Source organism: Streptomyces sp. Root1310, from assembly GCF_001426425.1.
GTDB lineage: Bacteria > Actinomycetota > Actinomycetes > Streptomycetales > Streptomycetaceae > Streptomyces.
The window spans coordinates 113,790-170,492 of sequence record NZ_LMEQ01000030.1; the positions used below are offsets into that span (position 1 = coordinate 113,790).

At 73.2% G+C, this 56,703-nt stretch carries 46 protein-coding genes (1 of these 46 cut by a window edge); 23 read left to right on the plus strand and 23 right to left on the minus strand.

Going from position 1 to position 56,703, the window contains the following annotated elements:
• Positions 1–120: the end of a YihY/virulence factor BrkB family protein gene (locus tag ASD48_RS27800; RefSeq protein ID WP_057604481.1), read on the plus strand. Its footprint begins 921 nt before the window's first position; the window shows 120 of its 1,041 coding nt (coding positions 922–1,041); its start codon lies beyond the left edge, outside the window; its stop codon occupies positions 118–120.
• Between the two features lie 8 nt (positions 121–128).
• Here the strand turns inward: ASD48_RS27800 and ASD48_RS27805 are convergent, their stop codons facing one another.
• The 3 genes from ASD48_RS27805 to ASD48_RS27815 form a co-directional block, all read right to left on the minus strand.
• Positions 129–908: a polysaccharide deacetylase family protein gene (locus tag ASD48_RS27805; protein WP_057604482.1), complete on the minus strand. Its 780-nt coding sequence runs from the start codon at positions 906–908 to the stop codon at positions 129–131.
• Positions 909–1,096: 188 nt separating this feature from the next.
• On the minus strand, positions 1,097–3,019 hold the full coding sequence (locus ASD48_RS27810; protein WP_057604483.1) for a cellulase family glycosylhydrolase: 1,923 nt from the start codon (positions 3,017–3,019) through the stop codon (positions 1,097–1,099).
• 174 nt (positions 3,020–3,193) lie between these two features.
• On the minus strand, positions 3,194–3,772 hold the full coding sequence (locus tag ASD48_RS27815; protein ID WP_057604484.1) for a hypothetical protein: 579 nt from the start codon (positions 3,770–3,772) through the stop codon (positions 3,194–3,196).
• Between the two features lie 252 nt (positions 3,773–4,024).
• On the opposite strand from ASD48_RS27815, the gene ASD48_RS27820 reads away from it, so the two are divergent.
• Positions 4,025–4,948, plus strand: coding sequence for a TIGR03564 family F420-dependent LLM class oxidoreductase (locus ASD48_RS27820; protein ID WP_057605012.1), 924 nt, complete (start codon positions 4,025–4,027; stop codon positions 4,946–4,948).
• A gap of 18 nt (positions 4,949–4,966) precedes the next feature.
• Here the strand turns inward: ASD48_RS27820 and ASD48_RS27825 are convergent, their stop codons facing one another.
• Positions 4,967–6,325: a hypothetical protein gene (locus ASD48_RS27825; RefSeq protein ID WP_107104443.1), complete on the minus strand. Its 1,359-nt coding sequence runs from the start codon at positions 6,323–6,325 to the stop codon at positions 4,967–4,969.
• A gap of 164 nt (positions 6,326–6,489) precedes the next feature.
• Here ASD48_RS27825 and ASD48_RS27830 point away from each other — a divergent pair, with 164 nt between their 5' ends.
• Positions 6,490–7,752 carry a molybdopterin-dependent oxidoreductase gene (locus ASD48_RS27830; protein WP_057604486.1) on the plus strand — a complete coding sequence of 421 codons (1,263 nt, stop codon included), beginning with the start codon at positions 6,490–6,492 and terminating at the stop codon, positions 7,750–7,752.
• Positions 7,753–8,071: 319 nt separating this feature from the next.
• Here the strand turns inward: ASD48_RS27830 and ASD48_RS27835 are convergent, their stop codons facing one another.
• Genes ASD48_RS27835 through ASD48_RS27845 form a run of 3 tightly spaced genes read right to left on the minus strand, consistent with a single transcriptional unit; the run spans position 8,072 to position 10,184 of the window.
• Complete coding sequence (locus ASD48_RS27835) at positions 8,072–8,836, minus strand: methyltransferase domain-containing protein (RefSeq protein ID WP_057605013.1); 765 nt, start codon at positions 8,834–8,836, stop codon at positions 8,072–8,074.
• A 44-nt stretch (positions 8,837–8,880) separates the two neighbouring features.
• Entirely contained in the window at positions 8,881–9,498 is a 618-nt protein-coding gene (locus tag ASD48_RS27840) for a DUF2064 domain-containing protein (RefSeq protein WP_057604487.1), read from the minus strand.
• A complete protein-coding gene (locus tag ASD48_RS27845; protein ID WP_057605014.1) occupies positions 9,495–10,184 on the minus strand; it encodes a glycosyltransferase family 2 protein in 690 nt (229 codons plus the stop codon). The genes ASD48_RS27840 and ASD48_RS27845 overlap by 4 nt, the downstream gene beginning before the upstream one ends.
• Before the next feature lie 123 nt (positions 10,185–10,307).
• Between ASD48_RS27845 and ASD48_RS27850 the strand changes: the two genes are divergently transcribed.
• Both ASD48_RS27850 and ASD48_RS27855 read left to right on the plus strand, forming a co-directional pair.
• Positions 10,308–11,042: a response regulator transcription factor gene (locus ASD48_RS27850; protein ID WP_057604488.1), complete on the plus strand. Its 735-nt coding sequence runs from the start codon at positions 10,308–10,310 to the stop codon at positions 11,040–11,042.
• Positions 11,043–11,044: 2 nt separating this feature from the next.
• Positions 11,045–12,154 carry a HAMP domain-containing sensor histidine kinase gene (locus tag ASD48_RS27855; RefSeq protein ID WP_057605015.1) on the plus strand — a complete coding sequence of 370 codons (1,110 nt, stop codon included), beginning with the start codon at positions 11,045–11,047 and terminating at the stop codon, positions 12,152–12,154.
• Between the two features lie 100 nt (positions 12,155–12,254).
• Here ASD48_RS27855 and ASD48_RS27860 read toward each other — a convergent pair whose 3' ends face one another.
• Positions 12,255–13,256 carry an NAD-dependent epimerase/dehydratase family protein gene (locus ASD48_RS27860; RefSeq protein ID WP_057604489.1) on the minus strand — a complete coding sequence of 334 codons (1,002 nt, stop codon included), beginning with the start codon at positions 13,254–13,256 and terminating at the stop codon, positions 12,255–12,257.
• A gap of 145 nt (positions 13,257–13,401) precedes the next feature.
• On the opposite strand from ASD48_RS27860, the gene ASD48_RS27865 reads away from it, so the two are divergent.
• Positions 13,402–14,133, plus strand: coding sequence for a flavodoxin family protein (locus tag ASD48_RS27865; RefSeq protein WP_057604490.1), 732 nt, complete (start codon positions 13,402–13,404; stop codon positions 14,131–14,133).
• A gap of 168 nt (positions 14,134–14,301) precedes the next feature.
• Here ASD48_RS27865 and ASD48_RS27870 read toward each other — a convergent pair whose 3' ends face one another.
• The 3 genes from ASD48_RS27870 to ASD48_RS27880 all read right to left on the minus strand — a co-directional run bounded on the left by ASD48_RS27870 (position 14,302) and on the right by ASD48_RS27880 (position 17,440).
• Positions 14,302–14,799, minus strand: coding sequence for a peptidylprolyl isomerase (locus tag ASD48_RS27870; RefSeq protein ID WP_057604491.1), 498 nt, complete (start codon positions 14,797–14,799; stop codon positions 14,302–14,304).
• A 95-nt stretch (positions 14,800–14,894) separates the two neighbouring features.
• Complete coding sequence (locus tag ASD48_RS27875; RefSeq protein ID WP_057604492.1) at positions 14,895–16,373, minus strand: glutamate-cysteine ligase family protein; 1,479 nt, start codon at positions 16,371–16,373, stop codon at positions 14,895–14,897.
• A 125-nt stretch (positions 16,374–16,498) separates the two neighbouring features.
• On the minus strand, positions 16,499–17,440 hold the full coding sequence (locus tag ASD48_RS27880; RefSeq protein WP_057605016.1) for a hypothetical protein: 942 nt from the start codon (positions 17,438–17,440) through the stop codon (positions 16,499–16,501).
• A 167-nt stretch (positions 17,441–17,607) separates the two neighbouring features.
• Here ASD48_RS27880 and ASD48_RS27885 point away from each other — a divergent pair, with 167 nt between their 5' ends.
• Together ASD48_RS27885 and ASD48_RS27890 are read left to right on the plus strand one after the other, a co-directional pair.
• Positions 17,608–18,027, plus strand: coding sequence for a hypothetical protein (locus ASD48_RS27885; RefSeq protein WP_242432753.1), 420 nt, complete (start codon positions 17,608–17,610; stop codon positions 18,025–18,027).
• Positions 18,028–18,339: 312 nt separating this feature from the next.
• Entirely contained in the window at positions 18,340–19,965 is a 1,626-nt protein-coding gene (locus tag ASD48_RS27890; protein WP_057604493.1) for an MFS transporter, read from the plus strand.
• A 446-nt stretch (positions 19,966–20,411) separates the two neighbouring features.
• On the opposite strand, the gene ASD48_RS27895 is transcribed toward ASD48_RS27890, so the two are convergent.
• Together ASD48_RS27895 and ASD48_RS27900 are read right to left on the minus strand one after the other, a co-directional pair.
• Positions 20,412–21,611: an MFS transporter gene (locus ASD48_RS27895; protein WP_057604494.1), complete on the minus strand. Its 1,200-nt coding sequence runs from the start codon at positions 21,609–21,611 to the stop codon at positions 20,412–20,414.
• A gap of 349 nt (positions 21,612–21,960) precedes the next feature.
• Positions 21,961–22,410, minus strand: coding sequence for a hypothetical protein (locus ASD48_RS27900; protein ID WP_157880712.1), 450 nt, complete (start codon positions 22,408–22,410; stop codon positions 21,961–21,963).
• 317 nt (positions 22,411–22,727) lie between these two features.
• On the opposite strand from ASD48_RS27900, the gene ASD48_RS27905 reads away from it, so the two are divergent.
• A complete protein-coding gene (locus tag ASD48_RS27905) occupies positions 22,728–24,374 on the plus strand; it encodes a sigma-70 family RNA polymerase sigma factor (RefSeq protein WP_057604496.1) in 1,647 nt (548 codons plus the stop codon).
• Positions 24,375–24,566: 192 nt separating this feature from the next.
• On the opposite strand, the gene ASD48_RS27910 is transcribed toward ASD48_RS27905, so the two are convergent.
• Together ASD48_RS27910 and ASD48_RS27915 are read right to left on the minus strand one after the other, a co-directional pair.
• Positions 24,567–29,738 carry a hypothetical protein gene (locus ASD48_RS27910; protein WP_157880713.1) on the minus strand — a complete coding sequence of 1,724 codons (5,172 nt, stop codon included), beginning with the start codon at positions 29,736–29,738 and terminating at the stop codon, positions 24,567–24,569.
• Positions 29,739–29,988: 250 nt separating this feature from the next.
• Positions 29,989–31,170 (minus strand): S1 family peptidase, encoded by a 1,182-nt coding sequence (locus ASD48_RS27915; protein WP_057604497.1) that lies wholly within the window; start codon positions 31,168–31,170, stop codon positions 29,989–29,991.
• Positions 31,171–31,525: 355 nt separating this feature from the next.
• Between ASD48_RS27915 and ASD48_RS27920 the strand changes: the two genes are divergently transcribed.
• Together ASD48_RS27920 and ASD48_RS27925 are read left to right on the plus strand one after the other, a co-directional pair.
• Complete coding sequence (locus tag ASD48_RS27920; protein ID WP_057604498.1) at positions 31,526–33,283, plus strand: cation:proton antiporter; 1,758 nt, start codon at positions 31,526–31,528, stop codon at positions 33,281–33,283.
• Complete coding sequence (locus ASD48_RS27925; protein WP_057604499.1) at positions 33,280–34,596, plus strand: DUF2254 domain-containing protein; 1,317 nt, start codon at positions 33,280–33,282, stop codon at positions 34,594–34,596. The genes ASD48_RS27920 and ASD48_RS27925 overlap by 4 nt, the downstream gene beginning before the upstream one ends.
• Before the next feature lie 99 nt (positions 34,597–34,695).
• Here the strand turns inward: ASD48_RS27925 and ASD48_RS27930 are convergent, their stop codons facing one another.
• Positions 34,696–36,519 carry a glycoside hydrolase family 15 protein gene (locus ASD48_RS27930; RefSeq protein WP_057604500.1) on the minus strand — a complete coding sequence of 608 codons (1,824 nt, stop codon included), beginning with the start codon at positions 36,517–36,519 and terminating at the stop codon, positions 34,696–34,698.
• A 217-nt stretch (positions 36,520–36,736) separates the two neighbouring features.
• Here ASD48_RS27930 and ASD48_RS27935 point away from each other — a divergent pair, with 217 nt between their 5' ends.
• The 3 genes from ASD48_RS27935 to gap all read left to right on the plus strand — a co-directional run bounded on the left by ASD48_RS27935 (position 36,737) and on the right by gap (position 39,351).
• Positions 36,737–37,171: a hypothetical protein gene (locus ASD48_RS27935; protein ID WP_157880714.1), complete on the plus strand. Its 435-nt coding sequence runs from the start codon at positions 36,737–36,739 to the stop codon at positions 37,169–37,171.
• 79 nt (positions 37,172–37,250) lie between these two features.
• Positions 37,251–38,210, plus strand: coding sequence for a helix-turn-helix domain-containing protein (locus ASD48_RS27940; protein WP_057604502.1), 960 nt, complete (start codon positions 37,251–37,253; stop codon positions 38,208–38,210).
• A gap of 142 nt (positions 38,211–38,352) precedes the next feature.
• The gene (gap, locus tag ASD48_RS27945) at positions 38,353–39,351 is read left to right on the plus strand and encodes a type I glyceraldehyde-3-phosphate dehydrogenase (protein ID WP_057604503.1); all 999 of its coding nucleotides are present in this window, start codon (positions 38,353–38,355) and stop codon (positions 39,349–39,351) included.
• Positions 39,352–39,491: 140 nt separating this feature from the next.
• Here gap and ASD48_RS27950 read toward each other — a convergent pair whose 3' ends face one another.
• The gene (locus ASD48_RS27950; protein ID WP_057604504.1) at positions 39,492–40,373 is read right to left on the minus strand and encodes a helix-turn-helix transcriptional regulator; all 882 of its coding nucleotides are present in this window, start codon (positions 40,371–40,373) and stop codon (positions 39,492–39,494) included.
• Positions 40,374–40,480: 107 nt separating this feature from the next.
• On the opposite strand from ASD48_RS27950, the gene ASD48_RS27955 reads away from it, so the two are divergent.
• Positions 40,481–41,179, plus strand: a complete 699-nt coding sequence (locus ASD48_RS27955) for an SDR family NAD(P)-dependent oxidoreductase (RefSeq protein ID WP_057604505.1) — start codon at positions 40,481–40,483, stop codon at positions 41,177–41,179.
• Between the two features lie 139 nt (positions 41,180–41,318).
• On the plus strand, positions 41,319–42,113 hold the full coding sequence (locus ASD48_RS27960) for a class I SAM-dependent methyltransferase (protein WP_057605019.1): 795 nt from the start codon (positions 41,319–41,321) through the stop codon (positions 42,111–42,113).
• Between the two features lie 275 nt (positions 42,114–42,388).
• On the opposite strand, the gene ASD48_RS27965 is transcribed toward ASD48_RS27960, so the two are convergent.
• On the minus strand, positions 42,389–43,039 hold the full coding sequence (locus ASD48_RS27965; RefSeq protein WP_057604506.1) for a DUF305 domain-containing protein: 651 nt from the start codon (positions 43,037–43,039) through the stop codon (positions 42,389–42,391).
• A gap of 91 nt (positions 43,040–43,130) precedes the next feature.
• A complete protein-coding gene (locus ASD48_RS27970) occupies positions 43,131–43,562 on the minus strand; it encodes a DUF6153 family protein (RefSeq protein ID WP_079074006.1) in 432 nt (143 codons plus the stop codon).
• A gap of 223 nt (positions 43,563–43,785) precedes the next feature.
• Here ASD48_RS27970 and ASD48_RS27975 point away from each other — a divergent pair, with 223 nt between their 5' ends.
• The gene (locus ASD48_RS27975) at positions 43,786–45,108 is read left to right on the plus strand and encodes a cytochrome P450 (RefSeq protein ID WP_057604507.1); all 1,323 of its coding nucleotides are present in this window, start codon (positions 43,786–43,788) and stop codon (positions 45,106–45,108) included.
• Here ASD48_RS27975 and ASD48_RS27980 read toward each other — a convergent pair.
• A complete protein-coding gene (locus tag ASD48_RS27980) occupies positions 45,105–47,255 on the minus strand; it encodes an FUSC family protein (RefSeq protein WP_057604508.1) in 2,151 nt (716 codons plus the stop codon). The genes ASD48_RS27975 and ASD48_RS27980 overlap by 4 nt on opposite strands.
• A gap of 387 nt (positions 47,256–47,642) precedes the next feature.
• Between ASD48_RS27980 and ASD48_RS27985 the strand changes: the two genes are divergently transcribed.
• Positions 47,643–47,960, plus strand: coding sequence for a hypothetical protein (locus ASD48_RS27985; RefSeq protein ID WP_057604509.1), 318 nt, complete (start codon positions 47,643–47,645; stop codon positions 47,958–47,960).
• A 115-nt stretch (positions 47,961–48,075) separates the two neighbouring features.
• Here the strand turns inward: ASD48_RS27985 and ASD48_RS27990 are convergent, their stop codons facing one another.
• Both ASD48_RS27990 and ASD48_RS27995 read right to left on the minus strand, forming a co-directional pair.
• Positions 48,076–48,993, minus strand: a complete 918-nt coding sequence (locus ASD48_RS27990) for an SGNH/GDSL hydrolase family protein (protein ID WP_199875991.1) — start codon at positions 48,991–48,993, stop codon at positions 48,076–48,078.
• Positions 48,994–49,199: 206 nt separating this feature from the next.
• Positions 49,200–49,814, minus strand: coding sequence for a TetR/AcrR family transcriptional regulator (locus ASD48_RS27995; protein WP_057604510.1), 615 nt, complete (start codon positions 49,812–49,814; stop codon positions 49,200–49,202).
• A gap of 111 nt (positions 49,815–49,925) precedes the next feature.
• Here ASD48_RS27995 and ASD48_RS28000 point away from each other — a divergent pair, with 111 nt between their 5' ends.
• Complete coding sequence (locus tag ASD48_RS28000) at positions 49,926–50,660, plus strand: SDR family oxidoreductase (protein WP_057604511.1); 735 nt, start codon at positions 49,926–49,928, stop codon at positions 50,658–50,660.
• Positions 50,661–50,883: 223 nt separating this feature from the next.
• Entirely contained in the window at positions 50,884–51,519 is a 636-nt protein-coding gene (locus ASD48_RS28005; protein WP_057604512.1) for a ScbR family autoregulator-binding transcription factor, read from the plus strand.
• 220 nt (positions 51,520–51,739) lie between these two features.
• Here the strand turns inward: ASD48_RS28005 and ASD48_RS28010 are convergent, their stop codons facing one another.
• Positions 51,740–54,109, minus strand: coding sequence for a WD40 repeat domain-containing protein (locus ASD48_RS28010; RefSeq protein WP_079074007.1), 2,370 nt, complete (start codon positions 54,107–54,109; stop codon positions 51,740–51,742).
• Positions 54,110–54,280: 171 nt separating this feature from the next.
• On the opposite strand from ASD48_RS28010, the gene ASD48_RS28015 reads away from it, so the two are divergent.
• The 3 genes from ASD48_RS28015 (at position 54,281) to ASD48_RS28025 (ending at position 56,551) form a co-directional block, all read left to right on the plus strand.
• On the plus strand, positions 54,281–54,529 hold the full coding sequence (locus ASD48_RS28015; protein ID WP_057604514.1) for a hypothetical protein: 249 nt from the start codon (positions 54,281–54,283) through the stop codon (positions 54,527–54,529).
• 301 nt (positions 54,530–54,830) lie between these two features.
• Positions 54,831–55,919 (plus strand): S-(hydroxymethyl)mycothiol dehydrogenase, encoded by a 1,089-nt coding sequence (locus ASD48_RS28020; RefSeq protein ID WP_057604515.1) that lies wholly within the window; start codon positions 54,831–54,833, stop codon positions 55,917–55,919.
• Complete coding sequence (locus ASD48_RS28025; RefSeq protein ID WP_057604516.1) at positions 55,919–56,551, plus strand: MBL fold metallo-hydrolase; 633 nt, start codon at positions 55,919–55,921, stop codon at positions 56,549–56,551. The genes ASD48_RS28020 and ASD48_RS28025 overlap by 1 nt, the downstream gene beginning before the upstream one ends.
• Positions 56,552–56,703 lie beyond the last annotated feature (152 nt).

Consider the following 56,703-nt stretch of genomic DNA (forward strand, 5'->3'; position numbering starts at 1 on the left):
GACGCCGAGCTGGCCCGGCAGCGGGCCGTGGCCGGCGGGTTGCCCGAGGGTGAGGAACCGTACGTCCGGCCCCGGGACACCCGTGCCTGGAGCGAGGACGACAGGCACGGTGCGCAGTGACCGCGCGTTCAGCGCACCGGGAAGCCGAAGGAGTACCCCTGCTGCTTCAGCCACGGCAGGATCTCGCGCAGGGCCGCCACGGTCTGTGAGCGGTCCCCGCCCGCGTCGTGGAAGAGGATCGTCGGGCCGTTGGACACCTCGTTCTTGACGGTGGCGACGATGGCGGCGGGGCCCGGCCGTTCGAAGTCCTTGGTGTCGACGTTCCAGCCCAGCGGTCGCATCCCGCGCGAGGCGGCGAGATCACGGCTGTAGGGGGTGAAGGCACCGCCCGGCGCCCGGTAGTACACCGGGCGGACGCCCCCGGAGGCCTCGGTGATCATCCGCTCGGCGTCCAGGATCTGCTGCGACTGGTAGGAGTCGGGCTTGGTGTCCATGGTGGTGTCGTGCGAGACCGTGTGGTTGCACAGCCGGTGGCCGTCCGCCACCACGGCCTTGACCAGGTCCGGGTGGGCCTGGGCCTGCGTGCCCACCATGCAGAAGGTCGCCTTCACATCGTTGTCCCGCAGCACCTGGAGGACCTGCGGCGTCCAGTCGGGGTCGGGACCGTCGTCGATCGTGATGTTGACGCCGCGGGCACCGTGGTCCGAGGCATGGGCGATGTCCACCGACACCCGGGCGGGCACGGAACCCGCGGCGGAGGGGCTCGCCGAGGCGCCCGCTCCCGCCTGTCCTCCGCTGACCGGTCCGGCCTGCGCGGTCCACACCGAGGTGACGGCGGCCATCGCCGTCACACCGACCGCCGCCGCGATAACCCGGCCGTACCATCCCCGCCCGCCATGCCGCGCCATGTCTGCCCTGTTCGTGTCGTGTCGGTGGACCCCGTGCCCCGGTGATCCCGTGCAGCTGTCAGGACGGCGAAAGGGCCCGGCGGGATCCGCCTGTTACCGATCACGGACAATTTCGCAGGGGTTCCGGGACGCAAGGACGCCCGTGCCCCCAACGGGCGGCTGTGTGAAGCCCGTTGGGGGCACGCTGTTCACGGGCCCAGCGGGACGCACAGCAGGGCGGCGGGGCCCGGTGTGCTGCCGAACCGGGTGGTGAAGGCGATGCCCGCGGCGTACTCGTCGGCGGCGCACTGGCCCTTGTAGCGGCCTTGGGCGAAGTCGCCGCCGGTGTCGGCGGGGCGGTTGTCGGACCGGTCGAACCAGACGGTCCGTCCGGACCGGCCCAGCGCGGTGCGGGTGGACACGCACAGGGCGGCCGACACGCGTTCCCCCCGGCGGCTGTAGCCGATGAGGAACTGCCCGGCTGGGCACTGGAGTTTGGTGTAGCCGCCGGCCCAGTCGCCGCCGGCGGGCACGTGGCGTTCGTCGGTGACGACCGTCTGCGTGCCGCCCGGGGCCCGCAGGTCGCCGCCGGTGGTGTCGGTGCACAGACCCCGGCCGCCGGTGTGGCTGAGGCCGATCAGCCGAAGACCGTCCGGGCAGGCGGCCTTGGAGGCCCCGGGGTCCCAGTCCCCGCCGGCCCGCACCCGCAGGGAGCGCACCGCGTCGCCGTGGTCGGTGGAGAGCATGCGCCGCACCGGCACCGGCGGGACGGTCCCGGTGCGGGTCGCGGACGTCATGAGGTGGTCCCAGGCCGCGCCGCGCCAGTCGGCCTGGTCGAGGATGCCGTACCGTCGCCCGGCCGTGTCGTAGCGCAGGAGCGCCCAGTCGTCGTGGCCCTCCCAGCCGACCAGGGGCCAGTAGGCGAAGTCGGCGTCGTGGTCGGCGAAGTAGTCGGTGAGGTTGCCGAACCAGGTGCGGGCGGCGGCGCCGGTCTCCTGGGCGCCGATGCCGAACTCGCTGATCCACACGGGCGCGGTGTGGTGCTGTCCCGCCGTGGTGACGAAGAAGGCCTGGTCGGTGAGGACCTGGGACAGCTGGTCGCGGGTCAGGTCCTGGTAGCGCGGGTCGTGGGTCTCGCCGATCCCGGTGGCACCGCTGTGCCGGGGACCGGTGTAGCCGTAGAAGTGGGCGGAGTAGACCAGCTTGTGCGCGTCCAGGAGCGTGTGCGAGAGCGTGCGGACGGGCGCGAGGGTGGGGCGCTCGTGGGGCAGCCCGTCCACGGGCAGCCCGGTCCAGTTGATGCCTTCGACGACGACGAGGAGGTCGGGGTCGGCCTCGGTGAGGATGCGGTCCGCGGCGAGCTGGGCCGCCGCGTACCAGTCGTGGTCGTCGCCCAGGCCCCAGTTGGGGTCGTCCAGCACGTCACGGCGCACCTCGTTGTAGAGATCCGCGCCCACGACACGGGAGTCGGCGGAGTAGCGGCGGGCCATGAAGACCCAGTCGTCCGTCCACTGCCGGGTGGTCTGAGCGCTGTTCCAGCGTTCGTTGCCGTCCACGCCGCAGCACCAGCGGGTGGTGTTGGTGTGGTTGTTGAGGATGACAGCGAACCCGTCGCCGGTCAGGGCGGCCACGACGGCGTCGAAGATCTGCAGGGGTGTGCTGCCGCGTAGCCGCGGGTTGGCCGTGACCGCGGTGTCCGGCACCGGGGTCGTCGTGCGGATCATCTCGTTGGAGAAGGGCAGCCGGATGCTGTTGATGCCGAGCCGGTGGAAGTCGGCGAGCAGCTCGGACAGCGGGGCGCGGTCCAGGCCGAGGGGTATGCCGGAGGAGTTCTGGCCGGCGTGGTGGGCGGCGGGATCGGCGGCGCTGCCGCTTCCCGACCACGAGCCCTGGGCGCCGTCCCAGTTGGCGGACTTCAGGCGGAAGCGTCGTCCTTGAGCGTCGACGATGTAGCGGCCCCGGGTGGACAGGGGTGGCTGCCAGTCCTCCGCCGGGGGAGCGGCCTGGGTGGCGGGCGCGGTGGCGTCGCGGGCGGCGGCCGGGGTCGCGGCGGCCGCGGCCGGTGCCGGGGCCAGCAGCGTGAGAACCACGGCCGCTGATGTCAGGTACTTGACAAGTCTGGGAGTCTGCATCCGGTCCTCTGCGGGGCGCGGTGGGGGTGGCGAACGGCGACCGACAGCCTACGAAATCCCGGCCGGGATGTCCCGGGGGCTGTCGGGAACACGCGCTCGCTACGGGCGTACCCCGCGCCGCGCCCGGCGCCGGCCCCTGGAGGCGGGCGCCGGGGATCGTCCGGACGGCCGGTGTCACCAGGTGTGCGCGACATCCACCACGAGGTGGTCGGCGAGGCGCAGCACCCGGAACGGCAGGCGCGCACGTACGCCGAGCCCGAACTGCGTCACCCCTTCGAAGCTCCCGGCGTAGCGGGTGTCCCGGAAGGTGCTGTAGCCCGTGAGGTTCACGCCCGGCAGCGGCTGCGCCACCCGTCCCGGATAGGTGGGTGTGCCGGTCTCGGGGTTGTAGGAGGGCGCGTTGACCCGCACCTCCAGGATGGCACCGCCGCCGACGGCGATGGGGCGGCCCGAGCCGTCCTGGTAGAGCCGGTCGACATAGGCGACCGAGAAGCCGAGTTCGGCGGCGCCCGCGCCCGGCACGTCGACGACGAACCGGTCGTAACAGTCGTGGCGGCCCGTCCTGACGTTCGTCAGCGGTGTCGCCGTGCCGGCGGAGTACGTCTTGTCCAGGCTGCCCCAGCCGGTGGGGCAGGCCGTGGCGGCCCGGGTGGCCGTGGCCGTGGCGGGGGCGGCGGTGGCCGGGACCGCCGCCACACCCAGGGTGGCGGCCAGCAGAGCGGCGGTGGCCCAGAGTGTTCTGTTTCGCACCATGATCTCCCCCTAGGGACGTGTGTGGTGATGTGTCGGTTAAAAACAGAGACAACCTGATTGCCCCATAGGTTGCACTGTTTTCCGTCTCGATGTGGCGTCGGTGTGCCCGGCCGCCCCGGGCTGGTCGCGAGCGGGCCCGCGGACTCCGGCGGGCCGCACGCGGGACACACGCCGGGGCCCGTTCACACGACTGACAAGGAGCCGTCACACAGGACCGGAATGCCCGGCCGGCCGCCCCTGGTTCTCGCTGACATGACCTTGGGAGTAGCACTCGACGCGAGCGACGCCGACAACCAGATCGACGCCACCGTGCGGCTCGCACAGGAGGCCCGGGCCGCCGGGCTGCGGTCGGCCTGGTTCGGGCAGACCTTCGGCGCGGACTCGCCCCAGCTCGCGGCGATCGTCGGGCGCGAGGTGCCCGGCCTGCACGTGGGGACGTCCGCGATTCCCGTCTTCGGCCGCCACCCGCTGCTGGTGTCCAGCCAGGCCCAGACCGCCCAGGCGGCCACGCACGGCCGCTACCATCTCGGACTGGCGCTCGGCACCAGGCTCCTGACCGAGACGGGCTTCGGCATCCCCTTCGAACGGCCCATCGCCCGCCTGCGTGAATTCCTCACCGCCCTGCGGCAGTTGACCGAGACCGGCACCGCCGACTTCCACGGAGAACTGCTCACCGCCACCACCCCGCTCCCGGCGCGGGTGCCGGGCGCCGAGGCCGGCGTGCCGCTGCTCGTCGCCGCCATGGGTCCCCAGGCGCTCCGGGCCAGCGGCGAGCTGGCGGACGGGATCCTGCCCTACCTGGCGGGACCGCGCGCCCTGGAGGAGCACATCGTCCCGGCGGTCACCGCCGCGGCCCGGGCCGCGGGGCGCCCCGCGCCCCGGATCGTCGCCCTGGTGTACGGAGTGGTCACCGACGACGCCGACGCCGTACGGGAGAAGGCCGCCGAACAGCTGGCGTTCTACGAACAGTTCCCGTCCTACGCGCGGGTCGTCGAACTCTCCGGCGGCCGGCGGGCCGCCGACGTGGCGGTGATCGGCGACGAGCGGGCGGTCGCCGCCGAGGTGCGCCGCTACCGCGAGGCCGGGGCGACGGAGGTGGTCTTCTCGGGCACGGGCATCGCCGGGGCCGCCGCACGCCGCCGCACCTGGGCACTCCTCGGAGAACTCGCCGGGTGAGCGCCGTCGCGCCCCCGCTCACCAGCCGGTCAGCAACAGGTGGTTGAGCAGCAGGGCCAGGACGGCCTGGGCGGCCAGCCAGGCACGGGGGTGGGTGAGGAACGCGCAGGACGGGAGGAGCCACAGGGCGAAGGGGAGCCAGATGCGTTCCGTCTCCGCCTTGCTCATGCCGGACAGGTCGGCGACGAGCAGGGCGAGCAGGGCGGCGGCCACGAGAAGGGCGAGGCGGCCGGCCGCGCCGGAGCGGTGCGGGCCGTCACAGCGCGGGAGGCCGCGGTGGTGCCGGAGCGTCGCGCCGGTCCGCCGCAGGCCGGCCGCCGTCGCCAGGCCCGTGATCAGAACCGTGCACGCGAGGTTGGCCCACACCCAGTAGCCGTAGGGGCGGATCCCGCCCGCGCCCTGCCGGTAGCGCGTGACCAGCAGCCGGTAGGCCTCCCACCAGTCGAATCCGGCGAGGGTGAACGCCGTCGGCACGACGGCCGCCCCGGCGAGCACCAGGACGAGCAGTTCCGGACGCTCCCGGACGCGCCCCCGGCCGAGCAGCAGCACCGCCGCGCCGATCAGCGCGAAGAGCGTGAGGCCGTAGGAGAGATAGCAGGTCAGGCCGAGGAGCAGGCCTGAGCCCAGCGCCCCGCTCCTGACCCGCCGTCCCGTGACCGCCAGGGCCAGCAGTGCCACGGACCACGCCGCGACCGCCGCGAAGTACGCGTCCGCCGACGTCCCCATCCACACCGCGGCCGGAGCCAGCGCCAGGAAGGGCGCCGCCCGCCGCGCGAGCCCCTCGTCGGCCAGCGCCCGCACCGCCACCAGGACGGCCACGCAGGCCGTCGCGCCGACGGCGACGCACCAGAGCCCGGCCCAGCCCCCGCCTCGCAGCCCGATCCGGTCGAGCAGCACGAAGGTCAGCGTGGCCGCCGGGGGATGACCCGCCACATGTGCGGGCCAGTTGTCCGGGGACTCCAGGAGGATGTGGTGGGTGAAGTCGCGCAGTGCCGCCGGGACGTCGTGGAAACGGCCGACGACCTGGAGGTACTCGTGGCGGGAGGTGAGCCGCCCGGCGACGCCCCGCTGCCAGCCGTCGATCAGGGCGAGGGAAAGGATCCAGGCCGTGGCCGTGCCCCAGGCCGTCACGAGCAGGGCCCGCCAGGGCAGGCGGGCGGCCAGGGCGGGGCCGTACCCCACGGTCGCGACCGCCACCACGACGGCCACCGGGCTGCCCGGTCCCCCATGAGGGCCCCAACTTCCCAGCAGGGGAGGCCAGTCGACGCGCAAGGTGTGACGGGTGTGCTGGATGTGGTGGCCGATCAGCACGGCCGCCGTCACGAGCAGGACGGCGGCGCCCACCGCGTGCAGGTCGCGGCGGAGGTCGCGGGCGATGCCTCCGGAGCGTCGGACGCGCGGCTCGGCGGAGCGGAGAGTGCTGTTCACACCGGCACGCTAGGCCGGGCGGCGGGCCGCGGGCCGCCGCCCGGGCCGGACGTCAGCGTTTCGTCATGGGTCGCGCACCCGTTTCCGGGGGTGCCGCGGCCTACGGTCGGATCATGCGAGACGACTCACGGCTCCCCACCTCCCCCGGCTTCTGGCGCAGCCCACTGCGAGGCCCCTGGTTCACCTCGGTGCTCGGCCTGGTGCTGCTCGTAGGCATCACGGTGCTGTTCGTGACGGGCCTGGTCTCGTACGCCGCCTACAACCCGGACCTCTCCCCGGTGAACGACAAGACCCCGGACAAGGGGATCCTCGGCTTCTACCTCTTCTCCTGGCCGACCGACCCGCACTGGCTGTACCGGGTCGACCAGGGCGTCCACGTCACGCTCGGCGTCACCCTGATCCCCGTCCTGCTGGCCAAGCTGTGGTCGGTCGTGCCGAAGCTGTTCACCCTGCCGCCGGCCCGCTCGCTCGCCCACGCGCTCGAACGGATCTCCCTGCTGCTGCTGGTCGGCGGAGCGCTGTTCGAGTTCACGACGGGCGTGCTCAACGTCCAGCTCGACTACGTCTTCCCCGGCTCCTTCTACCCGCTGCACTTCTACGGCGCATGGGTCTTCTTCGCCGCGTTCGTCGCCCACGCCGTGCTGAAGGTCCCGGCGGCCGTACGCAATCTGCGCCGCCTGCGGGCGGACGAGCCGCTCTCGCCGGGGGAGCCCGCGCCCGAGCAGGAGCTCGTCTCCCCGCGCCCGGACCCCGCGACCGTCTCCCGGCGCGGAGCGCTGTGGTTCGTCGGAGGCGGCTCGCTGCTGCTGTTCGCCACGACGGCGGGCCAGAGCTTCGACGGACCTCTGCGGCGCACCGCCCTGCTCGCTCCGCACGGTGGAGCCGACCCGGGGAGCGGCCCGAACGGCTTCCAGATCAACAAGACGGCCGCGTACGCCGGGATCACCGCGCCCGAGACGGACGAGGACGCCTGGCGCCTCGTCGTCACGGGGCGCACCCGCACCCTCCGCCTCAGCCGCGCCGAACTCCGTGAACTCCCGCTGTACAGTGCGGCGTTGCCCATCGCCTGCGTCGAGGGCTGGTCGACCTCGGACCAGTGGTGGCGGGGCGTACGGCTACGGGACCTGGCCGCGCTCGTCGGCTACGACGACCCGCCGGACGTGTTCGTCGAGTCCCTCCAGCGGCACGGCGCCTTCCGCCACGCCGCTCTGCGCGCCAACCAGGTCGCCGACCCGCGCTCCCTGCTCGCCCTGTACGTCAACGGCGAGTCCCTGACCCCCGACCACGGCTACCCGGCGCGCGTCATCGTGCCCGCCGCGCCCGGCGTGCTCAACACCAAATGGGTGGCCCGGATGACCTTCGGAGAGACGCGATGACGCCCGTGCGACGACGGCCGGTGATCGGCAGCCCGTTCCAGATCCTTCTGCTCGCCTGCTCGTTCGCGCTCGCCGCCTACGCGGGCGTGCGTCTCCTCGCCGACGACTGGTTCGGCGTGGCGCTGTGGTGGGTGGGGGCGGCGCTGCTGCACGACCTCGTGCTGCTGCCCCTGTACGCAGGGGCCGACCGGGCTGTCGCACACGGGCTCGGCGCGACCGGTCAGTGGCACCGGACGATGTACGTCCGGGTACCGGCCGCGCTCTGCGGGCTGCTGCTGCTCGTGTGGTTCCCGCTGATCAGCGGGAGGGTGGAAGCCCGCTACCGGTCGGCCACCGGCCGCTCGGCGGACGCGTTCCTCGCCCACTGGCTGCTGATCACCGCGGCACTCTTCGGCGGTTCGGCGCTGCTCCTCGCGCTGCGGCTGCGCAGGGCGAGGAAGCAGCGGCCGCCGGCCGTCCACTGACCGGCCGTCCGCCAGCCCCCGCGGTCCGCGTACCGCAGCAGGGCCGGCGTGCCGACCCGGGCCCAGGGGAACGCCCGGCCGGTGCCGCCCGCCTCGGGCAGGCCGACGACCTCGACCTCCGCCCGCTCGTCCACGTCCACCGGCGCGGTCTCGGCGATCAACAGGCCACCCGGGACGAGCAGGGCGGCCGCCCGGCGCAGCAGCGCGAGCGGGTCGCCGCCGATGCCGACATTGCCGTCGATGAGCAGCACGGTCGCCCAGCGCCCCTCGCCCGGCAGCGGGTCGAAGACCGACCGCCGCAGCGCCTGGCCGCCCAGCCGAAGGGTGTGGGCCACGGCGGCCTCGCTGACGTCGATGCCCAGCACGGGCCTTCCCCGGGCGGCGAGTTCGGCCACCAGCCGGCCGGGCCCGCAGCCCACGTCCAGCACGGCTCCCTCGCACCGGTCCAGGATCGCCAGATCGGCCGGGTCGGCGCGGGCGCACCACCGTTCCACCTCCAGCGGCAGCAGCCAGCCGTCGGCACGGCGCAGGAACAGCGGGCCCTGCCCGGTGCGCAGGGCGGCGCTGTACGGATCGGCGGCGGCCCAGTCGGTGGCGACCTCCGCGACGGACTCCGGCACACCGGCGTCGGCGGGGCCGGTCCCCGTGAGGTCGTACGCGGTGCTCACCGGCTCACCACCGCCGTGCACCCGGCGAGACAGGCGGCGAAGCGGCTGTGCGGGGCCAGCGCGGCGACGGCCGTCGCGTCCGCGGCCGTGTCCACGTCCCGCAGACACGGCAGGTCGCGCACCCGCAGCCCCGCGCCGACGAGCCGCGCCCGCTGCACGGCCCCCGTCGAAGGCGTCGACATGGGCACGCCGCGCAGCAGAGCGGGATCGGGCTCGGCGAGCCCCAGCGCCCAGAAGCCGCCGTCCCGCGCGGGCCCGAAGTACGCGTCGCAGCCGTCGAAGTCGGCGGTCAGCAGCTCCGGCGTCACCTGCGGAGTGTCCATCCCGATGAGAAGAGCCGGGCCGTCGCACCGGGCGAAGGCGTTCGCGAGCCGTTCGTCGAGACCGCCCGCGCACTGCGGTACGACGTCGAAGCCGGACGGCAGCCAGGGCCCGGGGGCGCCGTCCAGCACCAGGACGCGGCGGGAGGCGGGCGTGGCCGCCACCACCCGCAGGGTGTCGGACAGCGCCGCCTCCGCCAGCGCGGCGGCCTCCCGTGGCGTGAACGCGGGAGTGAGCCGGGTCTTCACCCGGCCGGGCAGCGGTTCCTTGGCGATGACGAGCAGCGTGGTCACCGGGCGACTCCTTCGCGCGCCGGAACGCCGTTGAGGACGCGGCTCATGTCCCGGACCGCCTGCCAGGTGCCACGCCAGGTGCCCGTCACCTTCGAAGCGCCCGTACGGGGCAGGTAGGGGACGTCGTGCTCGGTGATCCGCCAGCCCGCGTCGGCCGCGCGCACGACCATCTCCAGCGGGTAGCCGCTGCGCCGGTCGGTGAGCCCGAGGGCGAGCAGCGGCTCACGGCGGGCGGCCCGCAGCGGGCCGAGGTCGTGCAGGCGCAGCCCGGTACGGCGGCGCAGCAGCCTGGCGAGCGCGAGGTTCCCGGCCCGGGCGTGCGCGGGCCACGCCCCCCGGCCCAGCGGTCGTCGGCGGCCGAGCACCAGATCGGCCGTGCCGGCGCGGACCTCGTGGACGAACGGCGCGAGCAGAGCCGGGTCCAGGGAGGCGTCGCAGTCGCAGAAGCAGACGACGTCGGCGGTGGCCGCGGTCAGTCCGGCATGGCAGGCGGCACCGAAGCCCCGGCGGGGCTCGTGGACGACTCTCGCGCCGAGCGCGCGGGCGATCTCCGGCGAGCCGTCGGTCGATCCGTTGTCGACGACGAGGGCCCGCCAGCCGCTCGGCACGCGGGCGAGCACCCAGGGGAGCGCCTCGGCCTCGTTGAGACAGGGGAGCACGACATCTACTTCTACGTCCGTGGTCACGGTCCTCACCCTACGAACGCAAAGAGGGCAAACCGGGCTTCGGCTCCTTACGAAACGCGGACGTCCGGGCGCCGGGGCGCCCGAGACGCGGCACGCACCGGGCCGCGGTGCGAGGCTGGGCGCATGCAGCAGTACGAGTCCCCGCCCCCTCCACCGGCACCGGCACCGGCCCGGGTCCTGGTCGTGGACGACGACCCCACGGTCTCGGAGGTCGTCGCCGGATACCTGGACCGGGCCGGCTATGTCGTCGACCGGGCCGACGACGGCCCGACCGCGCTGACCCGGGCCGCCGCGCACTGGCCCGACCTGGTGGTGCTGGACCTGATGCTGCCCGGCATGGACGGTCTGGAGGTGTGCCGCCGGATGCGCGGGCACGGGCCCGTGCCGGTCATCATGCTGACCGCGCGCGGCGACGAGGACGACCGCATCATGGGCCTGGAGGTCGGCGCCGACGACTACGTCACCAAGCCCTTCAGTCCCCGCGAACTCGTACTGCGGGTGGAGTCGGTGCTGCGCCGCAGCCGGCCCGCCACCGGTACCCGGGTGCTGGGCGCGGCCGGCCTGTCCCTCGATCCCGGTGCCCGCCGCGCCACCAAGGACGGCACCGAACTCGCTCTCACCCTGCGCGAGTTCGACCTGCTCGCGTTCTTCCTGCGGCATCCCGGGCGGGCGTTCGGCCGGGAGGACCTGATGCACGAGGTGTGGGGCTGGGAGTTCGGTGACCTGTCCACCGTGACCGTCCATGTGCGCCGGCTGCGCGGCAAGGTCGAGGACGACCCGGCGCGGCCGCGGCTGATCCGGACGGTGTGGGGCGTGGGCTACCGCTTCGAACCCGGACCCGACCGAGAGGGGGAGTGACCGTGCGCGACACCCTGCTCATCGCCGTGTTCGCCTTTCTCGGCGCCCTGCTCGCCGGGCTGCTCGGCGCGGGGGCGCTGTGGCTGCTGCGCCGCCGTTCGCTCACCGCCTCGCTCACCGTGGTGGCCGCCGTCGCCGTGACCGCGATGCTGGCGGGCACGCTGGCCGTGGCGCAGGCGATGTTCCTGTCCGGGCACGACCTGAGCGTCGTGACGACGGTCGTGGCCATGGCCGCGGTGGTCTCGCTGGCCACCGCCCTGCTGCTCGGCCGCTGGGTGGTCGCCCGCAGCCGTGAACTCACCCGCGCCGCCCGTTCGTTCGGCGACGGCGGCGCCTTCACCGCCCCCCCAGGGCCGGCCACCGCCGAACTGGACGCGCTGAGCCGCGAGCTGGCGGTGACCAGCGGGAAGCTCGCCGAGTCCCGGGACCGCGAACGAGCGCTGGAGGCGTCCAGACGCGAACTCGTCGCCTGGATCTCGCACGACCTGCGCACTCCGCTGGCCGGACTGCGGGCGATGTCGGAGGCGCTGGAGGACGGTGTCGCGGCCGACCCCGACCGCTATCTGCGCCAGATCCGTACCGAGGTGGAGCGGCTCAACGCCATGGTGGGCGACCTGTTCGAGCTCTCCCGCATACACGCCGGCGCGCTCGCGCTGTCCACCTCCCGCATGTCCGTGTACGACCTGGTCGGCGACGCCCTCGCCGGTGCCGACCCACTGGCCCGCGAACACGGCGTGCGGCTCGTCGGCGGCCGGGTCGAGCCTCTTCCGGTCGAGGTGGACGGCAAGGAGATGAGCCGGGTGCTGGGCAACCTGCTCGTCAACGCCATCCGGCGCACGCCCGCCGACGGCACGGTCGCCGTCGCCGCCGAACGCTCGCCCGCAGGCGTCGTCGTCTCCGTCACCGACGGCTGCGGCGGCATTCCCGAGGAGGACCTGCCGCGCGTCTTCGACACCGGGTGGCGCGGCACCCACGCCAGGACCCCGCCGGCCGGCGCGGGGCTCGGCCTCGCCATCGTGCGGGGGATCGTGGAGGCCCACCAGGGACGGGCCACGGTACGCAACATCCCGGGCGGCTGCCGCTTCGAGGTAACCCTGCCGACAGCCCCCTGAGCCCCCGCCCGGGCCGTGCGGCTGCGCCTGCCCGGGCCCGGCCCGCCCTCCCCGTGCCGGCGCTCCCCGTACCCCGCTCACCGCGTTCGTCCCGGTCGGTTCAGGCCTCGCGCAGTCCGGCTCGTGCGAACTCCCGCATTCCCTCCTGGAACCCGACCCGGGGCTTCCAGCCCAGCTCGGCCCGCAGCCGGGCGGAGTCCGCCGTGATGTGGCGGACGTCGCCCAGCCGGTATTCGCCGGTGACGACCGGCTGGGGCCCGCCGTACGCGGCGGCCAGGCTCCGGGCCATCTCGCCCACCGTGTGCGGCTCCCCGCTGCCGGCGTTGTACGCCGTCAGCGCGCCCTTCGGCGTGTCGGCGTCCAGCGCGGCCAGGTTGGCGGCGGCCACGTCCCGTACGTGCACGAAGTCCCGCCGCTGCCGCCCGTCCTCGAAGACACGCGGGGCCTCGCCCCGGGCCAGCGCGGAGCGGAAGAAGGAGGCGACCCCGGCGTACGGGGTGTCCCGGGGCATCCGGGGCCCGTACACGTTGTGGTAGCGCAGCGCCACCGCCGTCCCGCCCGTCGACCTGGCCCAGGCGGCGGCCAGATGCTCCTGGGCGAGCTTGGTCGTGGCGTACACGTTGCGCGGGTCGGCGGGGGCGTCCTCGGCGACGAGCCCGGGGTCGAGGGCCCTGCCGCACGCGGGGCACGGCGGCTCGAACCGTCCCGCGTCCAGATCGGCGACGGCCCGTGGCCGCGGTCGCACCACCCCGTGCTCCCGGCACTCGTAGCGCCCCTCCCCGTAGACGACCATCGACCCGGCGAGCACGAGCCGCCCGACACCGGCCGCGGCCATGGCGGCGAGCAGGACGGCCGTCCCCAGGTCGTTGCGCGAGACGTACTCCGCCGCGTCGGCGACCCCGTCGCCGAGCCCGACCATCGCGGCCTGGTGACAGACGGCGTCGACGCCGTCGAGGGCACGGGCGACGGCGACCGGGTCGCGCACGTCGGCGCCGGGGTCCTGCCGGACGTCGTACACGAGCGCCTCGTGCCCGCGCGCACGCAGGGCGTCGACGACATGGGACCCGATGAATCCGGCACCGCCGGTGACCAGTACACGCATACCGCCACGCTAGGGCCGCGGCCGGTCCGGACCCCGTGAACCGCCCGGCGCGTCATCACTCCGTAAGACGCAGCACGCGCGTCGGACCGGGACGGAACGGAGCGTTCGCGAGACGCTTCCCAGGCCTTCAGCAAGGGAGACCCTCATGGCAGCCTCGCCCCCCTCCGGCGACACCTACCGCTTCGCCGACCTCAGCGCCCTGTTCGTCAACTGCACCCTGAAACCGTCCCCGCAGCTCAGCCACACCCAGGGCCTGGTCGACAAGAGCCGGGCCGTCATGGACGCGCACGGGGTGAGTACCGACGAGTTCCGGGCCGTCGACCACGACATCGCCCCCGGCGTCTACCCCGACATGACCGCGCACGGCTTCGCCACCGACGCCTGGCCGGACCTGTACGAGCGGGTGATGGCGGCCGACATCCTGGTGCTGGCCGGACCGATCTGGCTCGGCGACAACAGCTCCGTGACGAAGAAGGTCGTCGAGCGCCTCTACAGCTGCTCCGGCCTGCTCAACCCGCAGGGTCAGTACGCCTTCTACGGCCGGGTCGGGGGCTGTCTGATCACCGGCAACGAGGACGGCGTGAAGCACTGCGCGATGAACCTGCTCTACAGCCTCCAGCACCTCGGCTACACGATCCCGCCGCAGGCGGACGCCGGCTGGATCGGTCCGGCGGGCCCCGGGCCCTCGTACCTGGATCCCGGCTCGGGCGGTCCGGAGAACGACTTCACCAACCGCAACACGACCTTCATGACGTGGAACCTGATGCACCTCGCGGCCCTGCTCAAGCGCAACGGCGGCGTCCCGGCACACGGCAACCAGCGCTCGGAGTGGGACGCGGGCTGCCGCTTCGACGCGCCCAACCCCGACTACCGCTGACGACCGACACCGAGGTGGCCCCGGTCCGGCCACGCCCAGCGCGCCCGTGCATCCGCGCCCGTGGATCCGTGCCCGGGGGTCCGTGCCCGCGGATCCGTGCCCGGTACGACCGCGCTCGCGCCGCCGGCCGGGGGCGGACCCCCGGCCGGCGCGCGCTCGATGTCCCGCTCAGAGCTGGCCGGACTCCGCGATGGTGATCTTCGCGGAGGTCGAACCGCTGCGCGAGCCGTAGGACTCGATCTTCTTGACGAGGGCCATGCTGGCCTCGTCGGCGACCTCGCCGAACACCACGTGCTTGCCGTCGAGCCAGTCGGTGACGATCGTGGTGATGAAGAACTGCGAGCCGTTGCTGTTGGGGCCGGCGTTGGCCATGGAGAGCAGGCCGGGCCGGTCGTGCTTCAGCGTGAAGTTCTCGTCGGCGAACTTCTCGCCGTAGATGCTCTTGCCGCCCGTGCCGTTGCCGCGGGTGAAGTCGCCACCCTGGAGCATGAAGTCCGGGATGACCCGGTGGAAGGAAGAGCCGGCGAAACCGAAGCCCTTCTCGCCGGTGGCCAGCGCGCGGAAGTTCTCGGCCGTCTTGGGGACGACGTCTTCGAACAGGTTGAAGTTGATCCGCCCGGCGGGCTCGTCGTTGATGGTGATGTCGAAGTAGATCTTGAACGTCATGGTTCTATCCTGCACGGTCGAGCGGGCCCTGCCGAATCGAGGGGTCGTGTCGGCCCTCACAGTCGCCGATCGGGGCGGTCGGCGAGGGCCGCCGATCAGTCGACCGGCCAGGTGTGGGCAGGGGCGTTGAGGTGCATGTAGTCGATGTAGAGCTGTGTCATCCGCCGCAGCGCCTCGTGGCGGCCGGCCTGGGCGGAGGCGGTGATCCGATGGAACATCTCCTTCTGCCAGACGGCGCCGTTACGGCCGGTGACGCACCGCTGTTCGATGATTCCGAGCAGTGGCTCCCGCCAGGCCGCGTCCATCCCCGAGAGTTCCAGCCCCCGGTGTGCCAGCGGCAGCAGACGCCGCAGGACGAGCTCGGCCACCGGGGCCTCACCCATGCCGGGCCAGTACAGCCGGGCGTCGATGCCGTCCCGCGCCGCCGTGTGCAGATTGTCCTCGGCGGCCCGGAAGGACATCCGCGACCACACCGGCCGCTCGTCCTCCACCAGGGCCCGGGTGAGGCCGTAGTAGAAGGCGCCGTTGGCGAGGGTGTCGGCTACGGTCGGACCGGCCGGCAGACAGCGGTTCTCCACCCGCACGTGCGGCTGGTCGTGGGCGACGGCGTAGACCGGACGGTTCCAGCGGTAGATGGTGCCGTTGTGCAGGGTCAGCTCGCCCAGTTCCGGCACGTCCCCTCCGGTCAGCGTCTCGCGCGGATCCTGCTCGTCGCACAGGGGGAGCAGCGCGGGGAAGTAGCGCAGGTTCTCCTCGAAGAGGTCGAAGACGCTGGTGATCCACCGTTCCCCGAACCACACCCGGGGCCGTACGCCCTGCACCTTGATCTCCTGCGGACGGGTGTCGGTGGCCTGCTCGAACAGCGGGATACGGGTCTCGTGCCACAACTCCTTCCCGAACAGGAACGGTGAGTTGGCCGCCAGCGCCACCTGGACTCCGGCGATCGCCTGCGCCGCGTTCCAGTAGGCGGCGAACTCGTCGGGGGAGACCTGGAGATGGAACTGCGTACTGGTGCACGCGGCCTCCGGGGTGATCGTGTCCGCGTAGGCGCGCAGCCGGTCGACACCGTCCAGCTCGATGTGCAGATCCTCGCCGCGCGCGGCGAACACCTGGTCGTTGAGCAGCCGGTAGCGGGCGTTCTCCGACAGCGCCGACTCACCGACGTCGTCCTGCCGCAGCGTCGGGAGGATACCGATCATGATCAGGTGCGTGCCGACCGTCCGGGCACGCTGCTCGGCGTGGTTGAGCGCGGCACGGATCTCCGCCTCCCAGGCGTCGGGACCGCCCTGCGTCAGGCGGCGCGGCGGCACGTTGATCTCGAGGTTGAAGCGGCCGAGCTCGGTGGACCAGGCGGGATCCGCGATCGCGTCGAGCACGTCGCTGTTGCGCATCGTCGGCTCGGCCTCGTCGTCGACCAGGTTCAGCTCGATCTCGAGACCGACCCGGGGCCGCTCGGACTCGAACCGCGACTCGCGCAGCATCTGCGCGAACACATCGAGGCACTCCTGCATCTTGATCCGGTACCGGCGGCGGTCCTCGCGGGTGAAGACCAGCGCCGGGACGTCACGTCCCATCGGCCCTCCCGGCTTGCCCTGTGTCGCACGCCCTTGCCTCCAGCCTCGCACCACCGGACGCCCCTCACCAGGCGGGAAGCGCGGCCCGCGGCGCACCCCGCCCGGAGCCCGGGCACCAGGAGGGCCTAGGTGATCGGTTCGGCCAGCCGGGCCACCTCCTGCGCGGCGTCCCGGGCCGCGCGCTCGGCCCGGTCCACGGCCCGAGCGGCGGTCCGCAGCCGTTCCTCGGCCTCCTGCCGCTCCTGCTCGGCCCGCCGGAGCTCCTGGCGCGCCCGGCGCAGCCGCTCCTCCGCCGCGGACTCGTGCGCACGGGCGCGGTCGTGCCGCTCGCGGGCCTGCCGGAGCGACGCGTCGGCATCGGCCCGTCCGGCGCTCATCTCCCGCAGCCGGCGCTCGGCGGCTTCCGCCGACCGCCGGGCCCGGCCGAGCTGCCCCTGCCGCAGGCGGCGCCGCTCGGCGAGTTCGTCCTCCGCCCGGGACCGCGTGTCCGGCGCCGCGGGCGCCGCTCCGGCCGCCGGCTTGCGCGCGAGGCCGGCGGCCGCCGCGTCCTGGGACGGGAAGCCGGCCGGTGGGGTGAGGGCGCTCTCCAGACGCCCGGCGGCCCACCGCTCCGCCGCCTCCTCGTCGGTGAGCACCGCGCGCAGGGTGGATTCGACGTCCTGCCGAGCCGCGCCCGACAGTCCGTGCCCGGCCTGCTGAGCCAGCTCGGCGGCCTGCCGCGACAACGCGGAGACGATGCTCCGGCGCTGCTCCGACAGCTCCCTGATCCCGTCGGCGTCCAGGGACCGGTACGCCTCGCGCAGCGCCCGCCCCAGCTCCAGGAACCGCTCGCTCTCCCGCGGCTGCGAGCGCAGCAGCAGGTTCGCCGCCCAGGCCGCGAGCGTGGGGCGCCGGGCGGCATGGATCCGACGGGCCTCGTCCCCGTGCCCGTCGCGCCTGGCCTCGGCGGCCAGCTGCTCCCGTCGGGCGACGAAGTCGGACGGCGGGGTGGCGTAGAGCTCGTCGAGCAGCCGCTCCACGTCCTGCCCCGCAGCGGGTCGAGCGGGTCGTGCACCCTTTCGCGCCATGATCAGCAGCGTCCACCCGGCCGGGCCCCCGCGCATCCCGACTGCGGGGGAGCCGGTGCGGGGCCGGGTTCCGGCCAACCTGAGCGCCGCTGAGTACGCGTACTCAGGTCCGGGGACGATCACCCCGGCAGAGTGTGGGGTCCATGACACATCACGGAGGAGCGAGCATGAGCCGAGCGAGAAAATCCCTGGTCATGACGGTGTTGGCCGCCTGTGCCCTGACGGGTGCCGGTACGGTGCCCGCCGCCGCGGCCGGGGATCCGCTGCTGCCGCACCCCGGTCCGGACGGACTGGTGTGGGTGGAGGAGTGGACGGGGGACGGCGGCGTCGCGTCGGGAGGTGCCTGGGAGGGCCTGCCGACCGTCCTCACGGTGGCCTGCGAGGGCGGTGGCAGCGTACGGGTGACGATGCGGTCGCAGGAGGAGGCCGAGGTCGCCGCGTTCTCGGTCGACTGCCCGGTCGGGAGCGCCGGGGTCGGCTCGGCGACCATGGCCGCGGGCGTGGTGCGGCCGGGCTCCTTCACCGTGGGAGTGGACGCCTCGGCCGACGCCGTCCGGTGGTCGCTGACGGTGACTCAACCGGAGTAGCGGACCCCCGGGCCCCCGGCTTCCCGGGCCCCCGAGAGCGGCGGTGCGGCGGGAGCGGGGGCAGCCGCCGGACCGGCCGGAGCGCCCGCGCGGCCGGCCGCATCGCCCCGGTCCTCGCTCGCGGTTCCCACCGGCTCCCCCTGCCTCCCCGCTCCTCCCCGCCCTGCTCATGGCCGCCGTCGCGGCCGCCCCGCACTGCTCGTGTGTCCATGGCGGGCGCGCCTGACCCTCTGTGACGACGCCCCTTCCCGGCGGAGATGCGCACCGGATGCGTCGTCAGCGGAGCGGGTTCAGACTGAGGGCGTGACTGGCATGTACACCAAACAGCAGGCGGGGAGTGCGCAGGAGGGCCCGCGCGGGCCTTCGCCGTCGCTGGCCCTCGCGGCCATGATGTTCGCGGTGTCGATGACGTTCATCGACCAGACCATCGTGTCGATCGCCACGCCGGACATCGTCCGCGAACTCGGCCTGTCCGCCTCCGGTATGCAGTGGGTCGTCAACGCCTATCTGCTGGCGCTGGCCGCGTTCTTCGCCCTCGGCGGACGGCTGGCGGACCTGCTCGGTCCGCGGCGCGTCGTGGTGGCGGGCACCCTGGTGTTCGTGGTCTCGTCGGTCCTGTGCGGCTGCGTACCCAGCGGCGACTTCGCACTGACGTGGCTCATCGTCTTCCGGGCGACCCAGGGGCTCGGCGCGGCCCTGCTCTTCCCCGCCGCGCTGGCGGTGGTCGTGGCGGTCTTCCCGGTGGAGCGGCGCGGCCGCGCCCTCGCCCTGTTCTTCGGTGTCACCGGCGCCCTGACCGCCATCGGGCCGCTCCTCGGCGGCTGGCTCACCGGCTGGACCTGGCGGGCGATCTTCTGGGTCAACGTGCCCGTGGCCGTCGTCGCGTTGATCCTGACCGCGCTCGCCCATGTCTCCGACCGCCGCCGTGACGAGCCCCTGGACGTGCGGGGCGCCGTGCTGATCGCGATCGGCATGGGCGGGAGCGTGCTCGGCTTCCAGCAGGCGTCCGCGTGGGGCTGGGACAGCGTGCTCACCTGGGTCTGCATCGTGGGCGGTCTGGCCGTGCTGTGGCTGTTCTGCCGCTACGAACGGCGCACGGCCCACCCGTTGGTCCAGCTCGCGGTCTTCCGGGACCGCGCCTTCGTGGTCGACGGACTCGTGCTGTTCTTCTCCATGCTCGCGTTCGTCCCGCTGTTCTTCTTCGCCTCCGTCTACGCGCAGGTGTCCCTGAGCGCCTCGCCCAACCAGGCAGCCCTGTATCTGCTGTACGTCTTCGCGGGCTTCGCGCTCGCCTCGCAGTGGGGCGGGCGGATCCTGGACAAGCGCGGCGCGCGGCCGACCCTGAAGATCGGCTGTGTGGTCGGAGCGGTGGGCTTCGCGCTCTGGGCCGGGAAGCTGACCGATCTGTCGATGCACGACCAGTGGCCCTACGCGGCCCTCGCGGGGGCCGGCATCGGCTTCGTCCTGGCGCCCGCCTCCACCGACGCAGTGAACCGGGCGATCGACGCCTCCTACGGCGAGGTCACCGGCATCACCCAGACGATCCGCAACTACGCGGCGAGCGTCGGCCTGGCACTCTACGGATCCCTGCTGACCCACCGGATGACCGAGAACGTCGACGACACCCTGCGGTCGGCCGGAATGCCGTCCGGGACCGCGCAGAGCACGGCTAAGAGCGTCGCCGAGTCGATCACCGGCACCGGCGACGACCAGAAGCTCAGCTCCGGCGGCTCGGCGGTCGCGCGGACGGTACAGGAGTCGATGCCGGAGATCCGGATGGACTTCGCCGAGGCCAACCAGTGGGTGTTCTACGGGATGGCGATCGCCCTGGGTATCGGATACCTCTGCGCGATCCGCCACCCCGGCGGCACGAGCGGCACGGAGCGGACCGACGTGCCGTCGGACGACCGTTCGCCCGCTCCCGACCGGGCGTCCTGACGACGGGGGATGGGGGATGGGGGACGGGGGATGGGTGATGGGTGATCTGGGACGGACGAGGGGCGACGGGCGTCGGACGAGGGGCGTGGGACGAGGGCCGGTGGCAACAGGCCGGTGGCCGACAGCGGGTGGCCGACAGCGGGTAGCCGGGAAAGCCGGAAGGCTTGCCCGGCTACCGGGTCTCAGCGGCTGCGAACGGCGCTGGTGGTGAAGAATCCCGTGGCCGCGGCGCTGAGCAGGGCGCAGACGGCGAGGAGGGCGGTACGTCGCATCGAGGGGCCTTTCCGGTGATGACGGATGGGTTCTGCACAACGCCGGTCGGCCCCCGGTCGCTTCGCCCCGGGACCGAGCCCACCCGTACGGATGCGGCCAAGCGTGTGTGCGTGCCGCCCCGGCCCGCGACGCCGGTGCCGTGGCCCGGCGCGTGACACGCCGCGTCCGGGGACTCAGGCGTCGACGTCCTCCGTCCGTACCGGCCGCCGCAGCAGATAGGCGCCCGCCGTCGAGACGAGGACGGCCATGCACCCGATGAACACGAGCCCGGCCCCCTCCAGGCCGAGGGGATCCACCAGCACGCCGACGCCGATCACCGGCACCGAGATGCCCGCGTAGGCCACCACGAAGAGGGTCGAGATCACCGCCGCGCGCCGGTCCCCGGGAGACGCCCCGGCCACCGCGGACAGTGCCCCGCGAAACGCCAGCCCCTGACCGGTGCCTCCGACGATCGCGCTCAGTACCAACAAGGCCGGCACCTCCCACCGCAACGCGCCCGCGAGCAGCGCCAGCCCGGCGAGCAGTGCTGCACAGCCCAGCGGCAGCGACCGCCCGACCCCGACCCGGCCGACGAGCAGCTGCCCGGCGGTCGAGGCGAAGAAGGCCAGCGCGACGATGAGGCCGCTCAGCGCGTGGTTGCTCACGTCGAGGGACTCGGCGAGGAACGCCGGGCTCACCGAGGTGAACACGCCGAACAGCGCGAACCCCGCGAACGAGGCGATGGCCGCCGGCCCGAACACCGCCCGCACCTCAGGGGGCAGGCCGGGCCGCTGCGGCCGTACGGTGCCCAGCGCTCGCCGGTGCCGCACGGTCTCCGGGAGCCACGCCACGACGCCGACCGAACAGGCCACCAGGGCGAGATGCACGACGAACGGCAGATACAGCGGCCATTCGGCGTACTGCGCGAGCAGCCCGGCGAGCAGGGGACCGCAGCCCAGCCCGCCCATGTTGGCGGCCGTCGCGACGAACGTGGCCCGGGAGGCGCCGCCGGGCGGTGCCAGGTCCATCACGTACGCCGTGGCGGCCCCGGTGAACAGCCCGGCGGAGAGCCCCGACAGCAGCCGTCCCGCGTACAGCCAGCCCAGGCCGGTGGCGGCCAGGAAACACACGGCGCTCGCCCCGGCGCAGCCCAGGCCCGCCACCAGCACCGGTCGTCTGCCCACGGTGTCCGAGGCGTTGCCCGCCAGCAGCAGCACACCGATGACCCCGAAGGCGTACACCGCGTACACGACGGTGACCGTCAGCTCGGAGAACCCGAACTTCTCCTGATAGAGGGGGTAGAGGGGGGTCGGCAGCGTGGTGCCGGCCATGCACACGGCGAAGACGGCTCCGCCGAGCAGACAGGGGAGCCATCCTCGGTGATCACGGTCCATGGCGGCGACAGTAACCGCGCGGGGACCCCGCAGAGGCCCGACGTGCCCGCCGTCGCGCGCGTCGCCGCGCGGCTTGCCCGCCGGAGCCGTCCGGAGCCGTCCGGGGGCGCCGGTCGGCCCGGGAGCCGACGATGGTCGGGCGACCGTCGACTCAGGCGTCCGGCGGGCGATTCCGGGTTGTTCCGGGCGGCTTCGGTTGTTCCGGCGGCGGTGTCCCCGTACGGGAGAAGGATCCGGCGCGCCGCGAGTGAGTGCCGGGCCGCACCGGAGCACGGGTCCGTCATCACCTCCCCGACGGCAGGGTCCACGCGGTCGGCGGCGGGATCAACGCCGGTCGCCGTGCGGTGACTTACCGCGACAGGCCGGGCTTCGAGGCTTCGGCCGGTTCGGCCGGTTCGGCGGGTGAGAGCGGCGCCCGGTCGAACCACTCCCTGGTCGCCGCACCGCCGGCGAGGGCCACCAGCAGCGAACCCAGGACGGCACCCGCGCTCCAGGCCACGTGGTGGGCCAGAGTCGCGACCGAGCCGCTCACGGCGATCACCCAGCCGACGCCGACCGCGCCCCTGCGCACGGCCCCACCGCCGTCGGCGAACCTCGCCGACACGACCAGCGACGTCACGGCGAGCGCCGCGCACGCGGTCGCCGCGAGCAGCAGCAGCCCGACGATCATGCCGCCCAGCGCGCCGGACTCGAAGACGGCCGCGGCCGCGGCCAGTCGTACCGAGCCGGCGATGCCCGACAGGCCCAGCACGACGAGCAGTATGCGGGCACATCTGGCCGTAACAGGCATTCGAGTCATAGGGATTCCTTGTGGCGTGCGGACGTCGGTCGCCGGGTGCGTGGGACACGGCGGGCCGGCCGGGTCACCGTAATCGCCCTGGCCATCAGGGCGACACCCCTTGGACGCCAGGTGACGACGACCCGTCGCGCATCCCTGGAACGGCGACACGACGGCCGACGTCCCGCGCGCGATGTGACGGGTCCCATTGCACTCACGGCCCCCAACCGGTGAATCTCTCCTCGCACGAATTTCCGAGGAACTGTTATCCGTTGCTTCCGCAGAGATCACCCATAGGACGGACAGCATCGTTCGGCGTCTAGGACAGGGAAGTCTCCATGAGTACACGGCACACGGTGGAGGCGGTGGCTCTCGTCACCGCCGCCCGATCGGGCGATCAGGCGGCCCAGGACGCGCTCGTCGGCGCGTACCTGCCGCTCGTCTACAACATCGTGGGCCGGGCGTTGAACGGTTCGGTGGACGTCGACGACGTCGTGCAGGACACCATGTTGCGCGCCCTGGACTCGCTGGGCTCGCTGCGGGATCCCGCGAGCTTCCGCTCCTGGCTGGTGGCCATCGCGATGAACCAGGTCCGGGCGCACTGGAACCGGCAGCAGCCCGTCCAGGGCGCCATGGAGGAGGCCGACGACGTCGCCGATCCGGGGGCCGACTTCGTCGACCTGACCATCGTGCAACTCCAGCTGTCCGGCCAGCGGCAGGAGACCGCGCGGGCGACGCGCTGGCTGGAGCCCGACGACCGGGGACTGCTGTCCCTGTGGTGGCTGGAGTGCGCCGGTGAACTGACCCGGGCCGAGATCGCCGCGGCCATGGACCTGACGCCGGAGCACACGGCGGTCCGCGTACAGCGGATGAAGGCGCAGCTGGAGGCGGCCCGGGTCGTCGTGCGGGCGCTGGACTCGCGGCCGCAGTGCCCGGAACTGCGCGGCGCGCTCGCGGGCTGGGACGGCCGGCCCTCGGCGTTGTGGCGCAAGCGCGTCGCCCGGCACGCGCGCGGCTGCGCACGCTGTTCGGGCCTGTGGAGCGGGCTGATGCCCGCCGAGGGTCTGCTGGCCGGGCTGGCGCTCGTCGCGGCGTCCTCCGCGCTGCTGGCGCGGACGAACCCCGCCACCGACACCCTCGCCGTGGTCGGCTCCGCGTCCCCGCTCGCCGGTGGCGAGGCACCGGGCGGATCCCTCCCGCCGGTGAACCGCCGTGCCACGAAGGACCGGACCACCTCCCGTACGGACGCCCGCCGCAGGCGGCGTACCCGCCGGCGGGCGGTCGGCGGCGCGGTCGTCGCCGCCTGCGTGGCGGGCGGCGGCCTGTACCACTTCGGCACCCAGCCGGACGGCGGGGCGGGGGAGAGCACCGCCGTACGGCCCGTTGACGACGTACTGGCCTCGGACGGCCCGACGCCGGACGGCGCCCGCAGCGGTTCGCCGTCGGCGTCCCCGTCCGCGTCGGCGTCCGCGTCGAAGTCGCCGAGTGCGAGCGCCTCGCCGTCTCCGCGCCCGAGCAGGACCGTGGTCGCGGCGGCCCCGGCGAAATCGTCCCAACCGAAGCGGACCGCTTCCGCGACGCCGACCGTGCGGGCGGGTTCGTCCGATCTCGCGACCCAGGTGATCGCCCTGGTCAACAAGGAGCGGACGACGGCGGGCTGCGGCCCCCTCACGGACGACAGCCTGCTGCGCGCCGCCGCACAGGGCCACTCCGACGACATGGCCGCCCGTGACTTCTTCGACCACACCAACCCCGACGGAGCCGACCCCGGTCGGCGCATCACGGCCGCCGGATACCGCTGGTCCACCTACGGCGAGAACATAGCCAAGGGGCAGCAGACGGCCTCGTCGGTGATGACGTCCTGGATGAACAGCGAGGGCCACCGGGCCAACATCCTGAACTGCTCCTTCAAGAACATCGGCATCGGAATCCACGACGGTGCCGGCGGCCCGTGGTGGACACAGAACTTCGGCGCCAAGCTCTGACCCGCGCACGGGCTGCCGGGTGCCCGCTCCCCTCGGCGCCCGATGTCCGACGCCAGACGCCCGCCGCCGAGCGGCCGATCGGGGACGCGGATGCCGATGCCCCCGGCGGCCCTCGCGGCGGGCGGCAGGACCGTCGTCCACCTCTGCGACGTCCGCCCGCCCCGCCACGTCGGCTCCGCCGCGACGGTCGCCTCAGGCCAGGTGGCCTCCCGGATCCCGCAGCCGCCCGGCGTTCGCCGCGTCGGCCAGCATGCGCCGCACCGCGGGCGCGGGCATCCGGACGACCACCGGCTCCGGCAGCGTGACCTCCTGTACGGCCGTCCCGCGGCGACCCGAACGCACCCGGTCGCTCACCTCCGCCACCGCCCGCACGTCCAAAGTGAACTGCACCAGCACCGACTCGGCCTTGGGCTTGTGCAGCGGTATCGAACCGGCGGCGTCGGCGGCGGTCGCGGTGGCGCTGCCGGAGCCGTCCACGGTGCCGAGGAGCTGGTTCATCCGGAACTCGTCCGCGTTCAGCACCCCCGCGCCCAGCAGGCCGCGCGCCGACCGGCCGTGCTCGTTCGCCTGCTGGCCGTCCGTACCCGCCGGGCGCGGCGCGTCCAGCCCGCTCTGCGCGACCGTCTCGAAAGTCATCTTGTCGCCCACGCCCAGCACCCGGCCGCCGCGCAGCCGGGCGTGCAGCGAGGCGCGCAGGTCCTGGCCCGACGCGCCGGTCGCGTGCACCGGCGGAAGGTCGACGCCCGCGGCGGTCAGCAGCGGCAGCGCCGCGATCAGCCACTCCGTGGAGACGGCCTCGCGCAGCAGGTGGTACGCGGCCTCGCCGCCGGTCCGGAACCGTGCCCCGCCCCCGGCCCGCCGGACCGCGTCGTCGACCGCCTGGCGCACCCTGGGCGTTCCCCGGAACCCGTTGACCTGCGCCTCCATCGGCAGCCGTACCCCGGAGTCCCGCCAGGGACCGAGCCGGTCGGCGCCCGCGTCCGCCGCGTCCACCGCGTGCACACCGGCCTGCCGGGGCGGTACCGGGGCCAGTTGAGACAGCGCACGCAGATCCGCGGCGAGCACCCGGTGGGTCAGGCTCAGGCCCTTCAACGGCGCGAGGGCCACCCGGCGGTCGCCGGAGAACACCTCCAGAGTGGCCTCGATCGGCACGTTCATCCGGGCCGACGGGGCGGACGCCGCCTCCGCGACGGTCTTCACGCCCAGCTGGGCACGCCCGACACCCACCGAGCGGCGCGAGTCGCTCGTGCCGAGACCGAGTCCCGCGGCGGCGCCGACACTCTTCAACTGGCCCGCGCCCCCGTCGGGCTTCCCCGAACCGGCCAGGACCGCCTCGACGCCCCGGCTGTCGCTCTCGTCGTGCGCTCCGGCCCGCTGGGCGGCGGCGGAGGTGATGTACTCCATGTCCCGGCCGTCGGACGCGGTCTCCACATAGCTGCCGGGCCCGGTCCTGCGGATGCGGAACAGCGCCCGGTAGGGCCGTCTGCGCCCGTCGAGCAGCTCGACGCCCACCCCGCCGTCCATCGCGCTCGACAACAGGCCCGCCGAGCCGTCCCGGTCGAGCACCCGCAGCAGCCGCTGCACGTTGTCGTTGCGGTCCGTCAGCCGGGTGCGCGGCAGCAGTTCGTCCGCGAGGGAGGCGCCGAGGCGGCCCCGGATCCCCTCCAGCAGCGGCACGAAGTCCGGCAGGTCCTCGATCATGCCGAAGCCGAGCGGGAGCGACTCGGCCAGGGCGGGAACCGGTGCCGGGGGCACGAGCGGCGCGCTCTTCGCGGTACCGCCCGAGGCCGACGTGGCCGCTTCCGAGGTCTCCGCCTCCTGGCCGGCCCGTGCCGTCCCGACGGGCCGCGCGGGCTTCCCGGACCTCCCGGACTGGCCGGTCCTCCCGGACTGAGCCGACGTCGCGGCCGACGTCGTGCCCGCACCGGAGGCGGCTTCCTCACGCCCCTGTTCGCCCGGCACCTTCAGCCCCGCCGCCCGCAGCTGACGCTCGGTCAGCCACACCGCGACCGCACCCGGCACCGTACGGCCACCGCGCGCCACGTACGGACCCCCGCCCGTCACCGCGACCTCGGCGACCATGCGCACCACCAGATCGCACTGCACCAGATAGAGCGGGCTCTTGCGGGAGGTGTGCGCGTTGCGTTCGACGGTGCCGACCAGCGTGGACGCCGTCGTGTCGCCGCTGCCCAGGCTGCGGCCGGCCGACACCCCCTCGGCGAGTCGCCACTCGGCGCCGTTCTCCGCGCCCGTCAGGCCGCCCTGCACCGAGACGTTGTGACTGGTGCCCTCCTGCCCGGTGACCTGATGCCCGCCCAGCACGAAGGTCTCGGTGCCCGCCCCCGTGCCCTGGTGGACGACCCGCCCGCCGGTCAGCGCGAACCGGGTGCCGACCGCGCCGGTCAGTCCGGCCAGCCGCCGCGCGTGCCGCAGGTTCTGCACCACCCAGCCCGCCGATACGGCCTGGCGCAGCGCCGCCGTCACCGCCTGCGGGCTGAACCGGTCCTCGATGGCGAGCCGTGGCGCGAGCCCCTCCGTCTCCAGCGCCCGGTCCTCCCGCGCCTCCTTGTTGCGGGCGGCGGCCCGCGCCAGCAGCTCGAAGGCCAGGTCCCGCACCGGCTGCCCGTCGCCCACGGTCTCCACCAGCGTCCAGTCCCGCACCCCCCGCCTGCCGCCCAGCTGGCGTGACGCCAGACCGGCCAGGTCACCGATGCCCGCCGCCGCGAACTCCGTCCGCGTGTCACGGTGGCCCGCCCCGCGGGCGGCGGTCGTCTCGTCCAGCCGCCGCTTGGCATCGCCGTCCAGGGTGAACGCGGTCGGGGTGAGCAGCCGCACGTCCTGCGCGTCGAGGGGCAGTGTCCCGACCCGCTCGGCGGCGGGCGCGTCCCGGCCCGGCGCGCCGGGGGTGAGCGTGCGGGCCGCCTTGCGCTGCCGGGACGTCATGGTGACGTCGACGTTCAGGCTCAACGCCCCGCCGAACACGCTCGCGTCCTCCGAACCGTTGGTGAGGACGTCGGTGCGCAGGGTCGGCCCGGCCAGACCGCGCCGGGTCGTCGTACGGCCCTTCTCGGCCCGTGCCGACAGGGTCAGGGCGCCGGGGATCAGCCGGAACTGGCCAAGTGCCATCCCGCCGACCGTGCGTGAACTCGCCCGCCCGCTCTGGAGGTTGCTCGTGACGCCCGCGTGGCTGCGGACGAGCCAGTCCTTGGTCTCCCCGAGGTGACCGGTCTCCCGCAGCGAACCGGTGACCTTCAGCTGCACGTCGTGCGCGTGGAAGCGGGACTTGCGGCGCAACCGCACCCGGACGCCCGTGGACAGCAACTGGTCCTTGTTGACGCGCAGGTTGGTCTCCGACAGCACGGTCACCAGCTCGCGGTAGTTGCGCCGCTGGACCTCGGCCTCCTCAGGGCTGGGATCACGCGGCTGCTCCTCCTCGCCGAAGGCGGGAAGATACCCGGCGAGCCGCGCATCGGTGGCGAACAGCCGCGTCACCGCCCGCATCATCGGCGCGGTGTCCAGCCGGCTGATCGCCACGCTGGATCCCATCGCGCCGAACGGCAGGTGTCGCACGTCCCGCTCGGCGGCGCCGTCCTCGCCCGCCCGCTCGCCGTTCTCCGCCCCGTCCCGCTCGGTCGCGGTGGCCCTCCCCTTGCCCTTGGCGTCCTGCCCGGCAGCACGTTCCGGACGCTTGACGAACTCGCCCGCCGTCACCCCCTCGGGCAGCGGCAGCCCCAGCTCCCGGGCCTCGTCGGCCCGCAGCGAGACCCACACCCGCATCGTGTGGTGCGCGGTACGGCCCCCGCCCCGCGCCCTGGTCAGGGGCGAGGTCGGACCGGTGCCCTCGACGGTGAACAGCACGGTGCCGAGATAGAGCACCTTCTCGCCGCGGACCTCCGCGCCCTGCCGGCTGGACACGGTCTGCTCGGCCACGCTGAACCGCGCCTTGCGCGCCCCGGCCACGGGCATGACGGTGCCGCGGACGGCGGCCGCGTTACCGAGGACACCGAACCCCGCCGCCGGACCGGCGCCGAAGGCACCGCCCCGGCCCTTGCCCGCGGTGTCCGTCACCGCGTGCTGCGACTGCTGATGGGTACGCAGCTGCGTCTTGCCGGTGCTCCACCCGGGGGCCAGTTCGGTGATCGCGGCCCGCATCCGATAGGTGCCGGTGGTGCTGCCGTCCCTGCTGGTCAGATCCTCGCCGACGACCCCGTCACGCAGCAGCCGGGGCAGGTCCTCCAGCACGGTCGCGGTGGCGGTGGCCTCGTACAGCCGGGCCCGGCCGGGAGCGCCGGGCCAGGTCAGGGACGGATGCAGCGCGGAGGCGACGGCGTCGAACAGCCCCCCGCCGCCCTGGTGCGGCGCGGCCCGGTCCGAGACGGCCACCGGGGCCAGCGAATCGGCCAGCGACACGGCGCGGGCGGTCTCGGGCGCCACCGGACGAGGTCGGGGCACCGGCCCGGCGGCCGTCGGGACCAGATGTTCCACCGGCACCCGCATGGTCAGGGCGCCGGATCCGGTGGCGTTCCGGGCCGACCGTTCGCCGTCCTTCATGATCCGCACGTGGTAGCGGACCCGGCGCGGTACCTCGACCGACCCCTTGTCGCTGCGCAGTACCCGTGGCTCCGCCGTGTTCCGCTGGGTGCGGGAGTCCCGGGACGACTGGAAGGGCTGGGCGTTGACGGTGGCCGCCCCGCCGACCCAGACGCCGGGTGCCACCGGGGCGAGCCCGAACCCGGTGAACGCCACGCCCTTGGACGCGGACCCGCTCGTACTCTGCGCCACGGTGGCGGCCGTGTTGTGCTGCACGTCGACCTTGGTGGCCGCGCCCTCGCTGTCCGGACCCGCGGCGGAGAAGACGCCGGGACGGTCGTCGTCGGCGGGCGAGACGCTCACCGTGACGTCGTAACGGTCCGCACCCCGCACCCCGGTGACGGCGAAGGCCCGGCCGCGCCCGAAGAAGGATTCGGGCCGCCCGGCGAGTTCCGCGGCGATCTCGGCGACCACCCCGTCGCGCCGCCCGACGGCATCGGCCAGCGTGGTGGTGACGAACTCGTGTCCGATGAGCCCGTACGCCGTGGACAGCCCCGCCGCCTCCATGTCCCGCAGATACGAGGGGAGTTCGAGGGCGTCGTGCTCGACCTCCTCGATGGCGGGCGGCACCTGCGGGGGCCTGCGTCGGGCGGTGGACGGGCCGGCCGCGTTCAGCGCGGCGACGGTGGCGGCGTTGCCCGCGGTCTGCTGGAGCCCCAGAAGCGGGTTGGGGCCACTGCTCCGCCCGGCCACGCGGGGCGTCAGGGTCGCCCGCGGGGACCGTTCGAGGGCACTGCCATGACGGTTGTCGCCCGCCTGTCGCTGTTGTCGCACGCGCGTCAGCGTATGAACGCTCAGGCGGTGGGGCAGGCCACACGTCAAGTGTTCAACTGCCGTACGCCAGAAGGTCGTCGGTCCCGGCCCGGGACGGGAGCGACCGCCCCCGGCCTAGGCGTCCTCGCGCTGTCCGCGCGACTCGGGAGGGGCACCGCACGCCGGACGCACACCGGGTGCACACCGGGCGCGCAGCGGGTGCACACCAGGCGTACGCCGGAAGCGCGGGCCCCCGAGCCGTCCTCCGCGGTCAGTAGGTGTGGAGGGTGAGCCCGTAGCGGTTGAGGATCTCGTTCACGGGCTGGAACCACGTCTCGCCGCCGCCGGAGCAGTTGCCCCAGCCGCCGGAGGTGACGCCCTGTGCCTGGTCGCCGCTGATGAACGAGCCGCCGGAGTCGCCGCCTTCGGCGCAGACACTGGTCTTCGTCATCTGGTGCACCGCGCCCTGGCTGTAGTTGACGGTCTCGTTCTTCGCCAGCACCGCGCCGCAGTGCCAGTGCGTGGTCGACCCGGACCGGCAGACGGAGGCGCCCACCGGCGCCTCGGCAGAGCCGCGCACCAGCTGGTCGGAGACCGTGCCCCAGCCGAGCACGACCGGCACGGTCCACCAGCCGCTGCCCACGTTGACCCAGGCGTAGTCGTTGTCGGGGAACGAGGAGCCCTGGAAGTTGCCGATGTACGAGCCGTCCCAGCCCCGGACACCCGCACCGGCCTGGCCGCAGTGACCGGCGGTGACGAACCCGCCGTGCACCGAGAAGCCGATCGAGCAGCGGACGTTGCCCGTGTAGTAGGGGTCGCCGCCGACGGTGCCCGCCGCGAAGGTGCGCGGGGCCGCGGCGACCGTCTCGACGGTGACGGGGCCGGCCGTACGGGCCTGTGCCAGGAACCGCCGGACATCGTTGTCGGAGGTCTTGCCGCGGACGACCGTGACCACCACGGTGTTCGCCGCCGGGTCGACGTGCCAACCGCCCACCGCGGAGGGGGCGGAGAGCCGGTCGATGCGCGACTTCGCCGCGTCCAGCATCCGCGCGCTGTGCTCGACGACCCGGACGCCGGCTCCCTGGGCGCGGATCGCCGCGCGCGTCGCCTGCGAACTCGCCGAGGTGACGGCCACCGTGAGGCGGCCCTCGGCGGCGTCGAACCAGGATCCGGCGTACGCCGCCCCCGCCGTGCGGCGCGCCCTCGGTTCGAGCGCGGTGGCGTCGCGCTCGGCCTCGAGCCTTGCGACCGCCTGCTCCCGCGTGAGCCCGAACTCCCGCCGCATGCCGTCGAGCAGTGCGGCGGAGGCGGGGGCGGCGTCGGCGGCCGACGGGGAGGAGGAGGCCGTGGCACCGCCCCCGCTCGCCGCCGCGGGCAGCGTGCCCGCGCCACCGAGCCCGGCCAGCGTGAGGAGCGCGGCCAGGCAGACGTGCTTGAACCTTGTGCGTCTCATGGGAGTTGCCCTTCGTCGTTCCAGGAAGTGGGGTGGAACAGCGGATGGGTGAGAGCGCTCTCAGATGTGGCGCGGCAGAGCCTAGCCGCGTCCGGTTGTCAGGTCTAGGCCAATGCCGCGCCCTTTTCCGCCCAGGGCTCCGGCCGCCCAGGGCTCCGGCCGAGGACACGGTCGGCTCGGGACCTCCGTGATGCCCCGGCGAGATGGCGGCGGGCTTCGTCGGCGTCGTCAGCGGGGCCGTTGGGGTGGTGGGAACCGTGTCCCGCTCGGACAGGCGGGTGCGGGGCGTGCGGACGCGGTTGAATCCCACCGGCCTGAGAGAACAGGAGTCCGGAAGTCAAGGAGGGCGACCGCTATGACCGGCGAGGACATCCTCCTGGGTATCGCCCTGACCGTCGCCCTCGCCACGGGCTCGCAGATCCTGGCGAACAAGCTGCGGGTCCCCGCGCTGATCGTTCTTCTGCCGGTCGGCTTCGCGGCGGGGGCCCTGACCGACATCATTCACCCCGGTCGGCTCGTCGGCCCGGACTTCCCCGCGCTGGTCTCGCTGTCCGTCGCCGTGATCCTCTACGACGCCGGCCTCGGACTGAACCTGCGCAGCCTCACCGGCCGTACCCGCGGCATCGTCGTGCGGCTGCTGATCATCGGCATTCTGGTCACCTTCTTCGCCGTCGCGGGCATCGGACCGGCCCTGTTCGACATCCCGCTGCGGGTGGCGGCGATGATCGGCGTGATCCTCGTGGTGTCCGGCCCCACGGTCGTCGGCCCGCTGCTCGAATACGTCAGGCCGAAGGACAGGTTGCGGCGCATCCTCATCTGGGAGGGAACGCTGACCGACCCGATCGGCGGCATTCTCGGAGCCATCGTGTTCCACGCGGTCGCGACCAGCCATCAGATCGACATCGGCCGCGGCTACCAGATCGGGCAGTTCCTCCTCAGCATGGCCGTGGGCCTCGTGGGCGGTGCGGTGGCCACCGTCGTCCTGTGGCTGGCCCTGCACAAACTGAGGCTCGGTGAGACGCTCGGCACCCTCGCCCAGCTGGCGACGGTGATCCTCGTCTCCGCGCTCTGCGACATCGTCCGCGACGACACCGGCCTCATCGCCGCCATCGTGACCGGACTCGCCATCACCAACCTGCCCGGGATGGACATGCCGGCCCGCAGGCCGTTCCTCGAGACACTCGTCCAGATGATCATCGGTCTGCTCTTCATCTCCATCTCCTCCTCCGTCACCCCCGCGTCCGTGGTGCCCGTGCTGGTCCCCTCCCTGATCCTGATCGCCGTCCTGGTCCTCGTGATCCGGCCGCTCGTCGCGTGGGCGGCGTGCCGGGGTTCGGATCTCACCGCGGGCGAATGGGGCTTCATCGGGTGGATGGCACCGCGCGGCATCGTCGCCGCCTCGACGGCGTCCGCCTTCGCCGCCACCCTGGTGGAGAAGGGACTGCCCGGCGCGTCCAAGATCCTGCCGATCACCTTCCTCGTGATCGTGGGGACGGTCCTGCTCTACGCTCTGACCGCCGCGCCCGTGGCCCGGAAGCTGGAGGTCGTCCGGTCGGCGCGGACGCGCCCCCTCCTGGTCGGCGGGGCCCCGTGGGTGATCGGCCTGGGACAGGCCCTGAAGACCGCGGGACTCGACGTGCTCATGTGGGCCGGACTCGACGAGGAACGCGAGCGGATCACCTCGGCCGGGATCGAACTCGCCCATGGCGAGATGCTGGCGACCGCGACGAACCCCCGGGCCCGTCTGGAGGGTGTGACGGCGGTGTTCCTGCTCACCGACGACGACGACTTCAACGCCCTCGCCTCGGTGGTCGTCAAGGACAACGTGCAGGGGCCCGTCTACCGGGTGGGGCCGCCGCAGGACAGCCACGGGGTGGTCGCCCCCTACACCGGCGGTGACATCCTCTTCGGCCGCGCGCTCGTCCGGCAGCGCCTCGCGGCCCGCTACGAACGCGGTGCCCGCTTCCACGTGCAGCCGGGGTCCACGCCGATCCCCCCGGACCACGACATCCTGTTCGTCGTCCGTGCCGACGGCCGGCTGGCCCCGGTCACCGGGACCCAGACGGTCACACCACTGCCGGGCGACACCGCCGTTCTGATGGGGTCCGCATGACCTCCTGGGCCGCCCGCTTCAGGCTGCGGCAGTACGTCAAGGCCAGCCTCTGGATCGTCCCGCTGTTCGGGCTCGTGCTCGGCGTCGCCCTCGCCGAGGCGGCAGCCGCCGTGGACGGGGCGTCCTGGCTGCCCACGAGCTGGGACTACTCCGCGTCGACCGCGACCAGTGTCCTCAGTTCCGTGGTCGGATCGATGATCGCGCTGCTCGGGTTCGTGGTCACCATCGGTGTCCTCGTCATCCAGCAGGCCACCGGCACCCTCTCGCCGCGCTACATGCGGCTCTGGTATCGCGACCGGTTGCAGAAGGCCGTACTGGGCACGTTCACCGGCACTTTCGCGTTCGCCTACACGCTGCTGCGGAGCATCGAGACCGACTCCGTGCCCAACCTCGGCGTGACCATGGCCGGTGTCGCCGTCTCCGCCAGCCTCCTGCTCCTGCTGATCTACCTCAACCGCTTCACCCACAACCTGCGGCCGGTGGCGATCGCGGACATCGTGGGACGCTCGGGCGAACAGGTCATCCATCGGGTGGCGGCACACCTGCGGAGCACCGCGGCGCCCGGCGGGACGCCACCGACGACCGGCTCGGTGACCCGCATCCGGTCCGAACGCGGCGGCGTCGTCCAGGCGTTGAACGCACCCGGCCTGGTCTCGCTCGCGGCCCGGCACGACTGCGTGTTCGTGCTGGCGGCGGCCGTCGGCGACTTCGTGCCGCCCGGCGGCACGGTCGTCGAGGTCCACGGCGCCGCGTCCCCGCCCGGCCCGGACCGGGTGACGGACCTTGTCGCCCTCGGGGCGGAGCGGACGATCGAGCAGGACCCGGCCTTCGCCCTGCGCATCCTGGTCGACATCGCCATCCGGGCCCTCTCACCCGCCGTCAACGACCCCACCACCGCCGTCCAGGTGCTGAACCACATCGAGGCGTTCCTGCACACCGTCGGCCGGGCCGGCCCCCGCGGTCACTACGAACTCGCCGACGACCGCGGCCGGCTGCGCCTCGTGCTCTCCGGCCGGCCCTGGGACGACTACCTGGAGCTCGCCGTCACCGAGATCCGCGACTACGGCGCGACCTCCGTCCAGATCTGCCGACGGCTCCGGGCCCTGCTCGACGGTCTCCTCGCGAGCCTGCCGGACGCGTGCGGGCCCGCGGTGCACGCCCAGCTCCACCTCCTCGACGACGCCGTCGAGCGGGAGTTCGCAGACGCCCCCCGCCGTTCCGAGGCACGGACGGCCGACTCCCAGGGCATCGGGGGACGGCGGACCCGGGACGCCGCCCCGGGTGCTTCACCGCCCGGCGAGCCCGGCCCGTAGGACCTCTCCCCGGCCGGGTTTCGCCCCTGGCGGCGGGCGGGCACGGTCGTCGCGGCCCGTGGGGTCCGCAGTCCGCCGCGCGAACTCGCCGGCTCCGCCTCAGTCGAACCTCCGCTGCCGGTCGATGGCCTCGTCCAGGGTCGATGCCGCCATGATGAGGGACAGATGGGTGAACGCCTGCGGGAAGTTGCCGAGTTGCTCGCCGCTCGGGCCGATCTCCTCGGCGAACAGGCCGACATGGTTGGCGTAGGTGTGCATCTTCTCGAAGGTGTAGCGGGCCGGCCGGATGCGCCCGGCCCGGGCCAGGGCGTCGACGTAGAGGTAGGTGCAGAGGCTGAAGGTGCCCTCCGAGCCGCGCAGACCGTCCGGGGACGCGGCCGGGTCGTACCGGTACACGAGACTGTCCGAGACCAGCTTGCGTTCCATCGCGTCCAGGGTCGACAGCCAGCCGGGGCTCTTCGCGGAGAGGAAACCCACACGCGGGATCAGCAGGAGGGAGGCGTCGAGCACGTCCCCGCCGTAGTGCTGCACCAGGGCCTGCTCCGCCTTGCTCCAGCCCTTGTCCATCACCTGTTCGAGGATGCTGTCACGGGCGTTGCGCCAGCGCGGGATGTCGGCGGGGCGGCTCAGCTCGGTCGCCATGCGCATGCCCCGGTCGAAGGCGACCCAGCACATCACCCGGCTGAACGTGAAGTCGTTGCGGCCTCCGCGCGTCTCCCAGACGCCCTCGTCCGGACGGTCCCAGTTCTCGGACAGCCAGTCCAGTGTCCGGGCGAGCCCCTTCCAGCCGTGGTAGCCCAGTTCCACACCGACGTCCATGCCCTCGGCCATCGCGTAGAGCGACTCACCGTAGATGTCGAGCTGAAGCTGGTCGGCGGCCGCGTTGCCGGCCCGGACCGGCCTCGATCCCCGGTAGCCCTCCCAGTGGTCGAGGATCTCCTCCGTCAGGTGCGGGTCGCCGTCGACCCGGTACATGATCTGGAGGCGTTCGCCGGGCAGTTCCGCCCGGTCGTGCATCCGGTCGCCCAGCCACTTGGTGAACGCCGACGCCTCCTCGGTGAAGCCGAGGTCGAGCAGGGCCCGCACCGAGAGCGAACCGTCCCGCACCCACGAGTACCGGTAGTCCCAGTTGCGCTCACCGCCGACCTGTTCCGGCAGACCCATGGTGGCGGCGGCGACCGGGGCACCGGTCGGGTGGTAGGTGAGGAGTTTGATCGTGATGGCGGAGCGGTTCACCATCTCGCCCCAGCGCCCCCGGTAATGGGAGGTGTAGAGCCACTTCTGCCAGAAGTCCACCTCGCGCCACAGCCCCGAGGTCACGCCCTCCACGGAGAGCGGCGGTGGCGCTTCACCGTCGGCCGCGCAGGTGGTGAACACGGCGACAGCCGACTCGCCGCTCGCCAGGGTGACCGCACCCCGCACGTCCTGGCCGTCCCGCGTGAGCGGAAAGCTGGCCTGGAGGTGACCGGCGATTCCGGGACCCCGGAACACCGCCTCCTGGGGCCGCAGATCGAGCTCGTGGTCCGCCCGGCCGTAGTCGAAGCGCGGCCTGCACTCGAGGAGGAACCGCAGCGTGCCGCGCACCACGCGGATCACCCGCGTCAGGCCGTGACGGTCGGTGGGGACACGCCTGGTGATCACCGGCATCCAGTCGATGACCTCGCCGACGCCCTCCGGCGACATGAACCTGGTGACCAGCACGCCGGTGTCCGGGTAGTAGAGCTGCTTGCACGTCACGTCGGCGTGCTCCGGCGCCAGCCGGAAGTACCCGCCGCGGTCGTGGTCCAGCAGGGCGGCGAAGACACTCGGCGAATCGAACCTCGGCGAGCAGAACCAGTCCACCACGCCCTGGGAGGACACCAGAGCGGCTGTCTGCAGGTCGCCGACCAGACCGTGGTTGGCGATGGGGGGATAGCGGTCCATGAGCGTCCAATCCCAAGGGTGCCGACGCGGTCCACTATCCGACAGGCCGTGTACCGGCGCCTCCCGGAGCGGAGTACGGCCCTGACGGCCGGGTCTGACGGCCGGGTCCGACGGCCCGCGGCGCCGCGGGCCTACGGCCGCGCGCGCCGACGGCCGCGCCACCCCAACGGGTCAGCACCGATGGCGACCGGACGCGGTGCCGCGTCTCATGAGTCCCATGCAGCGACAAGCCTCACTCCCGGACGACGCCATACCTCCGATGGAGCGCTCGCACTGGGTGGCCTTCGCCGGGATCCTGTTGTTGGTCAGCGCTCTGTTCAACCTGCTCAACGGATTCGTGGCGATCTTCAATCACGGCTACTACTCGACCGTCTACTCCCAGGGCAACCGCCTGCTCATCCTCAACTACACGGCCTGGGGCTGGATCTGGGTCGTCATCGGCCTCGTGATGGCCCTGGCGGGCATCGGCGTGCTCGTGGGCTCCAGGGCGGCACGGCTGACGGGCATCTGTCTGGCCGCGTTCTGCCTGGTCGGGCAGATGATCTTCCTGCCGGTCTACCCGTTCTGGTCGCTGGCCACCATGGTCCTGTCCGCGCTGGTCATCTACGGGCTGATCGCCGAGCCGCGGCACGTTTCCGGGGCCCGCGTATAGCGCGGAGGACCGCAGGACGGCGCCGCGTCGAGGATCCGCCCGCCGCTACCGCGGGCCGTACCCCCGTACGCTGTTCCGCGTGTCGTCCTCCTCCCGCCTGCAACGTGTCGCCGTCCTTGTGCTCGAGGGGGCCAAGCCGCTCGACGTCGGCATTCCCGCACAGGTGTTCACCACCCGCGCGAGCATGCCGTACGAGGTGCGGGTGTGCGGCGCGGCGCCCGGGCTGGTGACCGGCGGGGACGGGCTGTCGTATCACGTGGCCCACGGTCTGGACGCGCTCGAATGGGCCGATGTCGTCTTTCTTCCCGGCTACCGCCTGCCGGACGTCGACGACCCGCCCCGGGCGGTTCTGCGCGCGCTGCTCGCCGCCCACGCCCGGGGCGCCCGGCTGGCGGCCATCTCGACGGGGGCCTTCGCGCTCGCCGCCACCGGGCTGCTCGACGGCAGACGCGCCACGACCCACTGGCACTACACCCGGGCGCTGGCGGCGAAGCATCCGCTCGTCCAGGTCGACGAGAACGTCCTGTTCGTCGACGAGGGCAGCGTGCTGACGTCGGCCGGTGCCGCCTCCGGGATCGACCTGTGCCTGCACATCCTGCGCCGCGACCTCGGGGTGGCCGCCTCGAACCACGCGGCCCGGCGCCTGGTCGCCGCGCCGTACCGCAGCGGGGGTCAGGCACAGTACGTGCCCCGCAGCGTGCCGGAGCCGCTGGGCGAGCGGTTCGCCGCCACCCGCGAGTGGGCGCTGCACCGGCTGGACGAGCCCCTCACCCTGGAGACCATGGCCCGGCACGCCGCCGTCTCGGAACGCACCTTCTCGCGGCGCTTCGTCGAGGACACCGGTTACACGCCCATGCAGTGGGTCATGCGCGCCCGTATCGACAGGGCCCGTGAGCTGCTCGAACGCTCCGAGCGTGGCGTCGAGCAGATCGCCGGCGACGTCGGACTCGGTACGGGGGCGAACCTGCGGACGCATTTCCAGCAGATCCTCGGCACCACCCCGAGCGAATACCGGCGCACCTTCACGAAGGGCGAGTAGCGGGCCCGCCGGACGGGGCGAGGCACGGCCGGAAAGGCCGGGGAGGCCGGGTGGCGAGATCCTTTCGAACCATGGCGCTCACGCCCAGGTCACCGACGGGCGCCACGCGCGAGGCTGGTGGCGAACCGAAGGGACACCACTCATGACTCGCATCGCCGTCAACGGATTCGGCCGCATCGGACGCAACGTGCTGCGCGCGCTCCTCCAGCGCGACAGCGACCTCGAGATCGTCGCCGTCAACGACCTCACGGAACCCGCCGCGCTCGCGCGACTGCTCGCCTTCGACTCGTCGGCCGGCCGGCTCGGTCGCCCGGTCGCCGTCGACGGCGACGTCCTGGTCGTGGACGGCCGTCGCATCAAGGTGCTCGCCGAGCGCGAACCGGCGCGACTGCCCTGGGCCGAGCTCGACGTCGACATCGTGCTGGAGGCGACCGGCCGGTTCACCGCGGCCAAGGACGCCCGCGCCCACCTCGACGCGGGCGCGAAGAAGGTCCTGGTCAGCGCACCCTCGGACGGCGCGGACGTGACGCTCGCGTACGGCGTCAACACCGACGCCTACGACCCGGAGCTGCACACGATCGTCTCGAACGCCTCGTGCACGACCAACGCGCTCGCCCCGCTGGCCGCCGTGCTCGACGACCTCGCCGGCATCGAGCACGGCTTCATGACGACGGTGCACGCCTACACGCAGGAGCAGAACCTCCAGGACGGTCCGCACCGCGACCCGCGCCGCGCCCGCGCCGCCGGCGTCAACATCGTGCCGACCACGACGGGCGCCGCCAAGGCGATCGGCCTCGTGCTGCCGAACCTCGACGGCAAGCTGTCGGGCGACTCGATCCGGGTACCGGTCCCGGTGGGTTCGATCGTCGAGCTCAACACGACCGTGGCCCGCGACGTGACGCGCGAGGACGTGCTGGCCGCGTACCGCACCGCGGCCGAGGGCCCGCTCGCCGGCGTCCTCGAGTACTCGGAGGACGCGCTCGTGTCGTCCGACATCGTCGGCAACCCGGCCTCGTCGATCTTCGACTCGGCCCTCACCCGTGTCGAAGGCCGCCACGTCAAGGTGGTCGCCTGGTACGACAACGAGTGGGGCTTCTCCCACCGGGTGATCGACACCCTCGAGCTCCTCGCCGCGCGCTGACGGCGGGCCCCTCCGGCCCCTCCGGCCCCTCCGGCCCCTCCGGCCCCTCCGGCACTTCCGGCCGTTCGCGGATCGTTCCGCGGACGGCCGGAGGCATGTCACCGGGACCTGCCGGACCCATGTGAGCACGTCGAGGACCGTCAGCCGGTGCGCGAGGGTGCGCTGTCGGGGCCGCCGGCCAACGCGAGCCGCAGCCTGGCCGCGTGCGCACTGCCGGGCAGCGCGCTCAAGATCACGATCTTGAGGTCCGAATCGCCGTCGGTCAGGACGTCGCAGTCCACCTCGACGGGACCGACCTCGGGGTGTTCGACCGTCTTGCGGTCCTCGCGGTGCGCCCCCACCGCGCCGCTCGCCCACAGCCGGGCGAACGTCGGATTGCCGACGGTGAGGGCACGGATCAGCTCGGCCAGGCCCACGTCGTCGGGAAAACGACCGGTGGCGCGGCGCAGGTCGGACACGACGGCGAGGTCCGAGTCGGCGCTGTCCCGCACGACCACCGGCCAGGAGGCGATACGCACGGCTTCGGAACCGACCGGGAACCGCTCACGGGCGAAGTTGCGCAGTTCCGGCGGCGTGGCCGACGGGTCACCGAGCAGCGCCGCCCACCCGCGGTTCCACCAGATCATCCGCCAGTCCGCGGCGAACACGGCGACCGCGACGTCTCCGAGCCGGTTCAGCACACGGTGCACACCCGGCGGGAGGTCATCGGGGATCACGTCGTCGCGCGGAGGGACCAGCCCGGCCATGCGGTACAGGTGGTCCCGCTCGGGGACGGTCAGTCGCAGAGCGCGTGCCAGAGACGCGACGACCTGGGCCGAAGGGGCCGTGGCCCGCCCCTGCTCCAGGCGCACCACGTAGTCGACCGACACACCGGCGCGTTCGGCGAGTTCCTCGCGGCGCAGCCCCGCCGCGCGACGGGTCCGGGCGGACGGCAGTCCCACGGCCGACGGGGACAACCGCTCTCGCCAGGCGCGGATCGTCGCGCCCAGTCCAGCTCCCGTTCGTGTCGCCATGGCGTCCATCCTGCCGCACCGCCTCGCCGAACCGTGATCGTGGTGATCGTAGTACTGCCGTTCCTACGGTCGAAGCGTCCCTGGCCGGGGTCCGCCGTGACGGGCACGATCGACGCATGACCACCACGTTCATCACCGGAGCCAACAAGGGCCTCGGCCACGAGACCGCCCGCCGCCTCATCGCACTCGGTCACACGGTGATCCTGGGAGCCCGGGACCCGGAGCGGGGCGCCGCGGCCGCGGCCGCACTGGGCGCGCGATGCGTCCGTATCGACGTCACCGACGATGCCTCCGTCGCCGCCGCGGCGGCCGATGTCGCCGCCCACGAAGGCGTGCTCGACGTTCTGATCAACAACGCCGGCGTGCACGGTCCGCACGGCGATCCCGGCGAACTGACCGGCGCGGACGCGCTGGGCGTCTTCGATGTCAACGTCTTCGGCGTGGTCCGGACGACCACCGCCTTCCTCCCGCTGCTGCGCCGGTCGTCCGACCCGGTCGTCATCAACGTCGGCAGCGGCATGGGGTCGCTCGCCCGCACGCACGACCCGTCGCGGGCCGAGTCCTCCGCCGTCGCCCCTCTCTACGCCGCTTCGAAGGCGGCCCTCACCATGTTGACCACCCAGTACGCCAAGGGGCTCAAGGACGTCCGCGTCAACGCCGCCGATCCCGGCTACACCGCCACCGATCTCAACGGCCACAGCGGCCCGCAGTCCGTCACCGAGGGCACCGACGCGATCGTCCGCCTCGCGACCGAGACGCCCGACGCCGGCACGGGACGCTTCATCGACCGCGCCGGCCCGGTCGACCTCTTCTGAGGCAGGAGGCAGGACGCAGGGGGACGGTCAGGGCCACGGGCGTCCGACGGTGGGCAGCACCACCTCCGAGCCGGTCGCCCTACCGCGCGGTGCCGGTGTGCCCGTGGCGGTCGCGGACCCGGCGGGGGATCGTGGTGGCATGCGGGAGCGACGTGACATCTGGGCGGCCGGGGACGCCTACGAGCGGTACATGGGCCGGTGGAGTCGTGCGGTCGCCGAGAAGTTCGTGGCCTGGCTCAACTGCGGGGACGGTCTGCGCTGGCTGGACGCGGGGTGCGGGACGGGAGCCCTGACGGCGGTGGTGGCCGCGCGGTACCGGCCCTCGGCCGTGGTCGCGCTCGACAGGTCGGCGGGGTTCGTGGCCTCGGCCCGTGACACCCTTCCCGCGGCGGTGTGCTGCGTGCGGGGTGACGCGCTGTCGCTGCCGCTGCGGGACGGGACGTGCGACGCGGCCGTCAGCGGACTGGCGCTCAACTTCCTTCCCGGGCCGGACGCGGCGGTGGCCGAGGCCGCCCGGGTGGTCCGGCCGGGCGGCCTGGTCGCGGCGTACGTGTGGGACTACGCCGAGGGCATGACGTTCCTGCGGCGCTTCTGGGACGCCGCGATCTCGGTGGATCCCTCCGCCGCCGCGCTGGACGAGGGCCGCAGGTTCCCGCTGTGCCGGCCGGGACGGCTGCGCACGCTGTGGACGGCGGCGGGACTGGACGAGGTGCGGGTCGCCCCGGTCGAGGTGCCCACGGTCTTCGCCGACTTCACGGATCTGTGGGAGCCCTTCCTGGGCGGCCAGGGTCCCGCGGCAGGCTATGTGACCGCCCTCGCCCCGGCGGCTCGGGACCGGTTGCGTGAGGCGCTCCGCGCGACGGTGCCCACGCGACCGGACGGATCGATCGCGCTCACCGCTCGCGCCTGGGCGGTCCGGGGCCGACGTCCGTAGGGCGTCACATCGGGCCACCGCCGGGGATCTCGTCCCGGTCCGCCCTGGTCCGCTTGGTGCGCCTGGTCCGCCTGGTGCGCCGGAGGAGCCGCACCGCGACCGGAGCCGCGAGGAAGGGGGCTGAGGCCTCCTCACCTGAGGATCTCTCCGTCCGCGGGCCTCCCGGGTGTGTGCTCGGCCGAGCCGGACTCCGACCCCGCGCCCCGCCCGGCCGCGCAACCCGGCGACAGGGGCGGAGGGGGCCGGTGTGCGAACCGGCCCCCACCGCCCGTTCGTCAGCTCCTGCCGAGGAGCTTGTTCATCTCGGCGATCTCGGCCGTCTGCGCGGTGATGATGTCGTCCGCCAGGGACGTGGCGGGACCGTGGACGCCCTTGCTCTTCTCGGTGGTGGCCATGGCCACGGCGCCTTCGTGGTGGTCGATCATCATGGTCAGGAACATGGTGTCGAAGTCCGTGCCGGACGCCTTGCCCAGTTCGTCCATGTCCGAGCCGTCCATCATGCCCGGCATCCCGGACCCGGCCGAGTGGTCCATCCCGGGCATGGATCCCGTCGTGCTGTCGGACGACGTCGGTGCGTCCTCGCCCCAGGACGTCAGCCAGCCGCCGAGGGTCTTGATCTCCGGGCCCTGCGCCTTCTCGATGCGCGAGGCGAGGCCCTTGACCCCGGCGGACGAGGCCCGGTCGGCGGCGAGTTCGGCCATCTCGAGGGCCTGCCGGTGGTGGAGGATCATGCCCTGGGCGAAGGACACGTCCTGGGCGTTGTGCGCTCCGGCCGCCGCGTCGGCGCTCGTCGACGACGGCACGGAGCTGTGACCGCCCGGGTCTCCGCCGCCGCTGTCGTTGCCGCAGGCGGCGAGGACGAGCGCGGCCGTGACGGCCGCGGCCGTGAGCGCGGCGCGATGGGTCAGGGTACGGGTGTTGTGCATGCTGAAACTCCTGCTGTGCTCTGCGAAAAGTGATCCGGACCTGTCGAGGCGCACCGCGTCGCCGTGGTGGTGACGTGGTGCCGCGCGGTGTCTAGATCCGCAGGAGTTGGAGTTCCGCCAGAGAGGGTGGCGCGCGTGCGCCGTCCGGGGCCTCGGCCGCGTACGAGCACACGGATTCGGCGCGTACGGGGACGCGCACCGGGTCGGGAACGAGCGCGGGCAGAGCCGGCGCACCGCTCACCGCGGCGGCAAGGCAGGTCGGGTCGGCGTGATGGAGGTGTCCTCCACCGCAGTCCCCGCCGTCCCCCGCGCAGTCGTCATGAGCGCCGACCGAGACGGCGCCGACCGAGACGGTGTCCACCGGGACAGCCGACATGTGCCGGGACACGGCGTGTTCGTGGACGGTGCCGCCGGGGGCCAGCGCATGCATGCCCAGCAGCCCGGCGAGCAGTCCGAGCACGAGCAGCGCCCGCCACCGCCACACGGGCGGTCGCGCAAGCTGCTGCTGCTCGCGAGTCCTCATCGGGGCCATCCTAGGCTGACCCGGATCCGGACCCGGACCCGGACCCGTCCAAGACGGCGGCGGCGTCCCGGTGTTGCGGTGCGCCGGGCACGAGGCGCAACGTCGAGCCGCAGTCCCGGGACGGCTCCGGTGTGCTGTCACCGAAGGTGTCCGATCCCGTACAGTCCGCTCAGCGCAAGTGCTCCGTCGCAGGCCAGTACGGCGGTTGACCAGGAGAAGAATCATGGAATCCGAAGCCGGTCCCGGCTCACTCCCGTTCGATACCGGAACGGGGCGGCCGGTGCCCGAAGTCGAGCCCGGACTCGTGCGGCGGTGGCGCTCGGAGAGAGGCGAACTGGTCGAGTTGCTCGCCCAGGTGCGTGAGCGGTGCGGCGGTGTCGCCGCGTTCCGGCTCGGGCCGTCGCCCACCGTGCTCGTCACCGATCCGTCGGCGGTCCAGCACGTCCTCGCCCGGTACCCGCAGCGCTACGTCAAGCGCTCCCACCGCGCCCGTCTGCTGATCGGCGACGGGGTCCTCGCCGCCACCGGCACGGCGTGGAAGAGTCAACGCCGCTTGTTGCAGTCCCAGTTCACCGGCACCGGGATGCGCCGCTACGAACAGCGGATCACCGAGGCCGCCCGGACGACGGCCGCGCGCTGGGCCGGGTACGCCCGTACCGGGCAGAGCCTCGATGTCGGGCGGGAGATGCGCCGCTTCGCCCTCGACGCCATCTGGCGCTCCCTCACCGGGCACCCCCTCGATGACTTCACCGAGCGTGAACTGGACTCCGTGGCAGCCGTGGCGGCCGTCCTGCCGACGCTGCCCGCCGACCCCTCCGAGGCCCGGGACGCCGTCGCCGCCGATCTCGCCCGGATCGACGCGGTCGCGGGGCACGCCATCGAGGCCGCCCGAAACGGGGCGCCCGGCCCGGAGGGGCCGGGTCTGCTGCGTGTCCTGACCGACGCCGGCGCCGAACATCCCGCATACACCGATCAGTTGATCCGCGACGAGTTGGTCACGCTGCTCACGGCCGGGCACGAGACCACCGCGACCACCCTGACCTGGCTGTACCTGCTCCTCGACCGGTACCCGGCCGCGCGCGAAGAGGCGCTGGGCGCCGGCGGCGACGGCTCGCCGGAGCGCCGTCAGGCCATCCAGGCCCTCGTCCACGAAACGCTCCGGCTCTACCCGTCCGCGTGGATCCTGCCCCGCCACGCCGCCGAGGACGACATCCTCGCCGGCTACACCGTCGAGGCGGGCACCGACCTCCTCGTCTGCCCGTATCTCACGCACCGCGATCCCGACCTGTGGCCGGACCCGGAGCGCTTCGTCCCCGGGCGGTTCGTCACCCCCGGTGGCAGGCCCGCGCACCCGGGGGCCTACTTCCCCTTCGGTATCGGTCCCCGCGCCTGCCTCGGTGTGCAGTTCGCACTCCGTGAGTCGACCGTCCTGCTCGAACACCTGCTGCCGGTCCACGCCCTGGCCTTCTCCGCCACCCCCACCAAGACGGCGTACGGCATCACCGTGCGTCCCGACGGGCCCACCGTCGCGACCTTGGTGGGTTAGGGCGCTCGGGCCACGACCGATGGTCCGGTGCTGCTGCTGCTGCTGCTGCTGCTGCTGCTGGTGGTGCTGGTGCTGGTTCGCAGGTCCGCTGCGAGCGCGTCGAGCCATACCTCGACATCGGTCAGGAGGGACTGGACCCGTGGCGGGACCTCGGAGGGCAGGGAGGGCGGCGGGGTCAGCCGCACACGGACGCCGCCCGGGGGGAAGTCGGCCGCCCGCACGATGGCCGTCTCCGCCTCCTCGCCGATGTGCCGGGCCCAGTGCAGGGCTGCGGGCGGCAGCTCGAGCGAAGGGTCCGTCCGGGGCAGCCAGTAGGCGCCGACCAGGACACGGGAGCCGCAGTTGAGGGCGGCGAGGTAGTCGGCCTCGGGCTCGCGGGCAGGGGAGGCGGGCTCGGTGCGGTACTGCGCGTACGAGCCCTCCGCGATGCGAAGCCGGTGCAGCGTCAGCCGGACGGCCCGGCCGGCGGCCTCCGCACCGCCCGCCGGGCCGTCACCGGCCACGGCGGCGGTGGTGGCCCGCACCACGGGCGCAGCGGACCGGAGCAGCGCCGCCATGCTGCGCCGCGTCTCCGCGCGGGCCCCGAACGGCCAGGCGACCACACCGCACAGCAGCCCTACCGCGCTCCCGGTCAGCACGTCCACGACACGCATCTCCGCGAGCCGCCACGTCACGGGTGCGATCTGCGCGAACGCCGTGGAGACGACCAGGGTGAACAGCCCCTGCGCCCAGGCCGGACCCTCCAGGGGCCCCACCGCGAAGGCGACCAGCATCATCGGAACGAGCAGGTACGCGTACACGTCGGTGGCCTGGCCCGCCCCGATGAGGAGCAGACCGGCGGCCAGCGCGCCGGCCAGTGTGCCCACGACGGCCGCGCGGACGGCGGACCAGGTGGCGCCCGCCGTGGTCCGCCCCAGGGTCAGCACGGTCAGCAGCACCCAGAAGCCGTGCGACAGGTCGAGCGAGCCCGCCACCAGGCGGGCGAGTGCGAGACCGCAGGCGCTGCGCAGCGCGTTCTGGAAGACGACGGACCGCCGCGTCAGGTTGCCGGTGAGGCGGATGGCGAACAGGCGGACCGTCGGCATCCGCGCGTACCAGAACTGCTCCCGGGGCAGGCCGTACACCGGCCGACGGCCTTCGAGCGCCAGGGCGACGGCCGTGCGCACGGTCACGGCGGAGACCGCGATCGTCAGCACCGTCGACTGCCGCAGCAGCACCTGGCGCGGGCGGGAGCCGCGCCTGCCGGGCTCGCCTTCGCGTGCGGCCAGGAACTGGTCGATCATCTCCTCGATCAGCTCGGGCCCCGCCGCGGGGCGGGAGCGGCGCAGCGCGCCGGCCGTTTCGGCGCAGGCCGCAGCGGTGCCGTGCAGGAGGTTCTGCGAGGCCATGTCCGAATGCGCGGTGCGCATCTCGGTGAGCGCGGCCAGCTGGTCGACGAGCCGCCGGGTCGCGGAGCCCGCCTGGGCGAGCGCACGGTCAGTCCGTCCCGCTCCGGTCGGGCGGGCACCGGCAGCCTGCCGCGAGAAGCGCAGGCCCCGGCCCGCCTCCCTCAGCCGTCCGGCCAGACCGGGCTCCGGTCCTTCGGCGTGGATCAGGGAGCGGCCCGCGTGGGCCGCGAGGTCCAGGGTGTCGGCGATCCGGTCCCCGTACGACGGATCCGGCGGATCGGGGAGCACCACCAGCTCGCACAGGACGAGGGAGACCCCGCCGATGGCGACCCCGGTCAACCGCTGGGGCAGTGTCTCCGGGGCGAAGGGCGGGAAACAGGCGAGGATGTAGAACAGCTGAAGCCCGGGGACGGTGCCCGCCAGGCGCGGGCCGCACACCGAGCCGAACATCAGCACGAACCCGACGAAGAGCATGCCGACCACGGCCGACCAGGTCTGTACGGCGAGGGCCGTGCCGACGACGGCGAGGACGGCGGCGGGCGGCAGGGCACGCAGCACGGTCATGGCACGTCGGCGCCCGGATCCCGGCACCGGCGAGAGCATGCCGAACGCGATGGGCGTGAACAGGGCGTAGACCGCGGTCACGGGCTGGTCCAGGAGATACGCGGCCGGATAGAACCCGGCCGCCGCGGCGACCGTGACACGTGTCGCGCGCCGGCCGGCCCGGACGGATTCGGCGAGCGACGGCCGCTTGGGCATCAGCGCTCCTCTCCGCGCGCCACCCGAGGATGATCCGCGGCTTTCAGTGTCGCGCGGGTCGGGTGGTCACGCAGTCGGGCGCGGGGGAGCCGCGCGCATCGGTGCCGACAGCCGGGCCGATGCGGGCTGCCCGGACAAGTGCGCAGGTGGTGCGGGCACAACCGGGGCACAGGCGCGGGGTCCGGGCCGTGCTCGGCCCGTCCGGAGGAGGCGGGGGCGCGCCGGCGGGGGCCTTACGGGGGAGACCGGAGATCGATCGCCCCGCTCCGGGGTATGCGAGAGAAGCCTGAGGACCTGAGGACCTGAGGACCTGAGGACCTGAGCACCCGAGGGCCCGAGCACCGAGGACCCGAGCACCGGGGACCCGAGGAAAGGAACAGAAACACCATGACGACGTACGTGATCACCGTGCCCGGCACCTTCACCGGCGGGGTCGAGGACGAGACGCGAACGCGGCTGAGTCAGGCCCTGCGCCCGGCCGATCCGCACCACACGCGGATGGGCAACGCGCAGGACCTGGATCCGCTCACCGTGAACGAGGACGACACGTTCACCATCCGGCTCGCCGTCGAAGCGGACAGCGGCCCGCACGCGGAGGAGGACGCCCGCAGGCTCGCGGACTCCGCCCTGCACGCCGCGGGGCTCGACGACACCAGCGCCCCGCTCGGACCCGCGGTGGTCACCGGAATCGACTCCGACGTGTGAGCCGGCCGAGCGAGCCGGGGCCGCGGTGGCGGCCCGGCTGAGCGGCCGACCCGAAGCCGGACGGCGACGGACATCCAGGGTCACCGTCCGCCGTCCGTCGTCGGTCTTCCGCCGGTCAGTGGCCGCCGCGGCCGTGCGTCAGGCGCTGCCACACGGCCCCCGCCATGGCCGCCTCACCCTTGGCGTTGGGGTGCGCGGGAGCCGCGGGGGACGCGGGCTGCAACGGCTCGATCCACCGCTCCGCCGGGGGCTTGCACATGTCGTGGCCGATGGTCGGGCCGTAGGTGTCGACGTACTCGGCGTGGTTCCAGCGCGCCACCAGACGGAGCATCAGGTTGAGCCGCTTGCCGGTGTCCCGCAGGTAGGGGAAGTCCTGCGTGGCGAACGGCACCGAGGGCGCACAGCCGCTGCCGTCGTCGGGGAGCAGGTCCGGGTAACCGACGACGAGGATCCGGGCGTGCGGTGCCCTGTCGTGCACGGCCTGGAGCACCCGGGCCACCTTGGGGCCGGTCCTGGCTATCGCCACGGTGAGCTGGTCGACGCCCGAGGCGCCGTAGTGGCGCTGGCAGGGGTTGCCTGTGGGGTCCTGCGCGGACAGCTGGGCGCAGGTGCCGATGATGGAGCCGAAGCCCATGTCGTTGCCGCCGATCTGGACGGTCACGAGGTCGCTGTTGCGGCCCACCGCGTCGAGTTGGGGGCCGTTGGTGCCCTGCGCCTTCCACATCTGCTCGGTGGTCGCTCCGCCGCAACTCACGTCCTTGAACGTGGTCGTACGAAGCCGCGCGGCCACGATCGACGGGTAATTGTGGTCGGAGCGGGCGCAGTTGGCGTCCACCTGGCGGGGGATGAGAGGGCCGGAGGTGTAGGAGTCACCGAGCGCCACATAACGGGTGCCGCCTTTCCCGCCCCCGCCGTGCGCCGTGGCCGGTGCCGCGGAAGCGGCGACCAGGGCACAACTGCCCAGTGCGGCCAGGAAGGTGACGCCCTTTCGGCGGTGACCGGCCGGTCCTTCCGTGCGAACGTCGCGCTGCATCGAGTTCCTCCCCCTTGAAGCCCCGCCCCGTCGACGACGCCGTCCCGTACGGTCGGCGTACCGTTCGACTGGGCTTGTATACCGTCCGGTAGGTCACCGGGGCCAGAGCCGGGAGCGAACGCGTTGCCGGAAGAAGCGGGGGGACCGCGTCCGGAGCGGAGGTCCGCGCGCGTTTCCTCCGTTCCTGGGCCGCGGCGGGCCCCTCGTCAGGCGCGGACACCGCGCAGCAGGTTGGCGATCAGGCTCGTCGCGAAGTCCTCGGTGACGGGCAGGCTGGGCATCAGCAGGCGGTGGTAACAGGCGCCCCACAGCTGGTCCACGAGGACCTCGGGATCGGCGTCGGGGCGCAGCTGGCCCTCTGCCTGCCCCCGCCGCATCCGCCGGACCGCCAGTTCCCGCCGGGGCCCCGCATAACGTTCCAGCAGTGCGGCGGACAGCTCGGGATCGGTCTGTGCCTGGCCGATGAGCTCGGCGACCACCCGCCCGGCGGGCGTCTCGGTGAGCATCCGCACGAACGCGCGGAGCTGCGCCGTGAGGTCGGCCTCGACGTCGTCGCTCTCCGGGAAGGCCAGGACGGACTCCACGGCGTGGAAGTAGCCGTCGAGGGCGAGCGCGCCCTTGGACGGCCACCATTTGTAGATCGTCGTCTTGCTGACCCCCGCCCGCTCGGCGACCGCCTCGATGGTGAACGTGCCCATGCCCCGGTCGAGGAGCAGGGCGCCGGCCGCGTCGAGGACGTCCGTGCGCACCTCGGCGGCGGGCCGCCGACCCCGACCGCGCCGCGGTCCGGGGGCGGCCTCGGGTTCCGACCGTTCCTGCATCGCGCCGACCTCCAGGCATCGTCCGACAGGCCCACAGCCTGGCATATGGACGCACCGTTCACAACGTGGTTATATGGACTCAGCGTTCATAAGTGAACTGGAGGCAGCATCATGTCCGAGACCACACGTGTCGCACTCGTCACCGGCGCTTCCGGAGGGATCGGCCGGGCCGTGGCCCGGCGGCTCGCCGCCGAGGGCATGGCGGTCGGCGTGCATTTCGCGGGCAACAAGGTGGCGGCCGAGGAGACCGTCGCCGCCGTCGAGGCCGCCGGCGGCAGGGCGATCGCGGTCACCGGGGACGTCGCCGACGAGGGAGCCATGGCCGACGCCTTCTCGGCGGTGGAGGCGGCGTTCGGCGGGGTCGACGTCGTGGTGCACACCGCCGGCGTGATGACCCTGGGGCCGGTCGCCGAATTCGATCTCGACGCGTTCGACCGGCTGATGCGCACCAATGTCCGGGGTGCCTTCGTCGTGGGCCGGGAGGCGGCGCGCCGTGTCCGTGACGGCGGGGCGGTGATCACCTTCTCCACCTCGGTGACCCGGCTGGCCTTCCCCGGGTACGCGCCCTACGCGGCGAGCAAGGGGGCCGTCGAGGCCATGACACTGGTGCTGGCCCGCGAGATGCGCGGCAGGGACGTCACCGTCAACGCCGTCGCGCCCGGCCCGACCGCCACCCCGCTCTTCCTGGAGGGCAAGGACCAGGAGGCGATCGACCGCCTCGCCGCCCAGCCCCCGCTGGAGCGTCTCGGGACGCCCGACGACATCGCCGAGACCGTGGCCTTCCTGGCGGGTCCGGGGCGCTGGGTCAACGGGCAGGTCCTCTTCGTGAACGGCGGCATCGCCTGATATCTCGACCCGCACCGCCCCTCGCGCGCCCGCTGTGCCCTTTCGGTCGAGATCGGTCGCGTTCAGTCGCGACCGGGCTCGGTAGTGATCAGGAACGTATCGTTCTGTATATAAATACCACACGTGCGGTTTACTTGAAGTCGCCCGGTGGGATGCTCTCCACGTCCCGGGTCGGCGGGCCCGGTCCCGCGTCGTCCTGTACCGGTTGAGGGAGGGAGCCCTGATGGGCATGCAGGCGCGAGCGGTGGGCACACGTCGGGCTCTTGTCCGAGCTGCTGCCGAGCTGTTCGCCGCCGAGGGGTACGCGCGGACCTCTCTTCCCGTCATCAGCGAGCGGGCCGGTGTCAGTACCGGGGCCCTGCATTTCCACTTCGCGAGCAAGAGCGATCTCGCCCGGGAGGTGGAGCGGGCGGCGGTGGACTCCGTGGAGGAACTGGCCCACCGATGTCGCAGCACGGCGGACACGCTGTTGCAGTCCCTGGTCCACGCGGCCTGCGGCCTGCTCCTGGCCGTGGTCAGTGATCCCGTGATCAGGGCGGGGTTCCGGCTCGGCGGTGATCCGGCCCGAAAGGGCGGGGCGCAGATACTGCGGTGGTGGCGGGCGTGGGTGCACGATCTCGTCGTCCAGGCGCAGCAGGAGGGGGAGCTCGGGCAGGACGTCTCGGCCGATGCCGTTACGGCTGTGATCGTGGCGGCGACGGCGGGGTTCGAGGTGCTGGGCGCGACCGACCGCGACTGGCTCTCGGCAGACCGCGTGGCGCAGCTGTGGACCTTCCTCCTGCCGTGGCCGGCCGGGTCACCGGACCACCTCCCCTTGCGGTCCGGGATCGGGGAGGCCCTGGAGGAACTGTCCGAATAGCCGACGGACCGTGCCCCGCGGGGGTCCGCAGGCCGGTCCAGGTCGAGCCCGACGAAGCCCAGGTCGGCGATCGCCCCGAGACAGCCGCCCGCAGCTTGGCGGTGAGCTGGTCGTGTCGACAGGCGGTGATCTCCGAGGTCCGTGCGGGCCGGGCCGCCGAGACTCAGAGCAGCCCCGGTTCTCTTCAGGTCTCAGTGTGCCTGCGCTCTTGCCCCAGCCGTCAGGCGAACAGCTCGACCCGATCCGCCGTCGCCAGGGCAAGCACCGACGAATCCGGCGCGAACGCCACCGACAGGACGGGGGCTTTGTAACCGGCGAGAGGATCGCCGATCCGGCTGAAGGTGGCCGGGTTCCACAGCCGCACCGTCCTGTCCTTGCCGGCGGTGGCGAGGAGGCGGCCGTCGGGGGAGAACGCCACGGAATGCACGGACTTCGCATGGCCGATCGAGGAGGCGCGGATCGAGGTGCGCGTGGCCGAGTTCCACAGGCGTACCGTTCCGTCCCCGCCGCCGGCGGCGACGAGGCAGCCGTCCGGGGAGTACGCCACCGAGTCGACAGGACCGGGAAGGCGGCCGTGCAGTACCTCGCTGACCGGGTTCGATCGGCCCAAGTCCCACTGCCGGACGGTCATGTCGTCGCCGGCGGTGGTGAGTGTGGAGCCGTCCGGGGAAAAGGCCAGCGAGGTGACGGCCCCGAGATGGCCGGTGAGGGGGTCGCCGACGGGGGCGCGGAACAGCATGTCCCACCGTCGTACTGTCGAGTCGGCGCCGGCCGTGGCGAGGGTGTGGCCGTCCGGGGAGAACGCCAGCGAGGTGACGGGCCCGACGTGGCCGGTGAAGGGATCGCCGACGGGGGCGCGGGATGCCACGTCCCACAGTTGCACGGCTTCGTCGACGCCGATGGCGAGCAGGCGGCCGTCACGGGAGAACACCACCTGGGCGACGGCCCCGGACCGGACGGTGAGCGCGTCGCCGGTCGAGCTGCGGGTGATGGGGTTCCACAGGCGCACCGTCCCGTCCCTGCCGCTGGTGGCGAGGAGCCGGCCGTCCGGGGAGAACACCACCGAGTGGACGGAGCCGACGAGTTGCAGTCGCCCCAGCTGCAGGGGCCGGCCGCGGTGCATGCCGTACAACACGGCGCGTGCCGCGAGCGGCAGCGGAGCAGGCCGTTTCGGTGGGGACGCGTCTTCCCTGCGACCCCACAGCCGGGCTGTCCGGTCCTCGCCGGCGGCGGCGAGCAGCTGACCGTCCGGAGAGAACGCCACCGACCAGACCCGCCCGCTGTGACCAGGGGGGGACTTGCGCAGCGGGGTGCGGGAAGCCACGTCCCACAGGCGCACGCTCCCGTCCTTGCCGCTGGTGGCGAGGAGCCGGCCGTCGGGGGAGAACGCCACGGAGTAGACGGATCCGACGTGCCCGGTGAGGGGCTCACCGACCGGTGTACAGGTAGGGGGGTCCCACAGTCGCACGGTCTCGTCGTTGCTGGCGGTGGCGAGGAGGCAGCCGTCGGAGGAGAACGCCACCGAGGTGACGGGCGCGGTGTGGCCTCTGACGGGTCTGTCGAGCGGCATACGGGAGCTCACGGACCACAGGCGCATGGTCGTGTCCTCGCCGCCGGTGGCCAGGAGCCGGCCGTCGGGGGAGAACGCAACGGAGTAGACGGATCCGGCGTGGCCGGTGAGGGAGCGTCCGACCGGAGTACTGGTGGCCGGGTTCCAGAACCGTACGGTCCCGTCTCTGCCTGCGGTGGCCAGGAGCCGGCCGTCGGGGGAGAACGCCACGGAGTAGACGGATCCGGCATGCCCGGTGAGCCGGTCGCCGATGGGCGCGCCTGTGGCGGGGTCCCACAAGCGGACGATCCCGTGGGTGCCGGTGGCGAGGTAACGGCCGTCGGGGGAGAAGACCACCAACGTGACAGGCCCGTCGTGGCCGGTGAGCGGCTCGCCGATGGTGGTCCTGGTGAACGGGTCCCACAGCCGCACGGTCCCGTCGTCGCTGGCGGTGGCGAGGAGGCTGCCGTCCGGGGAGAACGCCACCGACATGACGGGCCCCGTGTGGCCGACCAGGGAATGTCCGGCCGACGTGAAGTGAGCATCTGCCGGCGCCGGGGTTGTGGTGGTGCGTGGGACGGGAACCGAGAGGGGTGGCGAAGCAGTTTCCGCCGTCACCGGTGGGATCGGCCTCGGTGCCCGCGGTTGTACGGCGGTCGCCGGACCACGCCGTGCACGGGTGGCGCGCAAGGCGTTGAGGGTCTGCCATCGGCTGCGCCACGGCGTCAACAACGCGGAGCGGCGTTCGGGCGGGACGCACTCGTCGCCGTACTCGTCCCAGGACATCACGGCCCGCACGAGCCAGATCAGCTTGTCCAGCGAGATGAACTGCTCGCCGGCGAAGACCTTGCTCATGGTCCCCTTCGAGCAGGCGCTGTCGGCGGCCTCCTGCAAGACCTTCAGTCCACGCACGCGGATCCGGTCGAAGGACGGGGCGCCCCGCTCGGAGCGCAGACGGGTGAGCTCCTGCCCCAACTGCCGGAGCGCGTCCACGTAGGTGATGTCCGTCGCGTGCGCCATGTCGTCCCCCGTTTGCCCCATGACCAGCACAGTAGGGCGCGCCGGGCGCGACAGCGTCGAACTTGCCTGAACACCGCTGAACACGGGGCACGGTGGCCAAGAGTGTTCAGCGGTACTCACGTCCTGATCGGGTTGCGCCTGAACTGTTCGATCCGTGCAGGTCGGTGCGGCAGGCACGGGGACGGTGGGGACATGACCCCGAACCCGCCGGTGAACTCCGGCCCCGCGGGCGGTTCCGTTCCGGAGCCTCCGTTCCTGTCCCTGCACACCGCCGTCGTCCTCCTCGCCGCGCTCGTCATCGGGCTGGTGGCCGGCGGTCTGACCGCGCTCGCCGACGCCCCCGCCGCGGGCGCGGTACTGGCCGGGCTCGCCGCGGCGGGTCCCTCGGTGCCGGTGCTGCGTTCACTCATCGGCCCGCCTCGCGGGGACCAGGGCCGGTGAGCGTCCCCGAAGTCGCGGACCCCGGCCGTGATCGGCTGCCGAGCGGGTGAGGGCAGTGCCTCGGTGGGTGCGGTGTCCGCTCAACAGGCCCCGCAGCTTTTCGTGTGCCGGATCGGCCCCGGTACGGGCCTTTTCGTGGAGCAGCGGTGACCTGCCCGGATCCCTGTTCGCCGGGCGGGCGCCGTCCGGCCGCAGGGGCCTTGACCTCCGGTGGGCGCTCAACCATGCTCGTTGCGACACGCGAGATGCGTGTCGTAATGAGCAACATCAGTCGAGGTCTCGTACCAGCCGAGGAGTGGCCATGACGCACCAGGTCCGTGCTGTCGTCGCGCGGGGCAAGGGCGCCCCCGTCAGCCTGGAAACGATCATCGTGCCGGATCCCGGGCCGGGTGAGGCGCTGGTGAAGATCGAGGCCTGCGGGGTCTGTCACACCGATCTGCACTACCGCGAGGGCGGCATCAACGACGACTTCCCCTTCCTGCTGGGGCACGAGGCCGCGGGTGTCGTGGAGTCGGTGGGGGAGGGTGTCACCGAGGTGGCGCCAGGCGACTTCGTCATCCTCAACTGGCGTGCGGTGTGCGGCCGGTGCCGTGCCTGCCGGCGCGGCCGGCCCTGGTACTGCTTCGACACCCACAACGCCGAGCGGAAGATGACCCTCGCCTCGACCGGGCAGGAGCTGTCCCCGGCGCTCGGCATCGGCGCGTTCGCGGAGAAGACGCTGGTGGCGGCCGGCCAGTGCACCAAGGTCGACCGGGCCGCTTCGGCGGCCGCCGCGGGACTGCTCGGCTGCGGGGTGATGGCGGGCATCGGCGCCGCCATCAACACCGGCAACGTCGGACGCGGTGACAGCGTGGCCGTCATCGGGTGCGGCGGCGTCGGGGACGCTGCGGTCGTCGGATCGCGACTGGCGGGCGCCGCGAAGATCATCGCTGTGGACATCGACGACCGGAAGCTGGCCACGGCCAGGAAGCTGGGCGCGACCCACACCGTCAACTCCAGGCGGTCCGACCCGGTCGAGGCGATCCGCGAGCTGACCGGCGGTTTCGGCGCGGACGTGGTCATCGAGGCGGTGGGCCGCCCGGAGACCTACACGCAGGCCTTCTACGCCCGCGACCTCGCCGGCACGGTCGTCCTGGTCGGCGTGCCGACCCCGGAGATGAAGCTCGAGCTGCCCCTGCTGGACGTCTTCGGGCGCGGCGGCACACTGAAGTCGTCCTGGTACGGGGACTGCCTGCCCTCCCGTGACTTCCCCCTGCTCATCGACCTCTATCTGCAGGGGCGGCTGGACCTGGACGCCTTCGTCACGGAGACCATCGGGCTGGACGAGGTCGAGAAGGCCTTCGACCGCATGCACGGTGGCGAGGTCCTGCGTTCGGTGGTGGTCCTCTGATGGCCGGAGCGCGCATCGAACGCCTGGTGACGTCGGGGACGTTCGCGCTGGACGGCGGCACCTGGGACGTCGAGAACAATGTGTGGATCATCGGGGACGACGAAGAGGTGATCGTCGTCGACGCCGCGCACGACGCCGGAGCCATCGCCGAGGCGCTCGGCGGACGCACCCTGCGGGCCATCGTGTGCACCCACGCCCACAACGACCACATCGAGGCCGCGCCCGCCCTCGCCGCGCGCACCGGCGCCCCGGTCCTGCTCCACCCCGACGACCTGCCGCTGTGGAAGCAGACCCACCCCGACCGGGCGCCCGACGGCGAACTGGCCGAAGGGCAGGTCGTCGAGGTGGCCGGCGTCTCCCTGACCGTGCTCCACACCCCCGGCCACGCCCCCGGCGCGGTCTGCCTCCACGCGCCGGCGCTGACTGCGCTCTTCGGCGGCGACACGCTCTTCGCGGGCGGGCCGGGGGCGACGGGACGGTCGTACAGCGACTTCCCCACCATCGTCGACTCGATCCGGGACCGGCTGCTCACGCTGCCCCAGGACACCGTCGTGTACACCGGGCACGGCGAGACGACCACGGTCGCCGCCGAGGCCCCGCACCTTCAGGAGTGGCTCGACCGGGGCTTCTGACCGCCCGGCAGGCCCAAGGGCGACGCGCCCGTTTCCTCACCCGTCACGGGGTGGGGAAACGGGCCGCCTTCATGTCCCCGGCGGGGTGGGGACAGCCAGCCATTGCGTTGCCTATCGCGCGTTGTATTGCGTCACAAGCAACGCCGGGATGG

Coding starts and splice junctions, on each gene's coding strand:
- ASD48_RS27805 (WP_057604482.1), bottom strand. CDS start 908: ATGGCGCGGCATGGCGGGCGGGGATGGTACGGCCGGGTTATCGCGGCG.
- ASD48_RS27810 (WP_057604483.1), bottom strand. CDS start 3,019: ATGCAGACTCCCAGACTTGTCAAGTACCTGACATCAGCGGCCGTGGTT.
- ASD48_RS27815 (WP_057604484.1), bottom strand. CDS start 3,772: ATGGTGCGAAACAGAACACTCTGGGCCACCGCCGCTCTGCTGGCCGCC.
- ASD48_RS27820 (WP_057605012.1), top strand. CDS start 4,025: ATGACCTTGGGAGTAGCACTCGACGCGAGCGACGCCGACAACCAGATC.
- ASD48_RS27830 (WP_057604486.1), top strand. CDS start 6,490: ATGCGAGACGACTCACGGCTCCCCACCTCCCCCGGCTTCTGGCGCAGC.
- ASD48_RS27850 (WP_057604488.1), top strand. CDS start 10,308: ATGCAGCAGTACGAGTCCCCGCCCCCTCCACCGGCACCGGCACCGGCC.
- ASD48_RS27860 (WP_057604489.1), bottom strand. CDS start 13,256: ATGCGTGTACTGGTCACCGGCGGTGCCGGATTCATCGGGTCCCATGTC.
- ASD48_RS27865 (WP_057604490.1), top strand. CDS start 13,402: ATGGCAGCCTCGCCCCCCTCCGGCGACACCTACCGCTTCGCCGACCTC.
- ASD48_RS27870 (WP_057604491.1), bottom strand. CDS start 14,799: ATGACGTTCAAGATCTACTTCGACATCACCATCAACGACGAGCCCGCC.
- ASD48_RS27875 (WP_057604492.1), bottom strand. CDS start 16,373: ATGGGACGTGACGTCCCGGCGCTGGTCTTCACCCGCGAGGACCGCCGC.
- ASD48_RS27880 (WP_057605016.1), bottom strand. CDS start 17,440: ATGGCGCGAAAGGGTGCACGACCCGCTCGACCCGCTGCGGGGCAGGAC.
- ASD48_RS27885 (WP_242432753.1), top strand. CDS start 17,608: ATGAGCCGAGCGAGAAAATCCCTGGTCATGACGGTGTTGGCCGCCTGT.
- ASD48_RS27890 (WP_057604493.1), top strand. CDS start 18,340: ATGTACACCAAACAGCAGGCGGGGAGTGCGCAGGAGGGCCCGCGCGGG.
- ASD48_RS27895 (WP_057604494.1), bottom strand. CDS start 21,611: ATGGACCGTGATCACCGAGGATGGCTCCCCTGTCTGCTCGGCGGAGCC.
- ASD48_RS27900 (WP_157880712.1), bottom strand. CDS start 22,410: ATGACTCGAATGCCTGTTACGGCCAGATGTGCCCGCATACTGCTCGTC.
- ASD48_RS27905 (WP_057604496.1), top strand. CDS start 22,728: ATGAGTACACGGCACACGGTGGAGGCGGTGGCTCTCGTCACCGCCGCC.
- ASD48_RS27915 (WP_057604497.1), bottom strand. CDS start 31,170: ATGAGACGCACAAGGTTCAAGCACGTCTGCCTGGCCGCGCTCCTCACG.
- ASD48_RS27920 (WP_057604498.1), top strand. CDS start 31,526: ATGACCGGCGAGGACATCCTCCTGGGTATCGCCCTGACCGTCGCCCTC.
- ASD48_RS27925 (WP_057604499.1), top strand. CDS start 33,280: ATGACCTCCTGGGCCGCCCGCTTCAGGCTGCGGCAGTACGTCAAGGCC.
- ASD48_RS27930 (WP_057604500.1), bottom strand. CDS start 36,519: ATGGACCGCTATCCCCCCATCGCCAACCACGGTCTGGTCGGCGACCTG.
- ASD48_RS27935 (WP_157880714.1), top strand. CDS start 36,737: ATGCAGCGACAAGCCTCACTCCCGGACGACGCCATACCTCCGATGGAG.
- gap (WP_057604503.1), top strand. CDS start 38,353: ATGACTCGCATCGCCGTCAACGGATTCGGCCGCATCGGACGCAACGTG.
- ASD48_RS27950 (WP_057604504.1), bottom strand. CDS start 40,373: ATGGACGCCATGGCGACACGAACGGGAGCTGGACTGGGCGCGACGATC.
- ASD48_RS27955 (WP_057604505.1), top strand. CDS start 40,481: ATGACCACCACGTTCATCACCGGAGCCAACAAGGGCCTCGGCCACGAG.
- ASD48_RS27960 (WP_057605019.1), top strand. CDS start 41,319: ATGCGGGAGCGACGTGACATCTGGGCGGCCGGGGACGCCTACGAGCGG.
- ASD48_RS27965 (WP_057604506.1), bottom strand. CDS start 43,039: ATGCACAACACCCGTACCCTGACCCATCGCGCCGCGCTCACGGCCGCG.
- ASD48_RS27970 (WP_079074006.1), bottom strand. CDS start 43,562: ATGAGGACTCGCGAGCAGCAGCAGCTTGCGCGACCGCCCGTGTGGCGG.
- ASD48_RS27975 (WP_057604507.1), top strand. CDS start 43,786: ATGGAATCCGAAGCCGGTCCCGGCTCACTCCCGTTCGATACCGGAACG.
- ASD48_RS27980 (WP_057604508.1), bottom strand. CDS start 47,255: ATGCCCAAGCGGCCGTCGCTCGCCGAATCCGTCCGGGCCGGCCGGCGC.
- ASD48_RS27985 (WP_057604509.1), top strand. CDS start 47,643: ATGACGACGTACGTGATCACCGTGCCCGGCACCTTCACCGGCGGGGTC.
- ASD48_RS27990 (WP_199875991.1), bottom strand. CDS start 48,993: ATGCAGCGCGACGTTCGCACGGAAGGACCGGCCGGTCACCGCCGAAAG.
- ASD48_RS27995 (WP_057604510.1), bottom strand. CDS start 49,814: ATGCAGGAACGGTCGGAACCCGAGGCCGCCCCCGGACCGCGGCGCGGT.
- ASD48_RS28000 (WP_057604511.1), top strand. CDS start 49,926: ATGTCCGAGACCACACGTGTCGCACTCGTCACCGGCGCTTCCGGAGGG.
- ASD48_RS28005 (WP_057604512.1), top strand. CDS start 50,884: ATGGGCATGCAGGCGCGAGCGGTGGGCACACGTCGGGCTCTTGTCCGA.
- ASD48_RS28010 (WP_079074007.1), bottom strand. CDS start 54,109: ATGGGGCAAACGGGGGACGACATGGCGCACGCGACGGACATCACCTAC.
- ASD48_RS28015 (WP_057604514.1), top strand. CDS start 54,281: ATGACCCCGAACCCGCCGGTGAACTCCGGCCCCGCGGGCGGTTCCGTT.
- ASD48_RS28020 (WP_057604515.1), top strand. CDS start 54,831: ATGACGCACCAGGTCCGTGCTGTCGTCGCGCGGGGCAAGGGCGCCCCC.
- ASD48_RS28025 (WP_057604516.1), top strand. CDS start 55,919: ATGGCCGGAGCGCGCATCGAACGCCTGGTGACGTCGGGGACGTTCGCG.